The sequence below is a fragment of the Aquimarina aquimarini genome, assembly GCF_900299535.1.
Lineage (GTDB): Bacteria > Bacteroidota > Bacteroidia > Flavobacteriales > Flavobacteriaceae > Aquimarina > Aquimarina aquimarini.
Window position 1 is genome coordinate 1 of sequence record NZ_OMKE01000002.1, and the last position, 48201, is coordinate 48201.

At 32.5% G+C, this 48201-nt stretch carries 40 protein-coding genes, 1 tRNA gene and 1 pseudogene; 15 read left to right on the forward strand and 27 right to left on the reverse strand.

Annotation, left to right across the window (positions count from 1 at the left end):
• From DG508_RS00820 to DG508_RS00865, 10 genes are all read right to left on the reverse strand, one after another.
• On the reverse strand, positions 1-246 hold a 246-nt coding region (locus DG508_RS00820; protein WP_159090572.1), incomplete at its 3' end, for a hypothetical protein.
• Between the two features lie 248 nt (positions 247-494).
• On the reverse strand, positions 495-2249 hold the full coding sequence (locus DG508_RS00825; protein ID WP_108866332.1) for a DUF262 domain-containing protein: 1755 nt from the start codon (positions 2247-2249) through the stop codon (positions 495-497).
• Positions 2250-2380: 131 nt separating this feature from the next.
• On the reverse strand, positions 2381-3025 hold the full coding sequence (locus tag DG508_RS00830) for an SLATT domain-containing protein (RefSeq protein ID WP_108866333.1): 645 nt from the start codon (positions 3023-3025) through the stop codon (positions 2381-2383).
• Positions 3026-3451: 426 nt separating this feature from the next.
• On the reverse strand, positions 3452-5644 hold the full coding sequence (locus DG508_RS00835) for a DNA/RNA helicase domain-containing protein (protein WP_108866334.1): 2193 nt from the start codon (positions 5642-5644) through the stop codon (positions 3452-3454).
• Positions 5644-5973, reverse strand: a complete 330-nt coding sequence (locus DG508_RS00840) for a nucleotide pyrophosphohydrolase (protein ID WP_108866335.1) — start codon at positions 5971-5973, stop codon at positions 5644-5646. Before DG508_RS00840 ends, DG508_RS00835 begins: the two co-directional genes overlap by 1 nt.
• A gap of 159 nt (positions 5974-6132) precedes the next feature.
• Positions 6133-6633 carry an anthrone oxygenase family protein gene (locus DG508_RS00845; RefSeq protein ID WP_108866336.1) on the reverse strand — a complete coding sequence of 167 codons (501 nt, stop codon included), beginning with the start codon at positions 6631-6633 and terminating at the stop codon, positions 6133-6135.
• Between the two features lie 8 nt (positions 6634-6641).
• Positions 6642-7274 (reverse strand): NAD(P)-dependent oxidoreductase, encoded by a 633-nt coding sequence (locus tag DG508_RS00850; protein WP_108866337.1) that lies wholly within the window; start codon positions 7272-7274, stop codon positions 6642-6644.
• 117 nt (positions 7275-7391) lie between these two features.
• Positions 7392-8174 (reverse strand): helix-turn-helix domain-containing protein, encoded by a 783-nt coding sequence (locus DG508_RS00855; RefSeq protein WP_108866338.1) that lies wholly within the window; start codon positions 8172-8174, stop codon positions 7392-7394.
• Between the two features lie 254 nt (positions 8175-8428).
• Positions 8429-8914 carry a RidA family protein gene (locus DG508_RS00860; protein ID WP_234418148.1) on the reverse strand — a complete coding sequence of 162 codons (486 nt, stop codon included), beginning with the start codon at positions 8912-8914 and terminating at the stop codon, positions 8429-8431.
• Positions 8901-9530 (reverse strand): NAD(P)H-dependent oxidoreductase, encoded by a 630-nt coding sequence (locus DG508_RS00865; protein ID WP_108866366.1) that lies wholly within the window; start codon positions 9528-9530, stop codon positions 8901-8903. The genes DG508_RS00860 and DG508_RS00865 overlap by 14 nt, the downstream gene beginning before the upstream one ends.
• Before the next feature lie 92 nt (positions 9531-9622).
• Here DG508_RS00865 and DG508_RS00870 point away from each other — a divergent pair, with 92 nt between their 5' ends.
• Positions 9623-10528 carry a LysR family transcriptional regulator gene (locus tag DG508_RS00870; protein WP_103867391.1) on the forward strand — a complete coding sequence of 302 codons (906 nt, stop codon included), beginning with the start codon at positions 9623-9625 and terminating at the stop codon, positions 10526-10528.
• 79 nt (positions 10529-10607) lie between these two features.
• On the opposite strand, the gene DG508_RS00875 is transcribed toward DG508_RS00870, so the two are convergent.
• On the reverse strand, positions 10608-12575 hold the full coding sequence (locus DG508_RS00875; RefSeq protein WP_159090574.1) for a right-handed parallel beta-helix repeat-containing protein: 1968 nt from the start codon (positions 12573-12575) through the stop codon (positions 10608-10610).
• Between the two features lie 353 nt (positions 12576-12928).
• Here DG508_RS00875 and DG508_RS00880 point away from each other — a divergent pair, with 353 nt between their 5' ends.
• Both DG508_RS00880 and DG508_RS00885 read left to right on the forward strand, forming a co-directional pair.
• The gene (locus DG508_RS00880; RefSeq protein WP_108866340.1) at positions 12929-14722 is read left to right on the forward strand and encodes a hypothetical protein; all 1794 of its coding nucleotides are present in this window, start codon (positions 12929-12931) and stop codon (positions 14720-14722) included.
• Positions 14723-14819: 97 nt separating this feature from the next.
• The gene (locus DG508_RS00885) at positions 14820-15095 is read left to right on the forward strand and encodes a heavy-metal-associated domain-containing protein (RefSeq protein ID WP_103867287.1); all 276 of its coding nucleotides are present in this window, start codon (positions 14820-14822) and stop codon (positions 15093-15095) included.
• 11 nt (positions 15096-15106) lie between these two features.
• Here the strand turns inward: DG508_RS00885 and DG508_RS00890 are convergent, their stop codons facing one another.
• Together DG508_RS00890 and DG508_RS00895 are read right to left on the reverse strand one after the other, a co-directional pair.
• Entirely contained in the window at positions 15107-17164 is a 2058-nt protein-coding gene (locus DG508_RS00890; RefSeq protein WP_108866341.1) for an acetate--CoA ligase family protein, read from the reverse strand.
• 146 nt (positions 17165-17310) lie between these two features.
• On the reverse strand, positions 17311-17757 hold the full coding sequence (locus tag DG508_RS00895; protein ID WP_108866342.1) for an RrF2 family transcriptional regulator: 447 nt from the start codon (positions 17755-17757) through the stop codon (positions 17311-17313).
• A gap of 117 nt (positions 17758-17874) precedes the next feature.
• Here DG508_RS00895 and nadA point away from each other — a divergent pair, with 117 nt between their 5' ends.
• From nadA to DG508_RS00920, 5 genes are all read left to right on the forward strand, one after another.
• Positions 17875-18801 (forward strand): quinolinate synthase NadA, encoded by a 927-nt coding sequence (gene nadA, locus DG508_RS00900; RefSeq protein WP_108866343.1) that lies wholly within the window; start codon positions 17875-17877, stop codon positions 18799-18801.
• Between the two features lies 1 nt (position 18802).
• Complete coding sequence (nadB, locus tag DG508_RS00905; RefSeq protein ID WP_108866344.1) at positions 18803-20389, forward strand: L-aspartate oxidase; 1587 nt, start codon at positions 18803-18805, stop codon at positions 20387-20389.
• Between the two features lie 12 nt (positions 20390-20401).
• On the forward strand, positions 20402-21019 hold the full coding sequence (locus tag DG508_RS00910; protein ID WP_234418149.1) for a thioredoxin family protein: 618 nt from the start codon (positions 20402-20404) through the stop codon (positions 21017-21019).
• 72 nt (positions 21020-21091) lie between these two features.
• A complete protein-coding gene (locus DG508_RS00915; protein WP_108866345.1) occupies positions 21092-23311 on the forward strand; it encodes a TonB-dependent receptor in 2220 nt (739 codons plus the stop codon).
• Positions 23312-23557: 246 nt separating this feature from the next.
• On the forward strand, positions 23558-24184 hold the full coding sequence (locus DG508_RS00920) for a transglycosylase domain-containing protein (RefSeq protein WP_108866346.1): 627 nt from the start codon (positions 23558-23560) through the stop codon (positions 24182-24184).
• A gap of 17 nt (positions 24185-24201) precedes the next feature.
• On the opposite strand, the pseudogene DG508_RS00925 reads toward DG508_RS00920, so the two are convergent.
• Positions 24202-24405: pseudogene (locus DG508_RS00925) on the reverse strand (hypothetical protein); the annotation flags it as partial.
• Between the two features lie 169 nt (positions 24406-24574).
• On the opposite strand from DG508_RS00925, the gene DG508_RS00930 reads away from it, so the two are divergent.
• Together DG508_RS00930 and DG508_RS00935 are read left to right on the forward strand one after the other, a co-directional pair.
• Positions 24575-25741, forward strand: a complete 1167-nt coding sequence (locus tag DG508_RS00930) for a hypothetical protein (RefSeq protein WP_108866348.1) — start codon at positions 24575-24577, stop codon at positions 25739-25741.
• Between the two features lie 28 nt (positions 25742-25769).
• Complete coding sequence (locus tag DG508_RS00935) at positions 25770-26282, forward strand: hypothetical protein (protein ID WP_108866349.1); 513 nt, start codon at positions 25770-25772, stop codon at positions 26280-26282.
• A 230-nt stretch (positions 26283-26512) separates the two neighbouring features.
• Here the strand turns inward: DG508_RS00935 and DG508_RS00940 are convergent, their stop codons facing one another.
• From DG508_RS00940 to DG508_RS01000, 13 genes are all read right to left on the reverse strand, one after another.
• The gene (locus DG508_RS00940) at positions 26513-26968 is read right to left on the reverse strand and encodes a GNAT family N-acetyltransferase (protein WP_108866350.1); all 456 of its coding nucleotides are present in this window, start codon (positions 26966-26968) and stop codon (positions 26513-26515) included.
• 43 nt (positions 26969-27011) lie between these two features.
• Positions 27012-28382 (reverse strand): hypothetical protein, encoded by a 1371-nt coding sequence (locus tag DG508_RS00945; RefSeq protein ID WP_108866351.1) that lies wholly within the window; start codon positions 28380-28382, stop codon positions 27012-27014.
• A gap of 217 nt (positions 28383-28599) precedes the next feature.
• Positions 28600-31779, reverse strand: a complete 3180-nt coding sequence (locus tag DG508_RS00950) for a cytochrome c biogenesis protein CcsA (protein ID WP_108866352.1) — start codon at positions 31777-31779, stop codon at positions 28600-28602.
• A 224-nt stretch (positions 31780-32003) separates the two neighbouring features.
• Entirely contained in the window at positions 32004-33482 is a 1479-nt protein-coding gene (gene nrfA, locus DG508_RS00955) for an ammonia-forming cytochrome c nitrite reductase (protein ID WP_108866353.1), read from the reverse strand.
• A 4-nt stretch (positions 33483-33486) separates the two neighbouring features.
• Positions 33487-34098, reverse strand: a complete 612-nt coding sequence (nrfH, locus tag DG508_RS00960; protein ID WP_108866354.1) for a cytochrome c nitrite reductase small subunit — start codon at positions 34096-34098, stop codon at positions 33487-33489.
• A 23-nt stretch (positions 34099-34121) separates the two neighbouring features.
• Positions 34122-34841: an iron-sulfur cluster repair di-iron protein gene (ric, locus tag DG508_RS00965; protein WP_108866355.1), complete on the reverse strand. Its 720-nt coding sequence runs from the start codon at positions 34839-34841 to the stop codon at positions 34122-34124.
• Between the two features lie 126 nt (positions 34842-34967).
• Positions 34968-36185: a sulfate reduction electron transfer complex DsrMKJOP subunit DsrP gene (gene dsrP / locus DG508_RS00970; protein ID WP_108866356.1), complete on the reverse strand. Its 1218-nt coding sequence runs from the start codon at positions 36183-36185 to the stop codon at positions 34968-34970.
• Positions 36186-36221: 36 nt separating this feature from the next.
• Positions 36222-37313 (reverse strand): 4Fe-4S dicluster domain-containing protein, encoded by a 1092-nt coding sequence (locus DG508_RS00975; RefSeq protein WP_108866357.1) that lies wholly within the window; start codon positions 37311-37313, stop codon positions 36222-36224.
• 12 nt (positions 37314-37325) lie between these two features.
• A complete protein-coding gene (locus tag DG508_RS00980) occupies positions 37326-37967 on the reverse strand; it encodes a cytochrome c3 family protein (protein ID WP_108866368.1) in 642 nt (213 codons plus the stop codon).
• Entirely contained in the window at positions 37957-38661 is a 705-nt protein-coding gene (locus tag DG508_RS00985; protein ID WP_108866358.1) for a multiheme c-type cytochrome, read from the reverse strand. The genes DG508_RS00980 and DG508_RS00985 overlap by 11 nt, the downstream gene beginning before the upstream one ends.
• A gap of 3 nt (positions 38662-38664) precedes the next feature.
• The gene (locus DG508_RS00990) at positions 38665-40992 is read right to left on the reverse strand and encodes a molybdopterin-dependent oxidoreductase (RefSeq protein ID WP_108866359.1); all 2328 of its coding nucleotides are present in this window, start codon (positions 40990-40992) and stop codon (positions 38665-38667) included.
• 11 nt (positions 40993-41003) lie between these two features.
• The gene (locus tag DG508_RS00995) at positions 41004-41234 is read right to left on the reverse strand and encodes a hypothetical protein (RefSeq protein ID WP_108866360.1); all 231 of its coding nucleotides are present in this window, start codon (positions 41232-41234) and stop codon (positions 41004-41006) included.
• 508 nt (positions 41235-41742) lie between these two features.
• Positions 41743-43029 carry an alginate export family protein gene (locus DG508_RS01000; protein WP_108866361.1) on the reverse strand — a complete coding sequence of 429 codons (1287 nt, stop codon included), beginning with the start codon at positions 43027-43029 and terminating at the stop codon, positions 41743-41745.
• Positions 43030-43242: 213 nt separating this feature from the next.
• Between DG508_RS01000 and DG508_RS01005 the strand changes: the two genes are divergently transcribed.
• The 5 genes from DG508_RS01005 to DG508_RS01030 all read left to right on the forward strand — a co-directional run bounded on the left by DG508_RS01005 (position 43243) and on the right by DG508_RS01030 (position 47910).
• Positions 43243-43749 carry a c-type cytochrome gene (locus tag DG508_RS01005; RefSeq protein ID WP_108866369.1) on the forward strand — a complete coding sequence of 169 codons (507 nt, stop codon included), beginning with the start codon at positions 43243-43245 and terminating at the stop codon, positions 43747-43749.
• 285 nt (positions 43750-44034) lie between these two features.
• Positions 44035-44108, forward strand: a tRNA-Arg gene (locus DG508_RS01010).
• Positions 44109-44753: 645 nt separating this feature from the next.
• Positions 44754-45341: a hypothetical protein gene (locus DG508_RS01020; protein ID WP_108866363.1), complete on the forward strand. Its 588-nt coding sequence runs from the start codon at positions 44754-44756 to the stop codon at positions 45339-45341.
• 350 nt (positions 45342-45691) lie between these two features.
• A complete protein-coding gene (locus tag DG508_RS01025; RefSeq protein ID WP_159090576.1) occupies positions 45692-46348 on the forward strand; it encodes a DJ-1/PfpI family protein in 657 nt (218 codons plus the stop codon).
• 374 nt (positions 46349-46722) lie between these two features.
• On the forward strand, positions 46723-47910 hold the full coding sequence (locus DG508_RS01030) for a serine hydrolase domain-containing protein (RefSeq protein ID WP_108866365.1): 1188 nt from the start codon (positions 46723-46725) through the stop codon (positions 47908-47910).
• Positions 47911-48201 lie beyond the last annotated feature (291 nt).

The following is a 48201-nucleotide window of genomic DNA, read 5'->3' on the forward strand; positions in this document are numbered from 1 at the left end:
ATATCGTTCTTTCATCCACACGCCTTGTGCGTATCTGCATGCTCCTGCACGAATGGGTAGGTCTTCTGCATAGGTATCCCAATCTAATCCTATATTGGTTAGGGCTTCTTTGTCTTGTTGTATCCAGACATATAGATTTTCTGCTTCTTGTACTACCACATCTATCGGAGTTCTTGGTGGTAAGGCATCTTCTGATAACATAGATTCTAGCAAACTTAGCTTGGTGTCATAATTTTGTTTTGACATGTTTTTGTATTTTATTGATTAATACTGTTTTAAAATACAATAATAGCTATAGTTAGTTCCGTTTTCTGAGACTGAGGATTTTTTTTATTTGTTAATTAGTATTGAGAAGTTAGTATTGAGAAGTTAGTATTGAGAAGTTAGTATTGGGTATTAGTTATTGGTTGATGGTGAAACTTTGGTATATAAAGAAAACCCCTGTATAGAGGACGTATAGTGTGTTGTTTGTATGGGGTTGTGGGTTTTTGTTGTTATCTTTCTGATTCTTGGTCAACTTTAAAAGCTATCCCATATTTAATTTTTAGGTACTCTATCATTTTACTTTTTCTTTTTTCAATAAACTCTATTGGTCTGTCCCATATATCATCATTGAAGTTAATTTGGTTATTCTCGTTTATTGGAAATAAAAAATCATATTCAGTTACATATTTACTTCCTATCAATTTTTCATTTTTCGAATTTGTAGCTTTATCAGTAAAAAACATTTTAGGGTGTATGTTAGTTTTAAAACTATTTATGTCTCCTTTTGTTGGTTGCATATTCCAAACAACATCAACATTTATATCATAATTTTCATCTCTATTTTTGAGTTTTATTGGAAAAATATGATCTATTTCTGGGTTAAAACGCCCTTTAATATCAGGTTCAAATTGATATATTCTTTCTGGTGTTAAAATTTTTAAAACAAACCAGTTGTAACCTACAAAGGTGTTTTCATAAACTTCCGTATTTCTTTTTTTCTTTATTCTAATAAAATCTTCAATTTTATCTAAAGGGAAATCAAATAATTTCTTGTTTTTTTGCGATTGTTCAATAATAATTCTGCTAAAATTATCTATGAAACTTTGTAAATTCCAATCATTAATTTGTGATTTTATAAAATACTTATTTATACCCTTTAAGTTCTCACTAGAGATATCTTTGAATTTAAATCCTTTATTGAATATTTCATAGAAATAAATTATGATAGGTAATAATGCAAGATTTCGAGGGATGATCGAATTATTATTAATTCTAAATTGCCCCCATAAATAATCTGCAAAGAAAGATTGTAATGGGACTTCTAAGTTATTCCAAATAGATTTAAACAATTCAATTTCATTTTGTTTGACTTTTTGTGGATCAATTCTAACACCTCTCTTAACTAATAAATATATAAGTTGAAGGATATTATAAGCATTGAATAAATATCCTTTCCCAGTAATATTATATATGTTTTTAGAACAACCTTGAAGTTTTTCCTCAAAGTCGTAATGTTCTGACTTTATTTTAGAAAATAACAAATCCGCTAATGAGAGTGCCATTCCTCCAGTATTAAGTCTTTCGAAAACTTCATTAACAACTTTCTTATTTGTAGTTATTATTGGGAAATATGCAAGTGACTTTTTCTCAGTCTTAACAAAAATATCCCAAAGTATATCGGTGTTATTCTCAATTAAAGTTTCCTCTGCATCAGAAATATCTTCTTTGAGTTTTATTATTGATTTTCTGAATACTCTCTTATTTTCATCTGGCAGTTTTGAAAAAAGTTGGTTCATTCGAATTTTGTTCCATTCAAGCTTAGCATTCTTTTCTACAAAAGAAAACCCAGTATCCTCAGGTTCAATACTGTTACTCAAATCATATAGTAAATCGTAAACTAATATTTTGTCTTGAAAAGTATATTTTAAACAGCTAAATAATGTTTGAAGTCTTTGTTGACCATCATAAATAAGCCACTTGTCTTTTCTCCCGTGAAGCCCTTTATCAACAAGTTTAGGAATTTCACCATTTTTGTAGTCAGTAATAAATTCTCTATACGGTATTTCTTCCTCTGTATTCCAAACTATTAAACCTCCGATTGGGTAACCTTTTAAAATCGAGTCGAATAGTTTGCAAATATAAATTTCCGTCTCATAACGGCTTCCCCAAACATAAGGTCTTTGAATAGCGGGTAGAAACCAGCCATTCGTTCCTGCGTTTAAATTATTAATCGCTTCTTTTACAGAAATTCCTAAGTATGACATTTTGTTTTTTGAAAATTACAGTTTTATTGAGAGTTAATGTCTCGGCTATAGTTAGTGGTGTAATTAAAAGTAGTGAGCCTTTGGTTAATTATTAAAACTTGGATAATTATAACTCTTGTTGTAAAACATTTTTAAACACAAATTAATACAACAATAACTATTGGAATTATAACAATCATACTTACGTACCAACCATATATATTCCAGTTTAACTTCTTTTTAATTTTTTTAATTTCCTTATCACTAAGTTCTTCTCCAAAATATAATAAGTTATTAACTCTGAAAGTGTTGAAATCAATATTCTCGTGATTAGCATATCTATTTAGTATTTCTTGATACCTTGAGTTAATCCTACCAGAAAAATCGTGAATTTCTATATCTGTTTTTTTGGTTTTTAAAGTTTTAAATGTTCTTAATTTATTATAAATCTCTGATAACTCAAGTCCACAATTGTGATATTGATGTGCTCTTAACTTATAATCTTGATTACTCTCATACATACTTACAACAAGTAATAAAATTGATAATGCAGTAACTAAATAACTTATAATATTATCATTTGTATTCTGATTGATGTTATAAACTGAAATTAAACTTGTTATGATTAGATAAGCTGATAAAAATGATAAACTTATATTTGAAAGTTTTGATTTTTTTTTAAATCGTTGATCTGCATAGAATCTTGCTCCTTTTGTACACCAAATTTTATGATTTAATTCTTCAAGGAAAGTTTTCTTTAGATACTCTTTAGATTTAGGTAATTTTTTTTCACTCATAAATTATTTCAATGGTTAATTTAATGTTTTACAACAATTGAATACAGTCATTATAGTAACTATACGTCTTTTGATATCTAAAATAAAAATACTACGATTTTTTATAGAAGCGGTTACGGGAAACCCTCATGAAAAATTAATAAAATACTGTATGATTGGTAGTGAGTAGTGAGTAGTGAGTAGTGAGTAGTGAGTAGTGAGTAGTGAGAAAACTGTATTGAGTATTAGTTATTGGGTGTTCTATAGTACTCCTTGGTTCCCACCCTGCGCTGGGAGGACAAAACTTTCTCTATAAAACAGCGTTGGTATTTGGTTGGTGGTGAAACTTGGTATATATAAAGAAAACCCCTGTATAGAGGAGTATATAAAATCGTATTCTTTAAAATTATGGGGTTGTGGGGTGGTTATTGTTGTTGTAGTGCGTTTTTATTTTAATACGCATTCAAAGATTCCTAATACTTTAAACGTTGACATATCTTCATCTTCTAACACTATGTTTTTATATGTGCTATGGGTAGATAAAGGCTTTAAAATAATAGATTGGTGTTTCCAACCATTTTCATCTTCATGTTTTTTACTTTCATATTCTTTGACAGTATAACAAGAACCAAAATCAGAATCGTGCATGTTGGTGTTTTCAACCAAAACTATTTGGCCATTTCTTGAACCTCCTGAATATTTTCTAAATAAACAGAATGCCCCATTTGGAATTACCTTATTCATAGACTCACCAATTACCTGACATGCAAATAAGTCTTTACTCGGTTTAATTTTGTTAGGAATATTAAGCCATTTCACATCTTCTACTTGTTGTAATTCACCAAATGTACCAGCTGCTACTTTTAGGTTGTAAAGTGGAATTGAGTTTTCAAAAGGTTTGATATTCTCTGTTTTGAATAATGTGTTGATTTCAACTTGATCGGTTGTGTATTTAGGGACAAAAGATTCAAAATGAGCTTTCAATAAGGGGTCGCACACATATATATACGTGCCTTTTATTCCCCTAAGCATAATAGTTTTGTAAATATTTAAAATAAAGGTTTTTAATTCTTTAGGGTCTTTAATTGACTGTTTTCCGTTTTTATCAAAATAGTTTTCCTCGTTTATTATAATTTCTTTGGTCTCAGGATTAAAGGATATTTCGTTTCCAAAAATTATCCCAGAATAATTGAGGTCATAGCCTTGAGTAGTATGTATACATCCAACTTCATTTATTGCTCCATCTGAATTAATCCAGTCATTTGAAGTGCCATTCCATTTTAGTTGTACATCATCTATTTTAATATCAAAGGCATCTTTGTCCTTGTTTGATTTCCATTCCCAGGAGTAACCAGCAATAAGTCTTGAAAGACCACTTTCTGTATCACGTAATTTTATTTGTTCAATCATCGTTTCTAGTGAATCGAACATGGTAAACTCGTACTCTTTAGAATTGAATATTGAAGAGCTTTCTTTTAGATTATTGTGTAATAAAGAGTCTATATATTCAACATATGCATTTCCTCCCTTTACTCGAAACTGAGATTTTAATTTGAGAATAGAGGTATCCTTATTTTTTTTGATTAGGTCAAATTGTTCTTTTTTCGCATCAGATGGCTTAATTGATTGCCCTTCATCATAAAATAAAACAGTATGCTTGGATTGCATGGTAACCCAGTCTAATTCACTTGCCTTATGCTTATCTAGATTAAGTGCTAGACAAGCTTTATCAAAAGCCCCAAAATAGGCCCCTAGATTTATTCTCCTTCTCAACCTGTGCGACTCATCAACTACGAGCAAATCGTATTTTTCCTTACTCACTTGGGCTGGTCCAATAACCATACTAGCACTTAATCCTTTAATATTTTTAAAGACTTTTTTTAATGTGGTCCTGAATGAAGACATTGGGACAACTAATGCCATTTTAGGATTTGGAAGTACCTTTTTTATCTGATTAACTAAATCTAGATAGACGTTTTCTTCTGTACCGAACTCTTTAAAACTAAAATCCTCTAATTCGCTTGAAAGCATTTTAAATAGGAAAATGGCTAAAATTGTCTTACCAGTACCAGCACCCCCTTCCACAATGGTATTATCATATTTTCCTGTTGCAAGACTCTGTAATATCTGAAATAGTCCTTGGCTTTGTTCTTTAGTTAAACTTTTATAAGGGGAGTATTTAAAGAGATCAGAATTGTCAATATACTCAATAGAGTGTTTAGATATTCCTTCTGCTCTAAGTTGATTCCAAATCGTGTTAAAAATACCCCAGTATACTTCTTTCTTTTGGTAATAATTGTGATTGGCAAGTCCAAGATTTGCATTTAACAAGGTGAATTTATTATCCCCTGACATATATTTTATCAGATTAGATTCTATATCAAGAGTAGCAGACTTGTTGAATTTTTCGCTTGTGATTAAATGGACAGATGTAAGTTTACTTTTAGTCTTATGTTTTAAGTGAGCACCCATTCTAGAATAGGCATCAGTAGTTTCACCAATATATGCTGTTTTGGTATCACCATCACTTAAAATGTAAACTAGAGGCCAAAGGTCTTTAGCAAAATGATTAGTACTAAAATCTTCGAATAGACTATTTTCAAAGTCGTAATGGCTTATTTTTACTTGAGTCGAAATCATTAAAGCTCGTTATATTTTTTTGCAGTTCCTTTTGCTTTTTCTATTGGATATTTTTCTCCATTCTTTTTGATTTTATCGAGTAAGATATCTTTGACATCAAATTTATATTTTTCAGCTAATAAAAGAGAGTATGCAAGAACATCAGCTAATTCCTCTTTTACTTTTTCCTTATCTGCTTCTTCATGAGATTTCCATAAAAAGTTTTCTAAAAGTTCACCTGCCTCAATATTAAGAGCAACAGCAAGATCTTTGGGATTATGAAACTGTTCCCAGTCTCGTTCATTTCTGAATTTAATCAGAGCTTCAGTTATTTCTTTTATGTCACTCATATTTAGTTTTTCTTAATGAAACACAATAAAACACAGTCACCATAGTAACTATACCCCTTACATTTGTTAGGATAAAGGTACTACCCTCTATCCTTTATTATTTTTAGAATAAAAATACGGTATATTTTTTATACTAGCAGTTCTGAGAACTCATCATATCTAAAAATACTTAGACTTAAAAAAACAGATCACTAGTAATAAAAAAGTGATACTAGAAGAGATTGTACGTACTAAGTTTCTATAATTCCATCTTGCTTCTATGGCTGTTCTTAGTTTTTTGGCGTTATGGGCTGTGATAGTTACCAAATCTGTGTCTTCTAGCTTTCTGTTTAAAGGGATGTTTCCTAAAAAAGTAACTACAAATACTCCTATCCAATAAATGAGAAATGCTATTATCAATACCCAAAACATAGGATTAGGGTAGGTTTTAAAATATACTATGGGTAATAACGCAACTGCTATCACTGCACTTATAAATATGATTCTAAATGTTGTGTTCAAAATAACACGGTTCATAGATTGCAATGCTTTTAGGTATTCTAAATCAGTTAGTTTACCGATACCAGGTTTTACAGCATTAGACCAGGTAAAGAAAATACCAGTCATACCCCCTGTAGATACAATGGCTATCATCAATATAATTGTTTCAATACGTATCATAATGCTAATTAATAGGATAATCCTGGGGTTTGATATAGATATGTTTGATCTTTGATTTGTTTTATTATAAAATCTGCTACATCGGCTCTAGAAATCTTTAAGGTAATAGAGGTATCGTTTGGTTCAAAACCGTGAAGGTACCGCCCCGTTTTTTTTCCATCGGTAAATGATCCTGGTCTTACAATTGTCCAATCTAATCTACTATTTTTTACATATTGTTCTTGTAGTTCATGATCTAGAAATACGCCTTTTAGAAACCACCCAAACATAATATGTTTCCAGAAAAAATTGAGATTCCCATTGCTATCTCCTGCTCCTAGGGTTGTTTGGCAAATGAGGCGTCGTATATTATTGTTCTTCATAGCGGTAATAATATTTTTTGTTCCCTCTGATCTTACTATACTTTTTCGGCTTTTTCCTGATCCCAATGCTATAATTACTACATCTTGATCTGTCATCGCTTTATTTATAGTGTCTAATTGCAAAACATCTCCTTCTGCGATAGTGAGGTTGCCGTGTGTAAATTGTGATAATTTGCTTGCATTTCTGCAAAATGCGGTTACTGCATATCCCGATTGAAGTAACTGTTCTAGCAGATGTTTCCCGATAGTTCCTGTAGCACCAAATACCAATACTTTCATAGCTTTTTTTTAAGATTATAAAACAAAAATATGGGAAGGGATTGCCCAAAAATTGAACAAAACCGACAAAGTAAAAATGAATGGGTTTGAGTGGCTTATTTTAATCTATAATTGGTATTATTTTATCTGATTAAGGTAATAAGATGGTGTCTGCCCTGTATAACGTTTAAATGTTCTGATAAAATGTGATTGGTCTGAAAACCCACTATCTAAGCCTATGTCTAATAATGAGTCATATCGCGATTGTGTAAGTTTATTGATTGAGCTTTGAAACTGGATAATCTTTGCAAATTGCTTGGGGGTCAACCCTACATTAGACATAAAATTGCGTTCAAACGTGCGTTCGGTCATATAAATCTGATCAAGGATATCTTTTATCTTTATTTGCCCTTGGCAATCAATGATGATCGATATGGCTTTCTCTATCTTATCATTATCTGTGACTTGATTTGATTGAATTAATTGTAGCATCAATTCTAGAATGATTTGCACTTGCTCTTCTATATCCTGTGCATTAATGAGGCGCAATCTATAGTTCTCTATGGCTATATAGTGTATTTGCAATAAATCATAACAATCTTCATTTAATATTCTGGGGTCTACCCCTAGTAAATACTTTGATGCAAAAGGGTATAGTTGTACTACAACATATGAGTGTTGGCCTCTTACATCTAATGAGATAGGGCGTATGGTTTGCCCGTATAAAAACAACTCTGATAGTTTTTTCTTTTTTGGAAGCATAAAAAATCCATTCTCTGCCTGTTGAAACATAATCCCAGGGTATCCATCTGCATATAGTGGTATATTGGTGTGAGAATCTACACTGGTATTTTTGCCAGTCATAACACAGTTTACATAGGGTGCTAGGTCATCAGATATATTATATACGACTTCTTTCATTTAGCTGTTGGTTGATCGTTTGAGAACTTGGCTATTGGGTGTTCAATATTTTTCACTTTTTTATTTCACTTTTTTATTTTACAGTTTACGGTTTTATATTTTACATTTACCAACATATTGATATTCATTATTTTTGCTTTTTTTGTCATATCAGCGATCTATCATAATGTAATGAATACTCTTTGGTCCCCCAACCTATGCTGGAGGACAGAAAAATACGGTTTTTAAGTGTTAGTCTGAAACTTCGATATTCATTATTTTGTCAAAACTGCTATTGCTTCAATTTCTATTAGAGCTTCTGGCGAATAAAGAGCACTAACTTCTACAATAGTATCTGCTGGGTATGGTGCAGTAAAGTATTTTTTTCTTAGAGCAACAATTTTGTTGAAATTAGCCATATCCCGTAAAAATATAGTCACTTTCACAACGTTCTTCAAACTAGAACCTCCAGCTTCAAGAACCTTTTTTAAATTTTTGAACGTTTGTTCTGCTTGAACATCAAAATCATTTATACCTACAAGTTCTCCTGTTTCTCCATAGGCTGCTTGACCTGAAATATAAAGTACTTCTCCTACAACATAACCTTGGGCTAGATTGTAAGGTTTATAAGGGTCTGGGGTTATTTCAATATTTTTCATTTGCATAGAATTTATCTTATTTTTTGTTAATGGCTTCTGGCATCCCGATCCGAAAACGAAGAGGAGTACTATACTTGTAATTCTTAAATTAATGAGCTTCATAATCAAGGCTTGTCAATCTTACTTTAAATTTTTTATTAAGAAATTCTTTATAACTCCTAAGTTGTGCTTTGATGTCTGCATTTTTTTCTACATCATAGAATTTTAATGATTTCAATAATTCCAAACCGAGATATCTATTCATTCCGTGAAACCCCGACATAGGGCCATTGTCAACACTAATTTCTTTAAAAAATTCGTCAGGTAAACTAAATGCGCCTTCAGGTGCATTCCAGCTTGTAGTAAGCACATAGTTCTTACCGTGTAACAAACCACCAGTACCATAATTAATCTCTGGATTTTTTTGGTTTCTCCCATCACTTATCCACATCCCCTTATCCTCGCCATAACCAGCTGTAAGTACTTCATCCAAATATTGCTTAAACTTGAATGGTAGATAAAACCACCAAATGGGGGTATGATAAATAATCGTATCTGCCCAAAGGTATTTGGTTACTTCTTCCTCTACATTGTATCCTTTTTCAATTTCTGTTGTTCTTACTAAATAATCGTCAGTCGATTCAAAATGAGCCTGTGTAAGGTCAAATAATGATTTATTGAATCTTCCTTGAGAGGCGGCAAAAGAGTGCCAGCCATTAATAATTAATATATTCTGCATGATTTTAAGTTTATTTGAGTGTAAAATTAATTCACACATAAGACTCATAAAAATAATACAAATCATATCTTTGTATCATAAAAATAATAGTTATGGTAAATCTTGAATGGTATAGAACTTTTAAAGCTGTTTATGAAGAAGGTAATTTAACAAAGGCTTCAGAAATATTATTTTCATCGCAACCTGGTGTAAGTCTTCATATAGGTTCGTTAGAATCTTACATTGGTTTTAAATTGTTTGAAAGAACTTCGAGAAAAATGATACCAACAGAAAGAGGGCAAATACTTTATGATTACATTGTTGATTCTCTTAATAGATTAGAAAAAGCAGAACAACATTTTAAAAAGAAAGGGTTAGAGGAAAAACCAACTTTAAGCATAGGTATGTGTTCAGAGGTTTTTCAAGTTTTTTTTGAGCCTAACATTGGAACTCTTCAGTTTGATATTATAGCTCATTTTGGAGAATATCCACAAATGATAAAAGAACTCACAGAAGGAATATTAGACTTAGTAATCATACCTGAATTGGTCAATTCAGAGGGGGTTACATATAAGCCTTTTTTTAAAGAAAAAATACAATTAATAGCTGGTAAAAACACCGATACTGAGAATATTGAAAATTTAATTGCAGATAAAAAATGGGCAGAATTAGAACCAATTCTTAAAAAACAAATTTGGTATGGCTCACATAATGTAATGGAGTATTCTAAGGCTTTTTGGCATCAAAACTTTGATAAGAAAAAGCTTTTCAAACCTAATTTTTTAGTACCAAATATTATATCAATTATTAGGTGTATAAGTAATGGTCAAGGGCTCGCTTTAGTGCCAGATTTTCTTTGTACAAAACAGTTAGAAAAAAATAGTGTGAAATTATTGTGGGAAGGACGTGTTCCTCTTGAAAATACATTTTATTTTGCTTTTCGCGAAAATTCTAGATTAACTAAAGAAATTACTCAAATCGAGAAGATAATTTCTCAAGAAATTGAAAAAATATATTGAAGTGGTTTAAAGATAGTACAGCCATTAGCGACTATTTAAATTCACTCATTTCAGTTTTACATTATATTCGATATCTTTATTAATTACAAGTGTTACCGCTAGTAGTAACCTCACTTGGTGTTGTTGAGTTGTTATCGATGCATGAATATCTTGTGCCCCCAGTAGGCTGATAGATTGTATTATTTGTAATTTTTGTATCAAGATGCGTATCAAACAGTCTAATACCACTTCTATCTCCTGGCCTAATGATATTACTACTAATATCTATATGCTTTGTATTTCCTACTTCTAGACCGCCATCTACTTCATTATTTCTAAATGTAATACCATTAGAATTTGAAAAAGTAATTGCTCTTGAACCGATAAATTTATTAGTATCAAAAATTACCTTCTGGTTTTCATGTGCTGCTTGATTATTCATTTGAGCAAAATAAACGAGAAAACCACTTGCTGATGTTATGGTATTATTTTGTATCTCAATATCGTTATTATTGGTATTGGTAGCTTGTATTCCATTTTTTTCAACTGTGATTGTATTGCTATGGATTCTTGCTTTTGTTGCTTTACTTAATTGAATTCCTGCCCCACAATTGGTTATGGCATTATCATGTATATAGGCATCATAAGATCCAACTATAATTCCTGCACTATACCCCTCTATGGTATTATGAGCTATTTCATTATTAAAAACAGTTTCTCCACTACCCGCTGCAAAAATGCCCCAACTGTCTGTTGCTGTTCCTATGGCTTTAAACTTATTGTTAATTATCTTTACTCCAGATACAAGTGAGTACACCACTCTAGTACCGATCTCATTATTCTCAACGGTAATATCTTGACCTATGGTCAATGTAAGGAATCCTCCTCTACTACCACTCTCTTTATTTCCTTTTATAGAGACATTAAAAACTCTTTGACGTTCTTTTAGCACTCCATTTTCATCTCTAAAACGTTCTGGTTCGATATTTATAGCGTAACCAACCTCGCCCCCATCTGTATTTTCAGAAGGTTGTCCTGCATCTATAAACGTATTGTTTTCAATAGTAATATCTCTACCATCTACCAGTGCAATAGCCATTCTTCTTGAATTTTTTATCACGCAATTTCTAATGGTCACATTTTTTGTAGGGTTATAATCTGGATTATATGAAAAGCCAAAAGAAAATATCGCAAATGTTCCTGAGGAACCGTCTTGAAAATTAACACCATCTACTATAATATTTCTTCCTGAATGGATATAAAAAAGATGACTTCCTTCTAACCCATTATCATCGGGTGAGAATACACGTTGGTCTCTATCGCCATATAAATTACCTCCTGTTACCGTTATATTTTCGGCATCTCTGACGGCTAATATTGCTCCCCCATTTCTATTATGTTTATCGCCAGGAAAAATTCTAAGATGGGTATTATCTGTCATTTCTAGGGTGAAATTTGATGGGATATTCACAGCTTCTAGTGTTGGGTACCAATTTGCATTGATAGCTGTACTGGTAGTCTTGGTTACTTCAAAAAAAGCGTCAAGCTTATCAATTTTAAAAGTAGAGGCTCCTAATTTTTTGGTAAAGAAAAAAACTTTTTCTAAAATTTCGGTGTTTTTTAATGCTACTTCAGAAGTCGTTTTACTCCTACCTTCTACAATATCCCATCGCACCGCATAAAACTTAAATATAGGAGAGGCAAGGCTTACGTCTCCTTCAATTTCTAATTTAGAACTTAGAAGCCTTCCATCTATAGTACCATTAGAAAATATAAGTTTTCCATTAACAATATCTCCTCCTGCAAATTCAAAATTCACATTTGCAGGTAGCGTAACTGTTGCTCCATTTAAGTCTAGTAAGCAATCTATTGTTATAGTGGTATCTGCTGTTAAGTTGGATATATCAAAATCACAAGGAGTCGTGATACTATTTTCTGGAGTATCAGATATGACACCCTCTTCATTATCAGTCGTCGTGTCATCAAAACTATCCTTGCTACATGAAATAATGAATACTATAAAAACAAGAAATAAGTAATGTGTATGCTTTATTTTGGAACAAATCATAGATCGTAACAAGTTTAAAATCATTAATATAATCTCCTAATTAATAAAATTTTAATCAGAAAGCTTATTTATTCATAAAAAAAAATCAAAAAATTCATGCTATTTTATAAACTAAAAATTATTAAACACTATAAATCAATACTTTAAAAATTAAAAAGCTTTACTATTAAGTGTATAGCACTGGATATTCGATGTTTTTTACTCTTACACATCAAACATGACAATTATCATGTTTTATCCTAGCGATCTTTTAGATTTTTGACAGAAGTATATATTGATATATCAGTTTGATCAAAAAAATAATATATCTAGTATATAACAGATGATATCATTACAAATCTTAATTCACTATAATGAAACTACATTCATTTCATATTCCTGTAATGGGAATAGGTTTTACTATTGATACTCCTATAAAAGTTTCTCATTTGGGCATCGATTCTGTCATTTCTCTGGTAGACGATATTTTACTAGAAAAACTTAGAAAAATGTACTGTAGTACATTTGAACTGCCTTACAAAGAAATTACAGATAGTATAGACGATTTTAGAGCAAAAAGAATTACCTCTTATCTCGACTTGGTCAATAATCTAACAGAAAAAAAATTCAAACAGCTTAAAAACATTACTACCGAGTGTAGTCATGAGCTGAAACAGTATTTTAATATTCTACCAGATACCTCTGTTCTTAAACAAAAGTTTAATGCTCTTACATCTAATGATTTTAACCTTAATCAAATTAAAGATTTTATAGAATCAAACTTATCTATGGGGAGTATTGATGTAAACATCATGACCAAAGTAGATAAAGAGAACTATAAGAAAAAGGAGAAGCTACCCTCTGAGTATAATGATGCGCATGCGGCATTAAGAGGATATGCTAATAGTAATTTATCTTCTTCTATAATCCTATCGGCGGGTATGAACCCAAGGTTATATAGCTACATGGAAAATTTTGAAGATTTTTACCCTAATGAAAAGGGAGAAATCAAAAAGAAAATTGTCTTAAAAGTCAGTGATTACAGGTCTGCACTCATACAGGGTAAATTCTTTGCAAAGAAAGGATTATGGGTTTCAGAATACAGAATAGAATCAGGGCTTAATTGTGGTGGGCATGCATTTGCTACAGATGGATATCTGCTAGGCCCAATACTTGCCCAGTTTAGAGATCACAAAGAAGAATTAATCTCTGAAACATATAAAATTATCTCAGAGGTATTAGAGCGAAAAAACCGTACGGTTCCTAAATCTCCTCTACCTACAAAAATCACGGCACAAGGAGGAGTAGGAACGGCAGAAGAACATCAATTCTTATTAGATCATTATAACATAGACTCTGTAGGATGGGGTACTCCTTTTTTACTAGTACCAGAAGCTACTACTGTTGATGATGACACATTAAATAAATTAACAAAAGCCAAAGAAGAGGATTTGTATTTGAGCGATATATCCCCTTTGGGAATCCCTTTTAATAGTATAAAAGGAAATACCAAAGACGAAGAAAAAATGGCTTTAATCAAAAAAGACAGACCAGGAAGTTCCTGCCCAAAAAAATTTGTTGCATTAAACAAGGAGCTCACAGAGAAAGGAATCTGTACTGCTTCTCGCCAGTATCAACATTTAAAAATCAAGGAACTTAAAGAAAAAGAGCTTTCTACAGCAGAATATGATCAGGAATATCAAAAAATCACAGAAAAATCCTGTACCTGCGTTGGTCTGGGAACTTCGGCTTTGCTCAAGTATAACTTAGATACCAAAATCGAAGGGAAAGGAGTTTCTGTATGCCCTGGCCCTAATATGGCTTATTTCTCTAATGTTATGAGTTTAAAAGAGATCACCAGCCATATTTATGGTGAGTCCAAAGGTGTAATTACAGGTGATCGCCCTAATATGTTTATAAAAGAACTCGCTATTTATATTGAGTATCTAAAAAATAAAGTAGAAGAAACAAAAGAGACTATCAGTGATAAACAGAAAAAGTATTTTTCAACATTTGCAAGCAATCTAAAAGATGGGGTTTCCTATTACGAAAACTTGTTTCAAAAAATAGAAAACTCTTTTGATAGTTCTAAATCACAAATAATAAATGATTTGAAGCAAAGTAAAAACACCTTAGCTCAAATGTATGTAAAGATTAAAGAGCTTTAATACACCTATCTTTCTGCACTATATCAAAAGCCAATAAAACTGGTTTAGACATAGTGCAGAAAACATCTAACCTATTTAGTATCAAAAAAATAAGAATATGGAAATATCCTTAAGAATTCAAAACTTAAAATGTGGAGGCTGTTCTCATACTATTATCTCCAAACTTTCGCAAATAGAAAATATAGCTAGTCCAACTATTGATGTAGAAACCTCTACCTTATCTTTTGAATACCTCACCAAAGAAGCGCTTGCCTTGGTTAAAAACAAATTAAGCGCCTTGGGATATCCTATAGAAGGAGAAACCAACACCACAATCACAAAAGCTAAATCTTTTGTAAGTTGTGCTATTGGCAAAATAGCAAAAGCTAATTAGGTTTATACTATTTATTTATCAATTTGTATACGTACATCTACAGCGGTAATTGCTTTTTGAGAACCTATCAAAGGATTGATATCCATTTCTGTAATTTCTGGAGCTACTTCTACCAATGCAGAAATACGCTGAATAATGTCTACAAATAGTTGCTGATCGATTCCTTTTTTTCCACGAACTCCTTGAATCAATGCATACCCTTTGAGAGAAGTAATCATCTTTTCTATTTCTGGTTTTGATAACGGGCTTAAACCTGCCGCAACATCATTCATCACCTCTATATAGATTCCTCCTAGTCCACATAATATGGTATGCTTAAATCCTGTTTCTTTTTTTACTCCTACAAATAACTCAAGACCCGCCAACATAGGCTGTACCATAACTGCTGTAGCATCCTTAATCTGCATGAGTTGCTCAAAATTATGACTAACTTCTTCTAATGAATTCACATTCAAAATAACACCTTGCGCATCTGACTTATGCAAAGGCCCTACTACCTTCATCACTAAAGGAAAATCTATTTTTGAAACCTCAGCAAGTAATTTTTCTTTATCAGACACAACCACTTCATGCACTCTGGGAATTCCTGCGGCATCTAGTAACTCTATAGCTTCTTGAGGTGATACATACCCAGATTGTGCTGTATCTACTATTTTTCTGATTTTCTGTTTATCAACTTTAGGAAGTGCTATATGCATTGCTACTGGCTCGGGGGTTTTAAAAACCTGAGTCAAAGCCTTACCCAAAACTACTTCATCTGGAAAATTGATATTGCCTTTCTCTAAAAATGTATTGATTTCTTTTCTAGCATTGATGACAGAAGGCAATACTGGAAAAATAGGCTTCTTGCAAATGTCTAATTTTACACTTAATACATTATACACATTTTCTACATCAAATAATCCAGGACTACCAAAAACCACCACCATCGCATCAATCTCTTCAAACTTATGCTCACAATAATCAATAATAATTCCTAATTGCTCTGCTGTTCCTGTTGCCAGAAAGTCAATAGGATTACTTACAGAAGATCCTGGATATAGAAAGTTTTCTAGTGCTTGTGCATCCTCACCATCAATAACAGGTATTTTTAACCCTCCTTTTGAGAGTACATCAGAAAGCATAACCGCAGACCCTCCTGCATGTGTTATGATGGCTATATTTTTTCCTTTAAGTGGTTTATAATTAAAAATCGAAGCTACACTCAATAACTCTTCTCTACTACTACAATACACAATACCTGCTTTTTTAAACAAGGCTCTTACTGTCATATCAGAACTTGCAATAGCACCTGTATGAGAAGATGCTGCCCTGCTTCCTTCTGAGGTGCTTCCTGCTTTTATAGCGGCTATTTTTGCGCCTTTTTTAATTAAGGATGAGGCATGTTTCAGTAATTTCTCTGGGTTTTGAATAGACTCGAGGTATAATAGTTTGATTTTGGAGTCTGTCTGAGGGTCAAAATTAGTATCCATATATTCAAGTACCTCTTCAACTCCTGTTTGAGCCGCATTTCCTACAGAGTATACATTGGCAAATTTTACTCCCAAAGAAGCTCCCGCTTCCATTATAAAAACAGCTGTTGCTCCAGAACTTGATATCAAATCACAACCATCTTTGCTATACTTGGGTATCGGAGTGGTAAAAACCCCTTTGTAATGCTCTCCTAGAACACCAATACAATTAGGCCCTATCAAACAGCCATTTACACGATCAACACAATCCGCTATTTCTTTTTCTAATTGTTGCCCCTCTTCATTAGTTTCAGAAAATCCTGCTGAAATAATAATAAATGCTTTGGTATTTTTTTGAGTAGTTAATATCTGAACTGTTTCTAAGCAATACTTTGCTGGTATAGCCAAAATGGCTAAATCTGTATTAGGAATATCATTGACCGCACGATAACTTTGTAATCCTTGTACTTTCTCCTCTTTTGGGTTTACTACCTGTACATCTCCATGAAATCCTCCGTCTAGAATGTTTTTTACAATTTTTCCTCCTGGTTTTTTTATATCATTAGACCCTCCAATAATTACAATACTACTGGGATCTATTAATTGTTTATTTATCATAAATCTATAGATTATATGACAAAAATAAACCAGTCGTGATAATATTTCATGACTTATATCATGATATACATTACTTCCTTAAAATATAACTATTAAAACAAGATAATCTGCTGATACGTACTACAAACCCAAAAGAACATATCTTACTATATATCAAACTCTTTTAAGGAGATAACGGTTCCATTTTCTTTAATCTCTCTTACCAAGTCATGAATATTTTTATCTCTAAAATCTTTTAGTATACTTTTTTTGAAAGGAGAAACAATATGATGAACAGGACAAGGGTTTATATCATTACATTTAGATAGCCCCAAAAAACAACCTTCAAACTTTTCTGTACCATCAATACATTTTACAACATCCCAAATAGCTCTTTTCTTATCAGTATCATTGAGATAGAAACCGCCTCTAGGACCTTTGGCAGAAGAAATCAATTTATCAGATGCTAATTTTTGTAATAACTTGGCCAAAAATGCGTAAGGAGTTTCTAAATCCTCAGCTATTATTTTTACTCCAATCTTTTTGGTTTCATCTGTATGTATTCCTAGATAAATCATTGCTCTAATAGCGTACTTGCAAGCATTGGATAACATCTATTTTTCTGTCAAAGGTAGTAAAAAAGATATTTTTATCTTCTATTATGACTTAAGTCATATTTTTCAGTTATAAATACTTCTATTTTTCGATCGTAAAAGTTTTAATCGTCAGAAGTGAAATTACAAGAAAAAATTACCCAATTAAAGAGGGAAAAGAATGCCATAATTTTAGCGCATTATTACCAACGTCCCGAGATACAGGAAATCGCAGATTATGTAGGCGACAGCCTAGGATTGTCACAAAAGGCTGTAGAAGTAGATGCCGATATTATTGTCTTTGCAGGAGTACATTTTATGGCAGAAACTGCAAAAATCCTCAACCCTACAAAAACAGTCGTATTACCTGATCTGGAAGCGGGTTGCTCTCTGGCAGAGTCTTGCCCCCCAGAAGCATTTAGTAAATTTGTAAATGCACACCCCGATCATACTGTAATTACCTATGTAAATTGTAGTGCCGAAGTAAAAGCACTTACCGATATTGTATGTACCTCATCCAACGCACTCAAAATTGTAGAGTCTGTACCTGAAGACCAGCCTATTATTTTTGCTCCTGATAGAAATTTAGGAAAATATATCATGAAAGAAACGGGTAGAGATATGCTCCTTTGGGATGGTAGCTGCCTCGTACACGAGGCTTTTTCTATAGATAAGCTTTTAGAGTTACATAGCGCTTATCCTGATTACAAAATCATAGCACACCCAGAATCTGAAGAACATATTCTAAAAACAGCTACCTATATCGGCTCTACTGCTGGAATGATTAATTATGTAAAAAAACATTCTGATCAAAAATTTATCGTAGCGACTGAAGCTGGTATTTTACACGAAATGCAACAGGTCGTTCCTAATACAGAACTAATCCCTGCTCCCTCAAAAGAAGACAACACCTGTGCTTGTAGTGAATGTGCTTATATGAAACTTAATACATTACAAAAGCTATATGATTGTTTACTCAATGAAAGTCCACAAATAGATGTCCCCAAAGATACTCGTGAAAAAGCATTAATACCCATTGAGCGTATGCTCGAACTCTCTGTATAATATGATTACAACCAATTACCTCGTTATAGGCTCTGGAGTCGCTGGATTAACATTTGCTGTCAAAATAGCTCAAAAATTCCCTCATAAAACAATTACTATTGTGACCAAAGGTGATGAGGATGAATCAAATACCAAATATGCACAAGGGGGGGTGGCGGTTGTTTTGAATACCAAAGAAGATTCTTTTCAAAAACATATTCAGGATACGTTGATTGCTGGTGATGGATTATGTGATAAAACCATTGTAGAAATGGTGATCAAAGAAGGCCCTAAACGTTTTAGAGAACTTATCAATTGGGGAGCAAGCTTTGATCTGAATGCTCAAGGAAATTATGACCTTGGTAAAGAAGGGGGGCATTCTGAAAACCGCGTAGTTCATCATAAGGATATTACTGGTTATGAAATAGAACGTTCTTTATTACAGCGTATACATCAACTTGCAAACATAAGCTTACTGTCGCATCATTTTGCCATAGACCTTATTACAGAACACCATCTTGACACTCCTACCCCAAAACAATTATCTTGCTATGGTGCATATGTATTAAATCAAAAAACAGGAAATACCCTTACAATAAAAGCAGACAGTACCTTATTGGCATCAGGAGGAATTGGTAGCGTATATGGGCATACCACAAATCCATCTATTGCAACAGGAGATGGAGTTGCTATGGCATATCGTGCCAAAGCAAACATACAAGATATGGAGTTTATTCAATTTCATCCCACAGCCTTGTATACCACCGAGCAAGGTTCTGCTTTTTTAATTTCTGAGGCAGTACGTGGTTTTGGTGCTTATCTACGCACCAAAAAAGGACATCGTTTTATGCCTGATTATGATCACCGTGCAGAGCTGGCATCAAGAGATATTGTCTCACAATCTATTGATACAGAATTAAAAAAAACTGGAGATACTCATGTTTATTTAGATTGTACTCACCTAGATGTACATGCTTTTAGACAACATTTCCCTACTATCTATGATCAATGTAAGCGTCTTGATATTGATATCTCAAAAGATTGGATTCCTGTAGTGCCAGCATCTCATTATTTATGTGGTGGTATTGTCGTAGATCAATACGGAAAAACTACCATTACAAATCTATTTTCTTGTGGCGAATGCTCTAGAACAGGATTACATGGTGCCAATAGATTAGCGTCTAATTCTCTCCTAGAAGCATTAGTATATGCACATAATATTTATGCCTATGCATCATCTCACCCCCCTAAACATACCAAGGTTTTTATCCCTGATTGGAACGACGACGAGGCTCTAAATAATAGTAATAATGAGTTTATCAGAAAAAATACGGTTGAACTACAAAAATTAATGAGAAACTATGTAGGCATTGTGCGATCTAATGACACACTAAAAATAGCTATTAAACAATTGGATAGTATGTACAATAAAGTAGAAAATTTATATAAAACTTCTAAGATAAATACCTCTTTGTGCGAATTGCGAAATATGATCAATATAGCACATCTAATCATTACACAATCACTTGAAAGAAAAGAAAATAAAGGCGGATACTATAATAGTAATAATCTTAACTCAAAAAAAGTATTGGAAAATAATGTAACTTAAAAATGGACTACAATGATAATTCAGGAAATAATACAAAAAAGCGTTTTAAAAAGTATATCGTATGATGAATATTTACTAGTAATCAATTCTTTGGTAAAAGAAAATAAAACTACTGGAATACAACAAACTGAACAAAAAATCAACTTTACCAAACTAAATGCCAGTAGGATGCGTCGATTAGACAAAACGATAACCATTCCTAAACAGGCAATCTCTGTTTTTCAAAACATCAATAAAAAACAAACATGGCTCGTTATTCTAGAAAGCTGGTGTGCAGATGGCGCACAAACCATCCCTATTCTTAATAAAATTGCGATTTCAACTTCTGCCATAGATTTAAAAATTGTATTAAGAGATGAAAATCCTGAATTAATGGATCAATTTTTAACCAATGGAACACGATCTATCCCCAAACTCATTATTCTTGATCAAGCATTAAACGTACTACATCAATGGGGTCCCAGATCAGAAATGGCAACAAAAATGGTGATTGCTTATAAAAACCAAAACGGAAAAATAGACGATGCTTTTAAAAAGTTTTTACAGATATGGTATAATAAAGATAAAGGCGAAGCTATTATTGAAGAATTGGTACATATGAGTAACCACTCCACAAACTACATTTTATAAAACCATTGATCTACTAAAGCAACGAAATTGCATTAATGGTTTTTTATTTAAATTTGTCATTAAAATATATCCATGAAATTATTATTTATAACCAACATATTCTTAATATTTAGTAGTTCAATATATGCTCAGGTTTTTTCTGGAAAACTAGTAAATCAAAACCAACAAGTTCTTAAAGATGCCTATGTTTTAAACAAAAATACTAATGAGCATACACATTCCAATGCCCATGGAAAATTTAGTTTAGAAAATGTATCAATAGGTGATACTATAAAATTTTCACATATTGGGTATCAAAGTAAAGAGGTAATTATTAAAGATTTGAATAGTTCATTAGAGATCGTATTATATACCAAAGCAGTTAGTTTAGATCAAATAGTTATTACCCCAGAAATTAATGCTCTTAAGTTGATTACAGATATCGATATACGCACCAATCCAGTAAACTCTTCACAAGATGTTCTAAGAAAAGTTCCTGGTTTATTTATCGGGCAACACGCAGGAGGTGGTAAAGCCGAACAAATCTTTTTACGAGGTTTTGATATCGACCACGGTACAGATATTAACCTGACTGTTGATGGACTTCCTGTAAATATGGTATCACATGCACACGGACAAGGGTATGCTGATTTACACTTTGTAATTCCAGAAACTATTGATAAAATCGATTTTGGAAAAGGACCTTACTATGAAAACAAAGGCAACTTTACCACAGCAGGATATGTAGATTTTAAAACCAAAGAACGTCTGGATCAAAGTACAGTTAAACTAGAAGCTGGGCTATTTGACACCTATCGTATGCTAGGAATGTTTAATCTGGTAAATACTGCTAAACATAATGCTTACATAGCATCTGAATATCTATCTACAGATAGTTTTTTTGAAAGTCCACAAAACTTTAATAGAATTAATCTTTTTGCAAAGTATACAGGTTTTGTAACCGATTACGATAAGTTTGGCATTACTATTTCTCGCTTTACGAGCAAATGGGATGCTTCTGGTCAAATTCCTCAAAGGACTGTGGATAGCGGTTTAATTTCTAGATTTGGTGCTATTGATGATACTGAAGGAGGTAACACTACCCGAACTAATTTTTTAGTAAATTATGATAAAATTATTGATGAAAAATCGACTTTGAAAAATGCTGTTTATTTAAACACTTACGATTTTGAACTCTATTCTAATTTCACATTCTTTTTAGATGACCCTATAAACGGTGACCAGATTAAGCAAAAAGAAAATAGAACTATTTTTGGGATAAACAGTGAGTATCAAAGAACATTTTCAACCGATAACTTAGGAGGAACCTGGCAAGCAGGAATTAGTCTTAGAAATGATAAAAGTAAGGATAATGAGTTATCTCATACCCGTAATCGCATAGAAACCTTAGAAAACATTCAGCTTGGTACTATTAATGAAACGAACTTAGCAGTCTACTTAGGAACTAACATCAACCTGAATAAATGGACATTTAACCCTTCAGTACGTGTTGATTATTTTGATTTTCAATATAATAATGCATTATTGAGTACTTATCAAACCCAAGAAGAAACCAAAGCTATTGTAAGTCCTAAATTGAATGTTTTTTATAACGCTTCAAAAGAATTACAACTATATGCAAAAGCAGGTAAAGGCTTCCACTCTAATGATACCCGAGTAGTAGTAAACCAAGGAGGTAAAACCATATTACCATCTGCTTTTGGTACCGATGCAGGGGTAGTTTGGAAACCTACCTCTAAAATATTTATGAATGTTGCCTATTGGTATTTGCACCTTGAGCAAGAGTTTGTTTATGTAGGAGATGCTGGTATAGTTGAACCTAGTGGAGAAACCAGACGCCAAGGGGTTGATCTAAGTTCTAGATATCAAGTTTTGCCTTGGTTGTTTTGGAACCTAGATGCCAATTATACCTATGCCCGAGCTATTGATGCTCCCTCAAACGCAGATTATATTCCGTTGGCACCAGATTTTACCATGACTAGTGGTATCAATGTTATTCATAAATCAGGAATTTTTGGTAGTGTAAATGTCAGATATTTAGATGATCGTGCAGCAAATGAAGACAACTCGATTATTGCAAAAGGGTATACTATTACTGATTTGAATATTGGGTACAAATGGAAGAAATTCAGTTTGGGTATTCAAATACAAAATGTATTCGACCAAGACTGGAACGAAACCCAATTTGCAACCGAATCACGCTTGCAAAATGAGCTTCAATCTGTAGAAGAAATTCATTTTACCCCTGGTACACCTTTCTTTTTAAAAACAGCATTAGAATATAATTTTTAAAAGAGTGATTACAACAAAACTTATTTGATTCTGCTATAATATTCTATAAATCAAATTAGATTGCTATACTTTTGAAATAGTATAACACTTGCTCAAAATAAAAAGCTAGCAATTAGAGAGCTACAAATCAACTGTACCTCTTTTCTACCATTTTACTTAGTATTCAATACGCAGAAAAAGCAAAAAGCAAAGTAACATTTTGTGCTACTACGACATATATATTAAACCTTTTTTACAATAATTGAAATGAAGAAAAGAATTCTAAAGTTTTCAAAAATATTATTCCTTTTAGGGCTTATTTCTAGTATAACTTTGTATATTATTATTATCAATTCTTGGAAATTTCATCTTACAAAATTTGAACTTTCAGAGTTTACCAAAGATATAAAACTAGCTAAAAAATTACCTAAAAAATTTTATGAACTCTATAATATGGAATTTGATGGATCTCTTAAAAACGGGATAGTCGAGCAAGAATTCAAATCCTTGATGTCTGGAACAAACGAACCTTCGATCAATCTTTGGTCTTCGAGATTTTATTTACATTCAAATAATAAAAAATATTATAAAAACATGCTCTTCACATTACATTCACTGGCTCTAAAGCTTGAAAAGAAAACTACAAAAAAAGAGAATCTAAATTGGATTATGAGTAAAATGGATTTTATTAATTCACAAAATGGAATTAGATCAGCTTCCAATTTTTATTTTGGAAAAAAATTATTTGATTTAAATGATGAAGAATTAGCTACTTTGGTAATAATGTCAAAAAATCCATCTCTATACAATCCTCTTAGGAGACCAGAGCTTATTAAATCAAAAGTTAAAATCCTAATCAGCAAAAAACTGAAAAACCAATCTATTACCAAATAAAGTAGAGTTAAGTACAATCAATTCAAAACTACTCTGCCTTTAGTGGTCTTTTGTATTTTATTTCTACGTTTATAACCCACTAAGGTTGTAAGCAATACCATTCCTATAAAAATAACATATACAAAATCAGGAATCGGTACAGAATCACCCGCTACATAACTATGTAAACCAGACAAGTAGTAATTTACTCCAAAAGAAGTCATTATAATTGACCAGAAGGCAATTTCGTACGGTTTGTTGAAAGAGAAATTGATAGCTCATAAATATTATTACTTTAGAGGGATTATCAGGTTCTAGTAAACAATTATTCAAAATATTTAGGTAACAATTTAAAGAAATATGATACTTATATTGAGAATTAAAAAATTACATTTGTGCAAACAAATATCTATGAATAAGATCATTATTTTAACGTTATCTATATTAATACTGGTCAGTTGTTCAAAAACAGACAACACTACTAAGGCAAAAGTAGACACAAAAGAAAAAAACAATCTCAAAACTTTATCAAAAGAGAGAATTCAACGTATCTTAACTACACCAATTAACCTAAAACGTGAACAGTTGGATTCCGTTCCATCAATTAGTATTCCCACTAATTATGATACTCGTGTTTTTTTTTCGGATGAGTCATATTTTGAATGGCAATTAGCTGATTTAGATATCTCAACAGAGAATAATAACCTTATCCAAATAGAGTTAAAGAGTTCGTTTTCTAATGAAAATATGATCAATGAAAATGTCTTACTCGTTACTAATGATACGCCAGACCTGTTAACAATACCTAAGATAAAAGAATTCAACCTAGAAGAAACGGATAGCATTTATTATGAAGATAGTAACAGTATAATTTGGAAAGACTACAGATCATCTCATATAATTTATTATCAATATAATAGAGAGATAAACACTTATACCATCTATCACGGAGAAACTTTAGGCTTTAGAGATTTAACCCCTCTCGAAACAGAAGAAATTACCTATTACATGCTACGAAATGCTCGTAATCTTCATAAAGCTCCTATTGAACAGGAAGGAATAATTTTTGATTCATGGAAGGATTATGTTAATAGAAAACCTCTTGTTGAAACTAATAAATTTATAAAGCTATTTCATTCTTTTCCTAAAGAGATGAAAGTTTTCATGGATATTGATGAATTTATTACCCCTAGAAGTGATGGTAATTACACCTATGTTTCCTTATATCGTTCTTCGATAGAAACTGATAAAAAAGTAATGAAACTCTTTGAAGCTATTGCACAAGAAGACAAAGAAATAATTACCGCTTTTAAATATGGCCATACCGATATTTCACATCATGTAATATCTATTTATGCACAAAATACATATACGATTTTCAAAGAAAAAAACGTCTATAGTATCGAGGAAGAAAAAACTGCTTATGATGACAGTATTATAAAAAATAAGTTTATTATATGTAGAATTACTGAAGGAGATAAAGTCTTTTATATACGAGCTAAAAATCCTGACAATCCAGATTTTTACATCAAAATGTTCAATTACTTTGCAGCACACAAAACACTAAAAGTAGAGTAATCACATAAAGCATTAAAAACAAGAATCTATGGCAAGTAAAATAACAAAAAGAGTCATTTTGATACTCCTATTCACCCACCTTATTTCATGTAATGTAATCGGAGAGAAACTCGAGGAAGTTCCTCTACAAAAAGGAATGATCAACTCTAGCACAGATATGGATCTAAAACAAGGAGATGTCATTACTATTTGGTCTAAAGCCGAGATGAAATACACAGAGGGCAAGGAATCAGATTTCGAAATTAAATACCATATCGAAAAAGATGGAGAAACTTTGGACTTTGGTAAATTTGCAATCCTTGATGACATATATTTAACACATACTATTTCTTCTTCCAAGAATAAGGATGAGAGTTATAACTCTAATAGTGATGAAGCCGATGAGGAAGGACGAGTATATTATTATACTTGGAGTTTTGAAAGGGAAAGCTATATATTCACTGCTCCTGATAATGGGAAATACACATTTGATTTTAAATTATATGAAATAAAAGATGATTTCCCTAGTGACAATATTGCTATCGTTTTAAGGAAAAAATAATAAAGTATATCGCCTCGCCTATGGTAAGTGTAAGATTAAAAGCTACTAATCTTTGATTAAGCACCTTGTTATTTTTTTATCTTTTCATTTTAAAATTAACCAAAGGATTACGAGTACCAAAATATACAATAAAAGCGATTTATAAATCTAAAAAAATTGAAGGACTTGATTTAAGCTTCATCCTTTGGGTTAAGCCCCAAAACCAGTATTAATTTATAGCCCTGTTGTTCTTAGTTATTTATTCGTCTTTCAAATAGTATTTTTCGAATTCCGAAGTCTGTATCCCATTGTTTAATTTCTTTGAAACCAAGCTTTTTATATAATTCAGTAGCTGGTTTATTATTAACACCCGTTTCAACAATAAAAAGTTCAGAATCAAATCTATTGAAAATAAACTCTAATAACTTTTTCGCTATTCCACGTCTAAAAAATTTCGGAGTTACTACCAAGCTATTAATGTTTGTACATTTATTGGTAAATTCGACCTCAATGATTCCAGCTAATTCAGTGTTTTCAAGATATCCGAAGAACATATTATCGCTTTTCAGATAACTTTCAAGAGGTCTTTTAAGTGGTGGAAAATCAGTTGTATCTAACAATTTAGCCTCAACAGTATACGATAATTGAAAAACAGAATGTATTTGGTTTGATATTTCTATGTTATTGTTTTGAAGTTTTTCAATCATTAATTATTTTATTTGAGAGTTTAGTTTTAAGTACAATTAACTATTATGTTTCAGATTGAAACTCCTCAAAAAATTGCTCTCCTTCTTTTTTATCAGTATAAAAAGATTTATGCAACACATAATACAATGAGTAATATATCGCCACCAAAGACGGCAATGCAAAACACAGGATAGTGATTATTTTTTCTTTAAAAAGTTTAAAAACATCAGAATACTCACGATATTCATAAAATTCAATACCAAGAAATAATATAGCAACAGTAGTAGATATCATCAAAATATTTTTCTTTGCAGTGCTCAAAATCAATACCACAATAATCATAATTAGAATATTAATTACACTAACTATTTCATCCTTTTCTATAAAAGAATATAATGCAAATAGAATCGAGAATATAGTAAGGTGAATATTTGTATTCTTACCAAGTTTACTATAATATTGATGGATTGATTTTTTACTTTTTTGAGAACGTGTAAAGATCAAAAAGACAATACTATTCAAAACAGGAAGCAATGATAAAGTACCGACAATTCCAAAATATTTTTTTAGAGAATACCCTCTATATTGTATTAAATTTCCTAAAAAAACAGCACTAAGAATCAAGGTAATTATATTTGCAAAATGTTTAAATATATCAATATATTCAGGATCAGAAAATGAAAAATTAATAGAAATAAATTCTTTTCCTATACCCAGAAAAGTAATAAAAATAAGTGTGTAACTCACGATACTTCCATATCCAAAAAAACGTTTTGTAACAACAGATTTTGGTATAGGGTGCATCAGTTGTTTTATACTTACCAGTTTATTAGACATGTACAAAAACCCTATGAATATACACAGTAATTTTATAACTCTGACACATAAAATAAAGCCATAAAAGATGTCTTTTATATAGGGAGGATCAAAAGTTACAAACTGCAAATATTTAAAAATACCATTCAGATTACTTAAAATAAGAAGGATAGCTATCATAGAGAATACACTATACCTCATCATTGTTTTTATTGAATATGCTTGTTTTTCGCATTTCAAGTATCGCAATGCAAACCATAATACTGGTAATGTCAAAGTAATCCCATAAATAGTTTTATATATAAGATAACTGTTATCAAAATTTGTATGATAATCAATGTAGTAGTACAAAGGTACTTTTAAAATGTAGAATGGAATAAATAACAACTGAATCAAAATTCCAGCGCTATATTTTTTATTTTTATAAAAATACCACCCAAAAATTAATGTACTGAACAACCAGTTTATAGTTTTCCATAATATGGTGTACTGTTCTGTATCTGGAGTATATTCACTGACATAATACCTGACCCCTCCTAAAATCAATAATAACAGTGCTAAAAAGCCAAGATTTCTAACCGCTTTTTCTTGTGTATCACTCAGGTAACTATGTATCATCAAGTATTTTTATAGAAACAAATCTAAGGAAAGTATTTTATGAACTCATATTTCGTACTGATTTTAAAATAAAAAGATCCCTTAAAATCAGTACTGCATCAAAGAAAAACCACACTTATCTTATGATATAGTGTGGTTTATGATGTAAATATGCACTACATAAATACTTATTTCACACCTCTTGAGTCATAAAAGTACTTTATTATAATGTTTTAAATCAATTCAAAACTACTCTGCCTTTGGTGGTCTTTTGTATTTTATTTCTACGTTTATAACCCACTAAGGTTGTAAGCAATACCATTCCTATAAAACTAACATATACAAAATCAGGAATCGGTACAGAATCACCTGCTGCATAACTATGTAAGCCAGACAAGTAGTAATTTACTCCAAAAGAAGTCATTATAATTGACCAAAAGGCAAACATACTGGCTACATTTAATACAAAACTATTATTTAGTGCTGGGATAAAACGTAAGTGTAATACAATTGCGTAGACAATAATACTAATCAGTGCCCAGGTTTCTTTGGGATCCCATGCCCAATAACGCCCCCAGCTCTCATTTGCCCATACTCCTCCTAAAAATGTTCCGATAGCCAATACAAAAAGACCAATAGTCATAGAAAGCTCGCTGATATAGGTAATCTCTTTTATTTTTATAGCTATCACTTCTTTTGTTTTTTCTGTTTTAAACAACATCAATAGTAAAGCCATTACTCCTAAAATTGCAGATAATGCCAAAGGTGCATAGCTACTTACAATGGTTGCTACATGAATTTTTAACCAATAAGACTTTAATACAGGCATCAAATTGGTAATTTCTGGATTTAACCAATCCAAATAACTCACAAATAATAATGCTCCTGTAAACAATGTTGCTAGTGGTAATACAAAATCAGATTTTCTAAAACTAACCAAGCCACTGAGTAACAAACACCAAGCTACAAATACCAACATCTCATACCCGTTACTCCATGGGGCATGTTGGGCTACATACCACCGTAAAATGATATTACCTGTAAAACATAAAAAAGAAATTAATGTGATAATAACCAATCCATTCCAAAAAAGTCGAATCCATTTTTTCTGAGAAACCATTTTTAGTACCGCCAGAAATAACAAAACCACTCCCAACACAAAATATAACTGAAACAACCAAAAATTTACATTTGCCTTATTATACCACAACTCTGCTTCTATACGTTTATTATTAGGTATAATAGATGCTCCCAATACTTCTTGATACTTCTTTATATAGGTAAGCTTTTGATAGGCTTCGTTGTATTTTTTTGACGTTACATCATTAAAATAGCTAGGTAAAATATGTTTCGCAAAACGCCCATCTTCTTCTGTAAAATCATTAAAATGATGTGTGTAACTATACCATGTATTATTAGCATCATTTTTGTTTGGAAATACTTTCAAATAATTCCCGGTAAACAGATTATACAAAATATTAAACTTCTCATCTATTTTTAAGACCTCTTTATCAAATTCGGTACGCTCTGCGGGGTTCTTTTGATTTGCTGTTTCTACCGCGTCCGACAATATATAGTTTCCTTGAGGGTCTAAAAAGCTTACAAATGCTATCAGTCCGTTTTTACCGATCGATATATTATTCAATATATCTCCCGTTTTCTTAGTATCTGCTTTAATAATTGGAATTTGTTGCCATAATTGCGGAGTAGCGTGCATTCCTAAAAATACTTGATTTACATTTAGTGTTACCGTTTTTTGTCCAACAGGGTGCGCAAAATATGATTTTCTCGAAATTTTACGAATACACTCTGAGGCCAAGGTATGTATAGGTTTGATTCGCCCATCAAGATCCTGAACCATCAGACGCCCAAATAAATCAGCCTGCTTCTCTTCTATTTGTTGGGATAGAACAATTTTTTCGATTGATTGTTTATCTATACTATCTTCTATCGTTTGTGCAGATGAAGAATACAATGTGAAAAATAAGGTAAGTAATGTAGTTATGAACGCTTTATGCTTTGTCTTTTTTAATTTTCTATGTACTGTCTGAAAACGTGATTTTTTACCAAAAAAAGTAAAGAACATACCAATCCCCATTAATAAATACCCCAAATACGTAATCCAAGTGCCTGCACTATCATGATTTACAGATAGTACTGTACCTTTTTCGTCTGTATCATAACTAGCTTGAAAAAAACGATATCCTTTATAATCTAAAACATTATTCATAAAAATTCTATACGGTATTTCTTTTTTATTATCAAGCACTACCACCTCGCTAGCATAAGCCGAAGGGCTAGATGAGCCAGGGTAGCGCTCTAATTGAAAATCGTCTAATTGTATTGTAAAAGGGGTTTTTATCGCTCCTGCTCCATAAGAGAGAGTCACTTGCGTATTTTTACCAAAATCTATTTGGTGTTTTATAGGTAAAAAACCTTCTCTATACAGTAAGTTTACCTCTTTAATTTCATCTCCAACAGCTACTTCTACGATCAAAGCATCATCAAGGCTTTTATCGTTATCTGTCCTTTCTTTTATAGCACTTACCAGTTTAAATTTTCCTTTAGGATGATATGATGTGGGTACAAATGAAAAATCACCTGCTCGAAAAAGTGTGCGCAAAGAAATATTCTGCAAGCTATCTGCTTTTATTTTACCAGCTTGCTGATTTGCCATGATAAAAAAATCGAGTCCATGTGGTGCTAATATTTTAAATGCTCCTTTTTCTTCGCGAATATTTATAATTCCCTCTTTATCAGACTCAAAACCAACTTCATGTTGGTGCTGTCCTATTTTTTCTATTTCTCCTTTTTTAAGGTAAATAGTATTTCTACCATTCCCTGCACTTACCACCATCTTTAATAATGGGGTTCCATGAATACTATCTGTTATTACTTCAGGAGAAGCATCTGCCACATACTCTTTAAAAGAAATAGTTACTGGTTTATCTTTTAGCTTGGTTGATACTTCAAAATCATTATTCCCCAATGGAGAAAAACTTAATTTCTTTTGAACCGTTTCACTAGTCTTTCCGTTACTTACAGTAGCTATTAGCAAATTGGTATCAGAAATAATTACATTAGAAGACATTCCTTCTCTAATACGCATAATCCCCCCATATGAAGTGTATCTGGTAATTGCTGCACCTAATACTATAAATATAAATGCAATGTGAAAAAGCAGCACTGCCCATTTCTTTTTGGTTACTAACTTATACTTATAAATATTAGCTATAAAACTTATAGTGAGTCCTAGCATTACCATCTCAAACCACCAAGCATCATAAATACTTTTCCATGCTACTGCGGTTCCATAATCATTTTCTATAAAAGTTGCTACTGCCATGGCAATGGCAAAAACAAGTAGTAATAATAGTGCTAAAGAAGATGAAGAAAGAAATTTATATAGTTTTTGCATTTGTTGGTTTTTATATCCCGAATACTCATATCATATATACTATAAACTTCTTTTATAATAAGCTTATAGTATACACGATACGAAAAGATATTTCATAGTATACTTCGGGTTTGATAAAAAGAGGTTTCTTGAAGTTGATTGAACTCAAAAAGGCCATCTTTTTATCTACTTATACATTTGGTTTATCATTACAAAGAGCTTGCAAACGATTGAATTATTACATTTTATTTACTACCGTATGTTTCTTCTCGTTTTTCGGCTGTTTCTAACCATTTTGGTAATAAATTCTTTTTGAATTCATTTTTCTCTTTGGTTAGCTTTTCTATATCCAAACCAATATATTCCTGTGCTTTTTCTTTGGTTGAGATATCAGGCATCTCTACAGGTTTATTATATCCTAAATCTGCCAATAGACGGGCTAATTTTACTCTTCCTTCTGTAGCTACATCCAAACCACTACTAATTACTCTACCAATCTCAACTGGGGCGTGAAATGAAGCTCCATGAGATGCTGCAGCATAATCCCAACGCCATTGTGCATGACGAATATCTAATAAGATGGATTCCATTTGTTCTTCTGTTGCTCCCAGATCCCAACATTTCTTGGCTTCAATATGCATTCTTACGATGGCATCTTCTAGTTTTAATCTACTATCTGTAGATTTTTGTTGTCGCTCATATACATTTGCTCTTAACTTCTCGGCTTCTTCACGGTGGCAAACCTGACAAGAATTTGCTACATTATTCATAGGAGATTGTATATGGTGATCTGTAAATTTCTGTCCTCCTTCACTTTTGTATGGCATATGACAATCTGCACAAGAAACGCCTCGATCTGCATGCACTCCTGTTAAATAAGTTTCATATCCTGGGTGTTGTGCTTTTAGCATAGGAGCTCTACTCAATTTATGAGTCCAATCTTTGAACTCTATTTCATCATAATATTTCTCCATAGCATCTACAGACATTCCGTTTTTCCAAGGAAGAGTTAAATAAGGTATTCCTTCTTTACCAGGGATGTTTTTATTAAAATAGTATTCTACATGGCATTGTGCACATACTAGGGACCTCATTTCTTGATGGGTTGCTTTATTAATATCTTTTCCCATCGATTCAAAAGCTTCTACCAATGCGGGACGTGTAATAGTCAATTTCATTGTTTTTGAATCATGACAATCTGCGCATCCAATCGGGTTGACAATTTCTTCTCCTTTATCTGCCCATTTTCCTTTATAGAATTCATCAATCCCAATTTCATTCATCAATCTAGGTACATCTGGGCTTTTACATGTCCAGCAGGTTGCTGGCATAGGACCATCTCCATTTCCTTTTGGGCCCCCAGTACGCAAGGAATTGTGTATATCTTCTATAGCGTATTGGTGTCCTCGCCCTTGACTGTAATCTTTAGAAAATCCATACCCTGCCCAAAGAACAACCAATCGTGTGTCTTCTTCTAGCATATCTCTCATTTTTGAGCCTCCTTGATAGGACTCAAAATCATTTTGTTCTGTTTGCAAAAATGATTGATATTCTTGTGGAAAATTTTTCCCCCATTCATCATTTCTAGGCTCATTTGCACTAATATCGACTTGGGGAACATATTTGTATTTCGCTTCATTTTTTCTATTTACAATACTAGAAGCGAGCAATCCTAATAAAAAAACTACGACTACCGTTACAATAAATAATACTTTGTTTTTCATTATGCTACTTTTTTGTTTGCTTTTCTTTAATTTGTTTATGTAACCATTCTGGGATTACCGTTTTTGTACTGTCTGTTGGAATCGGTGATATATTATTTCGTATTGTCGAAATACCGTGAACAGTGCCGTGTGGTAATTCTTGATGACAGGACCAACATTTTCTGTCGGTTCTACTTTCTGCGTGGTTTTCTAACCATCCATCATATTTGACTTGGGTTACTTGTTGTATATGACATCGAACACAATTGTCTTGTACTACTTCTTGTGAGGCTTCTCTCATAAACATCACTTCTGGTTCTGCTCTTGCTGTAAAAACAGAAGCATGAAATAGCCCATCTTTTGCTTTAAAAAAATAGGTATTAAAAACATTATCATGGGGTACATGACAATCATTGCACGAGGCTTGTTCTCTATGTGAACTATGCATCCAGCTATTATACATGGGTGTCATTACATGGCAATTTACACATGCCAATGGGTCATCTGACATATAAGAAACCAGTGAAGCTTCTTTTGCCATAAAAAATCCTAAACCTGTAATTATCCCTATTGATACTACAGCAATTCTTCTCCATCTGGATTTTTTACTGGGTAATATTTCTTTTTTAAAATTCAAGTGCTACAATTTATTGTTACATTTTAGTCTACCATTATTTTTTCTAATGCAATTGCCTTAACGTGTAAAATATTGTTTTCTAAATGGATATGTTTATGTAAATCTTTCTCGAATTCTTCTAGTTTGGCATACAGTACCTTAAACGTAGTACAGGCTTCTTGAGGAGGTGTATAGTTGTTTGTTACTCTAGAAATTTCTTTAAAAATAGTACCTGCTCCTTCATGTTCATGCTCCATCATTCGTATTGGGTTATTTACGGTTCCAAACGGGGGGCTATTGTATAAAGAACCTTTCTCTGCTGCTACCAATTGCTTGATATAAGGAAACAACACTTGTTCTTCTTTCTGTAAATGTGATACTAGTTCATTTGCTACTTCATGAAATAGTTTATTTACTTCTATTACTTCTGTATAATGATGCCCATGCACCCTGGCAACTTTGTTTGCATACTCAGAAATTATAGCTACATTCTCCTTTACATAGGTATGGTGTACATTTATGATATGATCTATCAAAACATCCAGTTCCCATTTATCATATGCTACAACCTCATTATCAACTACATTTAGTTGTAAAAGTTCTTTTTCTAAACTGTTTTGGTCTACTTTATTTTTTATACATGCTTTTTCTATTGTTATTCCACCTCCACAACAAAAATCAATTCCATATTTTGAGAATACTGCTGCGGTTCTATAATCTTCTGCAACTAATTGCCCTACTTTTTTATTCACCAATGTTTCCATAGTTCTATATATTATCTATTAGTTATACTCCAATGATTTGTACCATATTATGCGTATGATTTAAATTTTGGTTTAGCCCATTTCGTTACTGTTTTTTTTAATTTATTATGTGATTTTAATAGTTTTTCATTTTTTAAATCGAAGTTTCCCTGTTTCTATTCGTATTGCGGTTTTAGCTAGAATTGTAAATATAAAGGCGCCCATAGCCCAAATTCCCAGAGTCACTCCTATCTCAATACCTGTGGGGGTGTATTCTGCAATTTTCCCATAAGGACCAGGTATAAAACCAGGTACAATCAACCCAAACCCTTTTTCTATCCAAATGGCTACAAAAAGAATAAAACAACAGAAATACAGTACTTTTAGATTATTCCTTAATTTTCCAAATGTTAGTAGTATTGTTGCCAATACATTAAGAGGTATTGCAGTCCATATCCAAGGTAATAATGCATCTTTACCATGAAGTCCAAAGAATAGATAATACGCACTCTCACTGTGATGAGTTGGCGCATAGAATTCTTTAAATAGTTCTGATACCAGCATGATTAAATTAATCTGTGCTGCTACTGTAACAATGGTAGCTATTTTCTTTATGGTTTTATCTTCTATTTTAAAAGCTGTGTATGCTCTAATCACCGCCAAAACCAAAATAATCAATGCGGGACCTGCGGCAAATGCAGATGCCAGAAACCTAGGGCCTAATAATGCATTATTCCAGAATGGGCGTGCTTGTAATCCTTGATACAAAAAGGCAGTTACCAAATGAATTCCTACTGCCCAAAAAACCGACAAAATCGCTCCAGGGATATATACCTTTGGGTTAGGCACTTTACCTTGATATCTCGTAAAAAGGATATAAAAAGGTATCGTTATATTGATAAATAAATATCCATTAAGTACGATTACATCCCATGTAAGCATGGAGTTTGGAAAATTAAATACTCCAACTACTGGTATCATATGCCATAATACAGAGGGGCCACCCATATCTGCTACTACAAATGCCAGACACATAAGTAATGCGGCTACGGCTAGTCCTTCTCCTATAAGCACTGCTTGTTTAAAATCAATATCTTTTAGTACATATGTTGGCATTACCAACATTACAGCGGCAGCTGCCACTCCCACCAGAAATGTAAAGTTAGAAATGTACAGTCCCCAGCTTACACGATCGGTCATACCTGTAACACTCAATCCATGTTCTATCTGTTGTGCATAACAATACATCCCTGCTAGCATTACAAAGGTCAAGAACCCCATCCATAAATGATATCGCTTGGATCCTTGCGTTGTAATATCTAAACTATCTGTTATTAAATTTTTAAGAACTTTAAGTCGTCTCATCTTGTGTGTGTTTTTGGTCTACTATTCTCTATAGTATTAATCCATAAAGTACCAGAACTTTGGTTCTGTGCCTAAATCTTCTTTTAATCTAAATACCTTTTTATTTTCCAATACCCAACGTATGGTACTATTGGGATCGAGAAGATTTCCAAATATTCTGGCTCCAGTGGGGCATGCTTCTACACAAGCAGGGTTTTGTCCTTTTCTTGAGCGTTGTACGCAAAAAGTACACTTCTCCATTACTCCTTTTTTACGCATTCTATTTCCCAGATAATGTTGGTTTTTATTGATTTCATTTTCTGGCACTTCTGGTGCACTCCAATTAAACCTTCTCCCATCATAAGGACAAGCGGCCATACAGTATCTACATCCCACACACCAATCATAATCTACCACTACAAGTCCATCTTCTTCTCGCCAGGTTGCTTGTACAGGGCATACTTCTACACATGGTGGGTTATCACAGTGAAAACATTGAGTTCCCATATAGAAATGCCCTTCTGCAGGGACTTCATGATAGTAATTATCATCTGCTTCATTAAAATTGAATCCTTTTCCGTCTTTCATTTCATGAATACGGATGTATTGCATTTGAGAATTTCTGTCTTGATTATTTTCTTCTACACAGGCATTCACACAATCCATATACCCTTGGCATTTAGAAATATTAAATGCATATCCAAAAAGTACGTCTTCTTGTGCATTCTCTGAGGTCATATTAATGGTTTTACCTGTACGCAATTGGTAAGATCTAACCAGTCTATCTACTGTTGCCTTTTTTTCTCCATCGGTCATCAATTTATAGTTCCCTTTAAACTGTTCGTCCCAATCAATTTGAGCTTTTTCTTTAGATTCCTCATCTGCTATTACACTACAAGAGGAGGAAACTGCTCCTGCTCCTATCAATAAACTTGCTGTTAATTTTTTGAAAGCAGTACGACGTCCCATTTGTACATCAAACACTTGATCAAAACCATCTTTGTGTTCACCATCAGGAATAGTGGTATTATCTTCTACTTTCTCTTTAGAATGATTGCTACATCCTCCTGAGGATGAATTACAACTACAAGAAGACTTCTTTTTGAGAGTACCTAGATTTAATGAATACCATTTATTATTATCGCTCATATCGTAGTTGTATTAGTGTCCTAATTGGTCTTTTCTTTCCTTTATCTTTTGTGTATTGAGTCTAGCTGGCCATTTTTTCTCAAAATGCGGCTGGTGAGGGTTGTGACAATTTACACAGGTCATTGATGCTCTGGGGGGTGCCCATCCTGCAACTTTTTTACCATGCGCTCCTCCTTTCCAATCATCAAATTGTGACGAATGACATTGGGCACAGAGCAGGTAACTCTTATTAAAATCCACCTTTTTACCAGTTATCGTAGCCAGATTATCCATATCGTTTCCATTATGACAAGTAGCACAATTCATTGCATTTGTATTTGCATGCGCTAATTTGATATCCCAATGTGCTTTTTTACTCTTATGATCTCCTCTTATTTCATTGAGTGGTTTAGAGTGACACTCTGTACATGAGTACGATTTAATTTTTCCTTTACGTTCGGGTATCATAAATGTATGTTCCCCTTCTGTTATCTTTATTAAATCTGTTCCTTCTAATAGGTTATCTGATGAAATTAAAACTCCGTGATAACCTTTACTTTTATGCTCTATTTTATCTACAACACTATGATATTCTCCTTCACTATCTTTGCAGGATATACTCACAGATAGTACAAAAAGTATGAGCAGTTTATATATCTGATTCTTATTCATCATAATTGGTTTGTCTTGAGAAAACATTATGGTCTACTTGTTCTATAACTGATGGTAAGTGACATTGCCTACAATTAATCCTCTCTGGGTGTGTCACTCTTATTTCCTTGGGCGCGCTAGGCCCTGCATGGCAAGAAATACAATTCTCTCTCATCTGTAATTGATGAGGAATCATAGGTGGGCTTCCTGACAATGCATTGTTGATCCCTTCTCCTACTTTAGGTGGTTGCGCTTTCGCGAAAGCAAACTCTTTAAAAGTAGTATTGGTATTTTTTGTTACGTGACATTGGCGACAATTAACCATTTCTGGATGTGGTGTCACTGGTGCATACGCATTAAATTTTTCTACAAACCCACCATTTTGATGACATTGTATACAGGTGTTACCTCCTAGACTACGTTCCTTTTTGACAGGATGAGGAATGCTTGGTGGCGCACCAGGATAGGCTCTATTATCATAATAGTCTTTAAGCGTACGCTGGTGGTTTTCATCTACGGGTATATTTGCATACCCCAATCCAGCATCATCAAATCGTCTAAAAACCCCACTTTCAGAAGGAATATATTTCCCTGTGGGAGTTTCAATAATAGGCGTATATGCTTCTTCTAATCCTTGTTGATAACTGTAATTCCAAATAACGATAAACGCTATAAAGATGATTACAAAAAATGATATGATTCCGAGTCTTTTTCTCATAGCCTATACTTTTTGAACCTTAACGGCACATTTTTTATAATCTGGCTCTTTAGAAATCGGGCAGAAAGCATCTAGTGTAACGTCATTAATAAGCATATTTTCATCGAAGAAAGGCACGAATACTTGTCCTTTTGTTGGCAATCCTCTTTCATTGATGGATGCTGGTAGTACGCAAGAACCCCTTCTTGATGATACTTTTATGTTTTCTCCATTTCTAATCCCTAATTTTTTTGCATCATCTGGATGAAATTCTACGTATGCATTAGGCATAGCCTGGTGTAATACAGGTATTCTACGTGTCATTGACCCTGTATGCCAGTGTTCTACCACACGTCCTGTATTTAGCCAGAAAGGATATTCTTGATCTGGTTTTTCAGGAGCTTCTTCAAAAGGGCGTTGCCATATCACGGCTTTTCCATCTGGTTTTCCATAAAAATGAAAAGCTTCGTCATTTGAACAAGCAGGGTCATATTTAGCATTAAATCGCCATTGTGTAGATTTTCCATTTACATAAGGCCAAATCGCTCCAGACTCTTTTTTGAGAACTTCTAGTGGTGCCATTCCGTGTTTTGCACCTTCGTGAAATTGTCTGTACTCGTTGTATATTTCTTCTACATGATTTTCTTTGCTGTAAGGAAATAAATCGCCATACCCCATTCGCTTTGCTACCTCAATAAACATCCAAGCATCTGCTGTTGCTTCTCCTGGAGCCTCTACCATTTTATTCCAGTGCTGAGTTCTACGCTCGGAGTTACCATACAATCCACTCTTTTCAATATGCCAAGCCGCTGGAAGGATAACATCTGCAACATCTGAAGTAGGTGTTGGAAACACATCAGAAACGACTACGAAGCATGATTTTTTTTCCATTGCTGGACGATATCTACCAGTTTTAGGTAATGAAACCAAAGGATTAGTAGCCTGTGTCCATATAAACTTAATATCTCCACGATCTACAGCTCTAAACATTTCTGTAGCGTGATAGGTTGGTTTTGAAGGAATACGCTCAACAGGCACTTTCCAAATCTTAGCAGCCAGTTCTCTGTGTTTTTTATTCATCACAACTCCTTTGGGTAGTTTGTGTGTAAATGTGCCTACTTCTCTAGCAGTACCGCAAGCAGAAGGTTGACCTGTTAATGAAAAAGGACCGTTTCCTGGTTGCGAAATTTTTCCAGTGAGTAAATGAATGTTGTAAACAAGATTATTCATCCACGTTCCACGTGTATGTTGGTTCATTCCCATACACCAGTAAGAGACTACTTTATTATTTGGGTTTCCATAAATAGATGCCAAGTATTTAATGTCTTTTACTGATACTTTAGAATATTTAGAAACTTTTTCAGGGCTATAATCTTTTAGGAACTCCTTATACGCTTCGAAATCAATTTTCTCTGGCTTATCTTTAAATTTATACTTATCTTCTAGACCATACCCCATATTTGTTAGTCCCTTACTAAAGCTACAATGCTTTTCAACAAAGGATTTATTTACCCATCCATTTTTTATAATCTCATAACAAATGGCATTTGCCACTGCTAAATCTGTTTGTGGTTCAAACAAGATAGACTTATCAGACGCTGTGCTTGAACGTGTAGTTCTTGTTGCAAAATCAATAATCTTTGCACCACGCAGAGATTTTTGTTCTAACATTCTTGAGAATAATACAGGATGCATTTCTGCCATATTATTTCCCCAAGTAACAAAGTAATCTGCATGGTCAATATCTTCATAACATCCCATAGGCTCATCTGCACCAAAAGAGGTTAAGAACCCAGCAACAGCACTTGCCATACAAAGGCGTGCGTTGCAATCAAGATTATTTGTCCCTATGGCTCCTTTCATCAATTTAGAAGCAACATAACCTTCAGGAATAGTTGATTGCCCAGAGGTATACATCGCGACAGAATCTTTTCCGTGACTTGCAATAGTCTCTTTCATTTTATTGGCAACAATATCTAAGGCTTCATCAAGAGGTGTTTGCACATAACGACCATTTTTCTTTACTAATGCGTGAGTTAATCTATCCTTAGATTGTATACACATTATTTGGTGATACCCTTTTACACACAGTAATCCTTTGTTTACTGAGCAGTTTGGGTCACCTTTTACAGCTACTGCTTTCCCGTTTTCTGTACCTACCAAAATCCCGCAACCTACTCCACAAAAACGACAGGGTCCTTTTTTCCAATTTAGATTTACATTGTCAGGTATTCCTTTTTCTTGCTCATCGGCAAATAGTATTCCCGGAAACATCGATGCTGCTGCTGTCATTGCAGATAACATAGCCATCTTTTTTATAAAACTTCTTCTGTTAGAAAGGGAGGTATACATACATTAATTTTTTATGGTGTGTTAAATCCAGAAACCATTGCCAAAAGTTTTAAACTTTCTATTGCTTCCAATTTTTCTTTAAGATTTTCTTCTTCTTTTCCAGTTTCTGTATCTGTTACAAGTACTATAAGTTCTTTATTTTCTGCTGGTACTATTTGACACTGATCAATAACCGATAGTGCTTTAATAAGTTCTTTTTTTCTACCGCTATGCGGGTGTACCAAATAACTTTTTATAGGCATAACTAATGGTCTGTTTTTTATTATTTTTTATCTATTTTTTCTGTATCAGAAAAATACTTTTCAAGAGGGGCTATTACATCTTTTTTACAAGAATACTGTACTTTTATATCGAAAATTAAGACATTTTTATCCGAATTACATGACATTTATCATGCCTCACAACAACACGTCTCAACTACATGGAAATCAATTACTTAAATTACTTATTTATACTATTTCTACATAAGAAATTAGTCATAAAAACAGTACAAAACAGTAGCATCAAAACATGACTTTTATCATGTTTCTAATTTTGTATTTTATTAGAAATACTATCAATAAAAATTGCTAATTATACACTCAGATATCTGTCTTATCAAAATCAATAAAAATGTTTTTATTAATTACTCAGTCTTCTTAAATTATTTCATATTAGCAATTGATTTTATAGGTAGTTTTATACAAAAAAGAAAGGCACGCACTAATTAAATGTGTCATACCTTTCCAATCAACTAACTAAGTCATATACTCATTGGTTTCCTTTATTAAAATTGGCTTTGAAAAGGTTTGGATTGATAACTAATTGAACCCATCCCCAGTTATTTATATTATCATCAGGTCTTCCTTTTAGTATACCCATACTTTCTGAAGCAAACATGTGAGAATATCCTATGTTTAATTTTACATTTTTCATCAATTTCTGATTAAAAACAACATCAATTTCAGTACCCAAATATTTATCTTCATCTCCAAGTAGATCAGCATTAGCCATAAAATAATGTCCTTTTAGTAGTAGATTAGATTTCTTGCCTGTGGTAAAAATCATTTTTGCATAGAAATCATTGAGTCCAACATTGTTTGCGTGATTACCTACATAGAAGTAATCCATAAATCCATTAAACTTATGGTTGGTTCCGTATAATGGGAAAAATGATTTATTCTTATCATCTCCTGCCTGGTCTGTACCACTTAAAACTTCGACCCCTAAACCATATAAAACTTTTTCTGATTTATAGGTTCCTTCTAAAGAAAGTTGATAGGCACTTAAATCTGTTACTGCATCAGCTTTACCGAACTGGTAATATGCACTACCTGACAACTTAATTTTTTTGATAGGGAGCGTAAAATAAGATCCTGCAGTTTGTCTATAAAAAACTCCATCTGGTTCATCATTATTAGTTCCTGTATATTTTTGAAATCCTGTGTTCAAAAACAAAAGGCTAGCAGAACTATTTCCCCATGATTTTTTTAGGTACCCGTATTGCATAGCTTTATAAGTAAAAAAGCCTTGAATAGAAAAATCATTTCCTTCATTTGATTGATTTTCTTGACTAAATGCCCCTCCTATATCTGCCATTAAGCCTTCTTTTTTATACTTGATAATTGCAGCATCATGAAAACGTCCTTGCATCGCCCAATCTAACCCTCCGAATATACGTTGGTCATCATAAGAGATCACTTGTCTACCTACTTTTACTGACAAATTCTCATTTACAAATAGTTGACCCCATGCCTGAAATAAAGAAAATGAATCATTACCATCAATCGGTAATATTTGTCTGGTATCTCCCCATGTACTCACATCTTGTAGACTGACAAATAATTTTAACTTTTCTGCCTGATATCCAATATTTAATCTGGAACGTTGTGCTACAAAAGCGGCTGGTTCTGCATTATCAGGAAAAAGGTTGTTAAAGCCATGACGGTATTCAAAACGAGTTCTCAAATCTGCATCTACACTAAGCTGTGCCTGAGTTTGAGTTGAAAAAATGACTATAAATAGAAGTAAGATAGAAATGCTGTTTTTTAATCTCATTATAAAAATTATTTAATATTTATTGATATACTTTTCAATACTAAGTCCCCAAAATGGTACGCTGTTAATTACAAATTCAAAAATAAAAGACTAATTTATCTTAAATTATGATAATTGTCATATTTATCCCCTTTTCCTACCTTTAATTTTGTGACTGTCATTTATAATGACGTTTCCTTAAAAAAAGGAAATTATAATTTAAAATCCATTGACATGATTACATTTAATAGGTTGGTTTTCTTTATTACAACAATGATACTAATAGGTTGTGGTGGAAAAGAAGAAAAAAAAGAGTCACAAATAACAATTGGAAAAAGGACAAAAACTGAAATACAAGTACAAAAACCAACCTCTAAAAAAGTTCCCGCTTCTCAACGAATTACTTTAGATAATAAAGGTGTTGGGAAAATAAAATCGATCAAACTTGACTCCAAAATCAATCAAGAAATGGTAAAAAGGGGTGCTGTATTATTTAAAACCACTTGTACCGCATGTCATAAAATAGATAGGAGGTTTATTGGTTCTTCTGTAAAAGGAATTATGAACAGAAGAAGTCCTGAATGGATCATGAATATGATTCTTGATCCTCAATTAATGGTTAAACAAGATCAAACAGCTAAAGACTTATTGGCCGAATTCAATGGTGCTAGAATGGTGAATCAAGGACTGACAGAGGATCAGGTGCGTGATATTCTGGAATACTTCAGAACGTTATACTAGTTTTTTATTCTATAAAGAGATTTTTCTTTTTCCTTTTTTAAGCATTATCAACTTTCTCATCACAAATAGTCTTTTAAAAATCAATCAATTACAAAAATGCTATTTCACCTGATTAAAAGAAGGAAAATCGGTAGCGAAAAATATTTTAAAAAAAATCATCAGGATACTTGCAAAAATCCCAATGTGTTGTATATTTGCGGCGCTGAAAACGTCAAGTATCAGCAAAAAATATAAAAGAGAAATTAACTGATTTTAGTTTTTAATATCTCTTACAAATGACATATTGGTCGCGTAGCTCAGTTGGATAGAGCATCTGCCTTCTAAGCAGACGGTCACAGGTTCGAATCCTGTCGCGATCACAACACTCAAACCCTCTATAAGTAGAGGGTTTTGTTGTTTTTAAGCTTTTTTATTTGATTAAAAAAACATCTTTAAAAGTTCTTTTTACACCATTTTATATCAAAAAACATTAGATTTATTAGATAATTGTTAGACAATTTGAAGGTATGATTGAAACAGAAATAGTAATTGCTACAAAGAATAAAAAGAAAAAACTTCTCAATTTTTAGTCAAATAGTAAAGATTTAATAAAAAAGACCCTCTGATGGACCAAAAAGACGTTCCGTTAGACTCAAAGGTCCCAAATTTAGACCTACATGTCCCAAAATTAGAGAACAACCACCCAATTTTAGACTTTGATGTCCCATCATTAGACTATATAGTCCCAAATTTGGGACATCAAAGTCTAAATTTTCATTAAAACGCTCCAACAGAAGGTAAAATAGGTCCATCACATTATATAGGCATCCCAAACTTGGGACATATTGACTCAAAATTGACACATAAAACTAAAAAATACTTGTTTTTAAAGAAAAAAGGAAAAATTGGGTTAAATAAATTAAAAGTAGTTTCTATTTAAAAATCCCTAAATCAACTTATATTTAACCAATAAAATCAAAATAACAAGGTTTTTAGACAAACTGACGTTAGCATTAATCTCAAAAATGGAGTTAAAACAAAGAAAATTATTAAACACTAATAAGTTCTTGATTAGAGACAACGGAATTGAATGGACTCTTCGGGAAAAGTTTAGCCAACAGAGTACCTTTTTTGAGTTTGATGAACTTAACTTTAAAAAGGCCACTAAGTATAAAAAATACAATCTGGCTTTTATGATTCTGTCAGTCTTAAGCATTGTTGCGCTTATACTAAGTCTTTTTCCGACTGGTGAGAATAGCGCATTTGGACAACCAGCAATCCCAATATTCCTTATAATGTCTATTGTATTCTCTCTTTTAACTTATTTCTTTAGGATAGATAACATTTATATTCCAACAGAAAGGGGAATTCATATAACCATGTACAACGGGCTTCCGAACAAAAAAGCATTTTCTGCATTTCTAAAAAACCTAAAATCAGAAGCGAAACAAAGCTTAATGGACAAGTATTTTAACAATGATAATGTTGACCAAAAACAATTATACCTATTCCTTGAAGAAAGAGGTTTATTGGACCAAGTTGAAAAACAAAAAATTGAAGAAAGTTTTAAAACTGCGGAACGGACTGTAATAAAAGGGTTTGGAAAAGATTAATACTAGTCGAGTAGAAAAAAAGGAATTTCATCTCTAAACCTCTCACAAAATCATACGTAAATCTATCTATTCATACGGTTTTTATTATGTAATCAATCGTTAGGTAAATTGATAATCTACCTGTATAATGCATTGTTTGTTCTAATATGTACTAGGAAAATCCTATGGATTTTCTTCTGACTCGTTTTCTTTTAGTAACTTATCTCCTAGTCAATACAAAACACGTTGTAAGCCATTTAAGAAATATGAACCAAATTTTCACAATACTAGTACTATTTTTTTTAGTCGTTTCCTGCAATAAAAAAAACGAGAAAACTAAAATTCTTTTCATTGCCACCAATGTAAATGAAATGAAAAATGAACCAAATGGAACATACCTGATTGAATTAGCAGTTCCTTTCAATCAATTTTCTAAGAAAAACTTCGACATTGATATTGTATCCCCAAAAGGTGGAGAAATTCCGATTTATCACAGTGGTGATACTGCAACCATAGTAAAATCTATTATCAAAAATGAATTATTTAAAAGTAAAACGAAAAACAGTTTAAAACCGACCGAAATTAATCCAAAGGAATATTTGGCTGTTATCATTCCTGGTGGATATGGACAGTTTTGGGATACTCACAAAGATGATAATATTCTTAAAATTATATCTGAAATTTATGATTATGGAGGAATTATCGGGACAATTGGTCACGGAACTGCAACCCTTATTAACGTAAAATTGAAATCTGGAGAATACCTAGTAAAAGATAAAACAATGACAAGTTTTCCTACTTGGAATGAAAAGAACATAATGAAACAATCTAACTTTGGTAAATTATTGCCTTATGATATGGAAACAGAATTAAAAAGTAGAGGTGCTAATTTGAAAGTTTACAATCACCAAAAGAAAATAAACTACGAAATCGTAGATTCTGAAAACAGGTTGATAACAGCCTCTTTTGCAAATAGTGGGGAATTTGTTGCCAATGAAATTTTAAAATTGATTAATGAGACAAAATAAAACGTTTTCTAGTCGAGTAGAAAAAAGGAATTTCACCTCCAAACCTCTCACAAAACCGTACGTAAACTTCTCTATTCATACGGTTTTTATTATGCAGTCAATTTAAAGAATGAAAACTTTAAATTAAAAATTAAGCAACGATCTATTTTTCTTTTGACGGGGCTTTATTTTTGATAAGACTATTTTTTCACGGATTTAATGCACCTGAAAAAGAACTTTGATTTTTTGATATATATCAAAAGATGTTTTTCTTTAAATTCCGATTTTTGAAAAAAAATTAAAAGATGAATAAAAGGACACTCAATTTGTATAATGCATATGTACCTTACAAGATGTAAACCTACCGTATAAGAATACGTTAACAATTCTAAAAAATGAAAAAAACTGTATTTATTCTCTTGTGCATAGTCAATGTAACGCTTTCCTACTCTCAAAAAAATGACTCTTTGACACTTGAATTAACAAGAGAGTTAAATGAATTGGTAAAAGAAAAATTACTTGTTGGTTTTTCGGTCGCCATTTATAATGATAAAGGAGCACTTTATGAAAAAGGGTTTGGGTATTCTGACAAACAAGAAAAAAAAGATTATACTAAAAATACAATTCAAAATATAGGATCTGTTTCCAAAACCTTTATTGGTATTGCATTGCTGAAAGCTCAGGAGTTAGGTAAACTTAATTTGGATGATCCAATCAATGATTACTTACCTTTTCAAGTAGTAAATCCTTACTACCCAAACGATACTATAACCATAAGACAAATTACAACACATACATCGAGTATTCGAGATAGGGATTTGTGGTATGGATTTAACAATTTTTTTCTTAAAGAAAAAAAGAAACCTCTTGAGAAAAAGAAAATTTACTTCAGAAAACCAGGCCAAATGATTTCTATGAAGGAACTATTTGAAACTTACTTAGTAAAAGGTGGTAAATCATACAAGGCAAAAAGCTTCTTTAAATATAAACCTGGTACACATTATAACTACTCAAATATTGCTGCTACTTTGGGGGCATATATTGTAGAACAAGCAACTAAGGAAGATTTTAAAACTTTTACACAAAAATATGTTTTTGATCCCTTACAAATGAACAACACAGGTTGGTCGTTTAAAGATGTTGATTTTGACAATCATTCTAGACTCTATACTAAATCAAAAAAGAGGCTCGCCTTATATTCTATGGTTACCTATCCAGATGGAGGATTGATAACCTCGTCCAGTGATATGGCAAAATATGCATCTGAACTTATTAAAGGTTATCTTGGAGAAGGAACTATTTTAACAAAAAAATCTTATAAAGAAGCGTTCACTGGTTCATTAGATGGTGTCCTTATACAAGAAGCAAACGGTGATAATTGCGGTGTTTTTTTCGATATTACAGCTCAAAATCTAATTGGTCACGGTGGCTCAGACCCAGGAATCGCCTCGTTAATGTTCTATGACCCCAAAAAAAGGGTTGGAAGATACCTACAAACTAATACTGACCTCTACAAAAAAAATTTGAATAACTTTCTAGCTGTATGGGACAAATTAAAAAAATATGAAACACAATTTGAATAAATACGATTGTTAACACTGGTAACTGTTACGTAAACCTGTAATTTCTTATATAACGACTTCTTTTAAGCTTCTTTACAGAAGCTTTCTTTATTTAGTATGTTACTTCAATATTTCTAAGAATAGTCTTATGTTAACTCAAAAGACCTTCTGATGCGTCTTTTGAGTTAAATGGAGTATCAAATAGATTAAAAGTGTAACCATCGTATAGTAACATTTTATGCTACTACAACACTCACTTATAATCGTACACTGTCTAAAAACTATTAATTCAATGAAGATATCCAATTACTC

Excerpts from the sequence above, each read along its gene's own strand:
- dsrP (WP_108866356.1), bottom strand. The coding sequence starts at position 36,185 with ATGAGACGACTTAAAGTTCTTAAAAATTTAATAACAGATAGTTTAGAT.
- DG508_RS00860 (WP_234418148.1), bottom strand. The coding sequence starts at position 8,914 with ATGAAGCTCATTAATTTAAGAATTACAAGTATAGTACTCCTCTTCGTT.
- DG508_RS01025 (WP_159090576.1), top strand. The coding sequence starts at position 45,692 with ATGAAAAATGAACCAAATGGAACATACCTGATTGAATTAGCAGTTCCT.
- DG508_RS00880 (WP_108866340.1), top strand. The coding sequence starts at position 12,929 with ATGAAACTACATTCATTTCATATTCCTGTAATGGGAATAGGTTTTACT.
- DG508_RS00995 (WP_108866360.1), bottom strand. The coding sequence starts at position 41,234 with ATGCCTATAAAAAGTTATTTGGTACACCCGCATAGCGGTAGAAAAAAA.
- DG508_RS00845 (WP_108866336.1), bottom strand. The coding sequence starts at position 6,633 with ATGATACGTATTGAAACAATTATATTGATGATAGCCATTGTATCTACA.
- DG508_RS00950 (WP_108866352.1), bottom strand. The coding sequence starts at position 31,779 with ATGCAAAAACTATATAAATTTCTTTCTTCATCTTCTTTAGCACTATTA.
- DG508_RS00945 (WP_108866351.1), bottom strand. The coding sequence starts at position 28,382 with ATGATACATAGTTACCTGAGTGATACACAAGAAAAAGCGGTTAGAAAT.
- DG508_RS01020 (WP_108866363.1), top strand. The coding sequence starts at position 44,754 with ATGGAGTTAAAACAAAGAAAATTATTAAACACTAATAAGTTCTTGATT.
- DG508_RS01000 (WP_108866361.1), bottom strand. The coding sequence starts at position 43,029 with ATGAGATTAAAAAACAGCATTTCTATCTTACTTCTATTTATAGTCATT.
- DG508_RS00910 (WP_234418149.1), top strand. The coding sequence starts at position 20,402 with ATGATAATTCAGGAAATAATACAAAAAAGCGTTTTAAAAAGTATATCG.
- DG508_RS00930 (WP_108866348.1), top strand. The coding sequence starts at position 24,575 with ATGAATAAGATCATTATTTTAACGTTATCTATATTAATACTGGTCAGT.
- DG508_RS00895 (WP_108866342.1), bottom strand. The coding sequence starts at position 17,757 with ATGTTATCCAATGCTTGCAAGTACGCTATTAGAGCAATGATTTATCTA.
- DG508_RS00850 (WP_108866337.1), bottom strand. The coding sequence starts at position 7,274 with ATGAAAGTATTGGTATTTGGTGCTACAGGAACTATCGGGAAACATCTG.
- DG508_RS00920 (WP_108866346.1), top strand. The coding sequence starts at position 23,558 with ATGAAGAAAAGAATTCTAAAGTTTTCAAAAATATTATTCCTTTTAGGG.
- DG508_RS00830 (WP_108866333.1), bottom strand. The coding sequence starts at position 3,025 with ATGAGTGAAAAAAAATTACCTAAATCTAAAGAGTATCTAAAGAAAACT.
- DG508_RS00870 (WP_103867391.1), top strand. The coding sequence starts at position 9,623 with ATGGTAAATCTTGAATGGTATAGAACTTTTAAAGCTGTTTATGAAGAA.
- nadB (WP_108866344.1), top strand. The coding sequence starts at position 18,803 with ATGATTACAACCAATTACCTCGTTATAGGCTCTGGAGTCGCTGGATTA.
- DG508_RS00975 (WP_108866357.1), bottom strand. The coding sequence starts at position 37,313 with ATGAGCGATAATAATAAATGGTATTCATTAAATCTAGGTACTCTCAAA.
- DG508_RS00840 (WP_108866335.1), bottom strand. The coding sequence starts at position 5,973 with ATGAGTGACATAAAAGAAATAACTGAAGCTCTGATTAAATTCAGAAAT.
- DG508_RS00865 (WP_108866366.1), bottom strand. The coding sequence starts at position 9,530 with ATGCAGAATATATTAATTATTAATGGCTGGCACTCTTTTGCCGCCTCT.
- DG508_RS00885 (WP_103867287.1), top strand. The coding sequence starts at position 14,820 with ATGGAAATATCCTTAAGAATTCAAAACTTAAAATGTGGAGGCTGTTCT.
- DG508_RS00935 (WP_108866349.1), top strand. The coding sequence starts at position 25,770 with ATGGCAAGTAAAATAACAAAAAGAGTCATTTTGATACTCCTATTCACC.
- ric (WP_108866355.1), bottom strand. The coding sequence starts at position 34,841 with ATGGAAACATTGGTGAATAAAAAAGTAGGGCAATTAGTTGCAGAAGAT.
- DG508_RS00915 (WP_108866345.1), top strand. The coding sequence starts at position 21,092 with ATGAAATTATTATTTATAACCAACATATTCTTAATATTTAGTAGTTCA.
- DG508_RS00875 (WP_159090574.1), bottom strand. The coding sequence starts at position 12,575 with ATGATTTGTTCCAAAATAAAGCATACACATTACTTATTTCTTGTTTTT.
- DG508_RS00985 (WP_108866358.1), bottom strand. The coding sequence starts at position 38,661 with ATGAGAAAAAGACTCGGAATCATATCATTTTTTGTAATCATCTTTATA.
- nrfA (WP_108866353.1), bottom strand. The coding sequence starts at position 33,482 with ATGAAAAACAAAGTATTATTTATTGTAACGGTAGTCGTAGTTTTTTTA.
- DG508_RS01030 (WP_108866365.1), top strand. The coding sequence starts at position 46,723 with ATGAAAAAAACTGTATTTATTCTCTTGTGCATAGTCAATGTAACGCTT.
- DG508_RS00855 (WP_108866338.1), bottom strand. The coding sequence starts at position 8,174 with ATGAAAGAAGTCGTATATAATATATCTGATGACCTAGCACCCTATGTA.
- DG508_RS00980 (WP_108866368.1), bottom strand. The coding sequence starts at position 37,967 with ATGATGAATAAGAATCAGATATATAAACTGCTCATACTTTTTGTACTA.
- DG508_RS00940 (WP_108866350.1), bottom strand. The coding sequence starts at position 26,968 with ATGATTGAAAAACTTCAAAACAATAACATAGAAATATCAAACCAAATA.
- DG508_RS00825 (WP_108866332.1), bottom strand. The coding sequence starts at position 2,249 with ATGTCATACTTAGGAATTTCTGTAAAAGAAGCGATTAATAATTTAAAC.
- DG508_RS01005 (WP_108866369.1), top strand. The coding sequence starts at position 43,243 with ATGATTACATTTAATAGGTTGGTTTTCTTTATTACAACAATGATACTA.
- DG508_RS00835 (WP_108866334.1), bottom strand. The coding sequence starts at position 5,644 with ATGATTTCGACTCAAGTAAAAATAAGCCATTACGACTTTGAAAATAGT.
- DG508_RS00990 (WP_108866359.1), bottom strand. The coding sequence starts at position 40,992 with ATGTATACCTCCCTTTCTAACAGAAGAAGTTTTATAAAAAAGATGGCT.
- DG508_RS00890 (WP_108866341.1), bottom strand. The coding sequence starts at position 17,164 with ATGATAAATAAACAATTAATAGATCCCAGTAGTATTGTAATTATTGGA.